This window comes from Shewanella sp. LC6, from assembly GCF_006385735.2.
In the GTDB taxonomy this organism is placed as follows: Bacteria; Pseudomonadota; Gammaproteobacteria; order Enterobacterales; family Shewanellaceae; genus Shewanella; species Shewanella xiamenensis.
This window is the reverse complement of the sequence record NZ_CP043902.1, coordinates 3069874-3126863: the sequence shown is the minus strand read 5'-3', so window position 1 is coordinate 3126863 and position 56990 is coordinate 3069874. Positions and strand designations below refer to the sequence as shown.

Genomic DNA, 56990 nt, shown 5'->3' with positions numbered 1-56990 from the left:
CGTGCAAGTTCTTGAAGAGCAAAGTGCTGGTATCATCGCAGCGCACGCTGAGAAGAGGGCTGACTAATGATGATTCACCTGATGGACATATGGGATTCCGTCAGGGGCTTCATGGCCTCCGGAGGCGACGTCCTCTGGTTAGTAGCGTTTGTGCTGTTCTTAATGTGGGTATTGATGCTTGAGCGTTACTGGTATCTTAATTGGATATCACCAAAGCAACATAAAGCAATCATAGCTGCATGGGATGCTAGAGAGGAAACTACCTCTTGGTATGCACACCGTATCCGTGAAGCTTGGCTGTCCCAAGCGAAGCAAGATTTGAATGCACGTATGCTGGTCATTAAAACCTTAGTAGCGATTTGTCCTATGATAGGTTTGTTAGGTACTGTTACCGGTATGATTTCAGTGTTCGATGTGATGGCAGTTCAGGGGACGAGTAATGCTCGTTTAATGGCGGCTGGTATTTCAATGGCAACAATGCCCACTATGGCGGGGATGGTTGCAGCATTATCGGGAGTATTCTTCAGTACTCGCCTTGATGCCAAAATGAAAATCAGCTTAGAAAAGCTAAAAGACAGCATGCCGCACCACTAGAGAGAGATTGAACATGGCACGTAAAAAGCATTCCAGTGTAGACGAGGAAGCGCAAATTGATATGACACCGATGCTCGACATCGTGTTCATCATGCTGATCTTCTTCATTGTAACAACGTCATTCGTGAAACCATCTGGTTTGGACTATAACAAACCCAAAGCTTCACAAGCGACTTCTAAGCCTTCGGCTAACATCTTTATCGGCGTCAGCAAAACTGGCGTGATCATGATGGAAAACCGTCAGGTTGATATCGAGCGTGTAACTGCAAACGTTGAGCGTATGCTAGCTGAAGCGCCTGAAGCAGCAGTGCTGATCCAGGCCGACAAAGATACGCAACACGGCTTAGTTGTTAAAGTTCTAGACCAAGTCAAAGCGGCTGGTATAGATAAGATTTCGGTATCTGCGGGGAACGATTAATATGCTAAGAGCACTAGTATCAATCATTATTGGTGCTGCTGTGACTTTTGGTCTGTTCGCTTTTATGGCGTTCTTGGTCGGTGGTGGGGCGCAGCGCGCTGAAACATCGGCCGAGACCCCTGTAATTGAAATCACCATGGATAGACAGGATGCAAAAGCACAGAATAAGCCAAGGGTAGTGCCTAAACCGCCACCACCACCAGCACAGCCTGAGAAACCTCAAACTGCGCCACCAGATACTTCATCAAATATTGATACGTCTATGTCGTTCAATATGGGAGGCGTTGAAGCTGGTGGTCACAGTGCAGGTGGTTTTAAACTGGGTAATATGATGACTCGCGACGGCGATGCAACACCAATCGTTCGTATCGAGCCACAATATCCAATCGCAGCCGCTCGTGATGGTAAAGAAGGTTGGGTGCAATTACGTTTTACCATTAACGAGTTAGGTGGTGTTGATGACGTTGAAGTTATTCAAGCAGAACCTAAACGTTTATTTGATAAAGAAGCAATACGAGCACTGAAAAAGTGGAAGTACAAACCAAAGATTGTTGATGGCAAGCCACTTAAACAACCTGGTATGACAGTACAACTTGACTTCACTTTAGACAAAGGAGGCAATTAATAATGCGTAATGCTAATAAAATCGCAGTTGCGTTATTATTTTCCCTTTGTGGAGGGGCGTTATCTGTTTCTTCTGCTATTGCAGCTGAAAAGTGTGAGGTTGATACTCGTCAATCTAAAGCGGTCGGTGAGAGTGCTGCGAAAAAGGTGCAGAAATCCTTTGAAGCTTATACAAATGGTCAAGTTGATGAAGCTATTGCCGTTTTGTTAGAAGCAAACCCAAAGAATGATTTCGATAAAGCCTATGTTGCGCGTATGCTCGGTAACTTCTATGCCGAAAAAGGCAAGATGGATACCGCGATCAAGTACCTAAAACAAGCTGTTGAAGCTGATATTTTAGGTGGTACCGATCACGCTGCAACATTGCGCCTTTACGCCGATTTGTTGTTACAAGAGAAAAAGTTTAAGGAAGCAATTCCATACTATTACAAATGGATGGATTTTACCTGTAAGGCTGATTCTCAGATGTACCGTCGCATTGGTATTGCACATACAGAGCTTAAGCAGTGGGATAAAGTAATTGAAGTGGCTGATAAAGGCCTTTCACTTGCTGAGTCACCTGATAAAGGTCTGTATCAGATGAAGTTAACGTCTTACTTTAACCAGAAGCAATATAAGAAAGCCGTTGGTGTGTTAGAAGTCATGGTACCGTTATTTCCGGATGACGGCAGATTATGGGTTCAGCTCGCACAATTTTATCTAATGGTCGAAGACTATGATAAAGCGCTAGCGACTTATGACTTGGCATATCGTAATGGTTTCTTAGAAACTGGAGCTAACATTACTCGCTTAGCTCAGCTGATGGCTCAGAAGGGTGCGCCATACCAAGCAGCGAAAGTTTTTGAGAAGCATATGAAGTCGGGCTTAATCACACAAGATGCTAAATCTTATGAGATTTTGGCTGGTTTTTACCAAAATGCGAAAGAGTTTAAAGAAGCCGCTGACTTTTATGGTAAAGCTGCTGCAATCAGCAACGATGGTAAGCTTTATCTGAAGCAAGGTCGTTTACTGAGCTTGGGTGAGAAATATAATGAAGCGATTCCAGTGCTTGAAAAAGCAATCTCTTTAGGTATTGAACATCCTGGTGAAGCAAACTTCGAGCTGGCTTTAGCTCATCTTAGTTTGAAACAGTATAAGTCTGCTTATAATCGTGCTGTATTAGCTGCGAAAGATAAGAAGACAGAGAAGAGTGCAAACAGCTACATCTCTTACATCAAAGAGAAAGCTCGTATGCATAACGTCGAACTGTAATTCATCTAATTTGCTAGGTAGATCTAAAAAGCCCCGAAAGGGGCTTTTTGTTTATTGAAGCTTTACTAATGCCTGGGATTGCTGTTGTTTACGTTCAAGCTCTTGTGAAAGTTTGGAAACATTATTGAATATAGATTCAATTTTTTGTTCTTGAGTCGGTAAGCAAAGGCAAGCTGCGAGTTTGTAGTCAATTTTTAGCTTATGAGTTTTGCCAAACTCTTGATTAAATTCTTGAATATGATCTGCTATGCGATTAAGAACAACTTCGGTACCTGCTTCATCAATATTGAATAATCCTAAGGCAAAATGATTGTGGTCTAATCTAGCAATTAAATCTGTTGCTCTTAGCAGTGCTTCTTGTACTTGTTTAGTAAAAAATTCGAGTAAATGCGGTTGTTTAACGGTTTCATGAATGTGAGGGCACAGATACAATAGCGCCAAGCTTTGCTGTTCTCGTATATGCCTATGCCATTCTCGGTTAAAGACTTCCATGAAATAGGTTTGGTTGTAAACCCCTGTTTCTGGATCTCTAAAACCTGAGTTACGAAATGAGTAGATCATAGAATAATCCCGTAAGTAGACTTTTCAGTAAGTTTAGGAAGAGTCTGGCTATCTCGGACGTAAAAGGAGAAATATAAAAAATGAAATTAAATGTAGTTGCGGGAATGATAGCCTTAGTGCTAACCCTACAGGGATGCTCAAAGCCTGAATCAACAGTTGTTACACAGGAAGGGGCAACGCAGGCCCCAGCGACTGAAGCAGAAACCCAAACGGCTGAGTCGCGTTATGTTGCACTCGTCGATGCCTATTTTAAAGACTACTTGAAGCTCGAGCCTATTTACGCCACTTTTGTGGGTGTTAACGACTACAATGCGCAGTTTGGTGGTGATTTAACTGAAGAGTATCTTAAGGCTCGACACGATCTAAATACCCGCTATCTAGCACAAGTTAAGGCTATTGATGTTGAGCAATTACCAGCGGATTTGCAATTAAGTTATTCGTTGTTTGTTTATGATCGTGAAATAGCGTTAGTCGATGAAACCTATCCGTCACGCTTTATGCCTATCAGCCAGTTTTACAGTACTGTTATAACTATGGTGCAGCTAGGAAGTGGTGAAAGTGCTCAGCCTTTTAATACCGTTCAAGATTACCGCAATTGGGAACAGCGTGTGAATGGTTTTATTCAGTGGATCCAGCTTGCTCAACAGCGTATGGATGAGGGGATTGCAAGTAAGGTTGTACTTCCTCGAGTGCTGGTAGAGCGTATTATTCCACAGTTAGATGCTATGCTGACGACCGATGCCAGCCAAAGTATTTTCTATTCACCGATTAATCACTTCCCAGAAGGGTTTTCGGATCAAGATAAAGCGGAGCTAACAGCAAGTTATCAAGCGATGATTAATGAGCGTTTAGTGCCTGCATTAACGGGACTGCGCGATTACTTTAAGCAGACTTATTTGCCTAAATCCCGTGCAACGGATGGTTGGTCTGGTCTACCAAATGGTAAAGCTTGGTATCAGCATTTAGCCAATTCTCATACCACCACAACCATGCCAGTGGATGAAATTCACCAAATTGGTCTGAATGAGGTCGCACGAATCCTTTCTGAGATGGACAAAGTCCGTGAGCAAGTGGGTTTTAAAGGTGACTTAAAAGCCTTTTTTGCCTCTTTATCGTCTGAGCCACAATACTTCTATGGCGATCGCCAAGGCTTAATCGATGGTTATATGGTGTTGAAAGATAAGATTAACCAAGTATTGCCACAGTATTTTAATGTAATGCCAAAGGCCGACTATGTGGTTAAACCGGTTGAAAGCTTTAGAGAGCAATCGGCTGCGGGCGCATCCTATGAATCACCAGCTGTCGATGGGAGCCGTCCAGGGGTGTTTTATATCAACACCTACAACTTGAAAGCTCAGCCGAAATGGGGCATGACGACACTGTCACTGCATGAAGCGGCGCCTGGTCACCATTTCCAAATCGCCATTAAGCAAGAGTTAACGGGTGTACCTGAGTTTCAACGCTTCAGCGGTTATACCGCGTTTGAAGAGGGCTGGGCGCTGTATGCTGAATACTTAGGCATCGAAATGGGGCTCTTTAGCGACCCTTATCAGTACTTTGGTAAGCTTTCAGACGAAATGCTGCGTGCGATGCGTTTGGTGGTGGATACGGGATTACATGCCAAAGGCTGGAATCGCGAACAAGCGATTCAATACATGAAGGACAATTCGCCCATGGCCGAGTCGGATATTATTGCCGAGGTTGAACGTTATATGGCTATTCCTGGCCAAGCATTGTCTTATAAAGTGGGTCAACTAAAAATTCTTGCCCTACGTGAGCGTGCTGAAAAAGCCCTAGGTGATAAGTTTGATCTTAAGGCTTTCCATGATCAGATTCTGACTTCTGGCTCACTACCTATGGCGGTGATGGAACAGAAAATTGATCGCTGGATAGCGGCGACTAAGGCTTAACACGGAGTCGATTATGTAGCGCCGTTATCGATAACAAAATTGATAACGGTGCGGTTTAAAGCTTTTTAATTAAACATAATGTTTTTATACTCAACATTCACATCTCGTTTTCAGTCATAAAAACGGGAACCATATGATATTTGGGGCAAATGTCTCAGCATTATTCAGGGAGTTTTATCATGGTTCAGGCTACAGCAAGACATTTGTTAGTCAGCAGTGAAGAGCAGTGCCAAGCACTTAAACAACAGATCCTCGACGGTGCTGATTTTGCGCAAATCGCGCGCGCTCATTCTTCATGCCCATCGGGCGCTCAAGGTGGTGAATTAGGTTCATTCGGCCCAGGCATGATGGTGCGTGAGTTTGATGAAGTGGTATTTAGTGCGCCATTAAACGTGGTTCAAGGTCCAGTTAAAACCCAGTTTGGTTACCACTTACTCGAAGTCACCAGCCGCGGTTAATCGTCTTCTTGCCGAGGCAATGGCAGCGTTTAGCTGCCATTTTTTTTAGTTCGTCCATCCATTGGGGAGCCGCTATGCTTGAACTCTATACCGACAGATTAAGACTTCGCTGTTTACAAGAGCAGGATTGGTCACACTTTTTGGCATTACACCAAGATCCTGACATCAATCGCTACGTGCGTAATCCTGAAGCTCCCGAAGTGATCCGGCAAAAGTTTGAGCAGCGCTCAGTCACCTGGGACTATACCTCTGGCAATTGGCTTACGCTGGTGATTGAAACCCTTGATACCTGCGAGTTTATCCGTTTAACCGGTCTTCATTGCCAAAGTGGGGAGGAACAACGTGCTGAGGTCGGTTATTTGCTGGCGCACGCGGGACAAGGCAAAGGCTATGCCACTGAGAGTTTGCAAGCTGTCATTGATTGGGCCTGTTTGAGCTTATCAATACATAAATTCGTCGGATACTGCGCCAAAGACAATATAGGTTCGGCACGAGTGATGGAAAAATGTGGTTTTCAACTCGAAGGCGTATTTAGGCAGCATTTTAAGATAGGCGATGAGTGGCTAGATGAATGCGCCTATGGCCTGCTCGCCGATGAAAGGCAAAGATAAGTTAAATTATCTGCATCGCAATGGACATGCTGCTATAATGCCGCAGGTTTATTTTTTGAGGCGTATTTAAGTGACGCAAATTAATCAGTTAGTTTTGCATCCCGGCGAAGATTTTATTGAATTGTACAAAGTATTAAAGGTACAAGGTATGTCGAATGCCGGTGGCGAAGCGAAGCATGTTATTGATGAAGGTTTGGTTACCGTCAATGGCGAAGTAGAAACCCGCAAACGTAAAAAAGTCGTTGCGGGTGATATTGTCAGTTTTAACGGTGAATCGGTTCAAATCATTGCGGCTGAATAAGCCTGATACTGTGGAGTAGGATATGCAATTTCCAGACGACGATAATGGCAAAATGCTGGCCGCAATGGCTGAAGCCGGAATTGACCTTACTAAAGCCCTCGATGTTGATTTCTTTTTAGTTTTTGATGATCAGCGTGATGCTGAAACTGCACTTGAAGAATTAGCCAATTCGGATCTCGAAGGTGAAGTTGAGCTGAATTTGAATGATGAGCTAGGCAAGTGGGAAATCATCGTATGCATCAACATGGTGCCAGACTACGATGACTTGGTTGAGCAAGAAACCATTCTCAATGATTTTGCGGCCGAGTTTGGCGGCATGACCGATGGTTGGGGTGTGATGCAACACCAAGACGGCGATGATGAGTTTATGGACGATGATCACGTTCATGATGAGCATTGTCATCACTGATTTATGCCATATTATCAATGATAAAGGAGCCATAAGGCTCCTTTATTTTTGTCTTTCAATAATATTTCTGCGACTCGATTTAAATCCATCTCATACCCATTACGAAATGTAACTAGGCTTAAGCTGGTCTTACAGTTAACGCAATCAGATGCACTATTCTCAATTCTTGAAAAGCATCAGAGGAGGGGAAATATTATGCAGTTAACTATATTGGTGGCGGCGTTATTGAGCTTGATGATTTGTATTTATTACCTATCGCAAGGAAGATTACAGATTATAGCCATGCTTCAGGGAGCCAATATTGCTCAATTGAATAAGCAAGTGTTACTTAGTTTATTCTATTGCCAAATGGGCTTTTTCATCACAACGAGCCTCTGCTTATTTGCTTGCGCGCAAGGTGTCGTTCCTCGTATGTATGCCTACAGTTTATTACTATTTATAGGTTTAAATTACGGTATTTTTGCTATTTGGCATTGTCATATAGCCAAACTTGGTCCACCCGAGAAGAGGTTTAGTTTATATATCATGGCATTGAGCCTGTTGTTGGTATCATTATTTGCGTTGTTGGGAGCATTGCACTAATCCGTTTTATCAATATCGAGTTCGCACGAGGGCTCGAGATTAAATATTGTCTTTTAGGCACCATGGTGCTCACTAAATTGCTGTCAATACATCTTAGTGTGTGATTTGTCCTGCACTATTGTGTTCGCTGGCGAGCTCTAATCCATATTGGCGCACGAGCTCTGTGAGTTTGCCGTTTTGCTGCAATTGCTGTAACCAAAGGTTGAGTTTATCTGGGTGTAGTTTCGAATGTGGATTGATTAACACGCCATGATAATAATGTTGATCCCATTGATTTGATACATAGAGTTGTTGATCTTGCGGATTTGAAGCGAGGTAAAAATTGAGGTAGGAAATGGTCACTGGGGCAATTTCTGCGCGCTTTCGAAGTACGGTTTCAATAGATGCTTTATTGCTGTTTACAAAAACGACCTTGTAGTTTTTTTCAAGCACTGCAGGATCGGTTTCGAAGTTGGCAAAGCGATAGTGGTAGCCTTTAACTAATGCTAGCGTTCGCTCTTTGAACAGAGCAAAAAACTGAGGATCTTTTACTTTTTCCTTCAAGGCGATAAAGACTTCGCCATCATGGATATGTAGGGGGATAAATGCTGTATTAAGTTTTTCCCACCCCCAGCGTGGATTTTCAAACATGATCATATCGAATCTTCCAGCTGCATAGGCTTTATATCTATGCTCTATGCTGGTGGAGACAAATTCAAAGCTGATTTCTTGCTGAATTTGGTTGAGGGCGTTGATGAGATCAAGCGTTAAGCCTGTATAACGGCCATCGCTCTGTAAATTGACATAGGGAGCAAATTGATAGCCCCCAACACGAATAACGGGTTTTGTTTGAGCGGGAGAAAGGGGACCTGCAGTTGCAACACTGAATAAATTCAACACTAGGCCTAATAGTAAATTCAGTAATACAGCTAGTCGCATAAGTTATCCTGTTTATCGTGAAGTCTTAAGCTTATCTTTAACAGAGACAAGTTAATACAATTAATTATTGCACTTAAGTTGGTTAAATGCGTATTTTGTGTGAGTCAGTATCAAAAATAAGGAAGTTTCATATTGCGCAATCTTACTTCTCAAGTTTATGAGTGGCTGGAGCAAGGACATATTACTCGGGCGCAGGCAAATGAGTTGTTTCGCAGCGTATTGGTGTCGCCCAACTCTCTCAGTTGGCAGCGCTTATTATCCCTTTTGCTTCAGTGGGCGGGGGCGTTAAGCCTAGTGACGGGGATTATTTTCTTTTTTGCTTACAATTGGCAGTCCCTAGACAGAATAAGCAAATTTGCCCTGATTGAAGCCGCGCTATTGATTAGCCTTGTGTGCTTTGTTTGGCTGTATTACCGCAGCATGTTGAGGCAAGTTGATGCCCATCATCATCTTTTTGGTGCCACGCTTGCAAACATGGCACTGTTAGTGGTGAGTATGTTAATTGGTGGACTTTTAGCCTTGGTGGGCCAGACCTATCAAACGGGAGCGGATCCTTGGCAGCTATTTGCGTTGTGGGCATTAGCCATTATCCCCTTAGCTTGGGTGGCAGGTTTTGATGGCTTATGGTTGTTATTACTCGGGTTAGTTAATTTAAGCCTTGGACTCTTTGCTGATACTGCATCCTACCTTTTGGATGAACAGATTTGGTTATTTGTCTTTGCGGCTATTAATCTGACTATCTATTATGTTTTTGTTTTTATGGGAAAAAGCCAGAGCAATCGCTGGCATGCACCACTTATGCAGTATGCGAGTTCACTTGTGGCCATGGGCTGTTTTACCTTATTGCTCTGTTGGATGATTTTTGAACCCAGTGATTCTAAGCCACTACTTGTAGGTGTGTGGGCTGGTTACTTTATTCATTTGTTATTGGGATTCTGGTGGTTCAGGCACAGATTATTACAGATTTATCCGTTGGCTTTGGGCGGTTTTAGTTTGATTGCTGTGGGTGCTGCGCTATTAACCGAACTGTTGTTTAAGGATAGCGATCCTATAGGCGGCTTTTTATTGATTGGGCTTTATATTATTTTGGCAAGTACCGGCTTGAGTACTGTGTTAATACGATTACAACGGCAATTTAGCGCCGAAATGACGCCAATATCCCTCGTAGGAGAGGAGCTGAGTCATGAATAACCCCCTCACTGATTCGACTCAAGATCCTGGTGCTTTAGCGGCGCAAACGCTTTGGAATAGTTTGTATGCAAAGGGCGTAGTGAACGCACCAGAACTGCCCCAATCCCATGAAATACCTTGGTATATTGCGTTGATGCAAGCCTTTGCAGCTTGGATTGCCGCCTGGTTTTTATTGGGCTTTATGGCGTCACTTTTCGATAGTGTATGGGGGCGATTCGAAGGGGGAGCCGCTCTGTTTATCGGTTGTATCTATTTAGGCTTAGGACTCGCCTTGTATTGGGGCGGGCGCCAACAGCACTTTTTACAGCAATTTGCCTTTGCCTCATGTTTAAGCGGTACGCTTGCCCTTGCTTGGGGACTGTTTGATTTGCTCGGCGATACCTTTAATCTTGCTTGGTATCTGAGTATGGCTGCTTTGTTTCTGTTGCTTTGGGGCATGATAAAACACAAGGTTGCTCAATGGGTATTTGCATTCTGTTTATTAGCCTGTTTGACGGGGCTGTTGGCTGAGTGGCATTTACTCAACTTAACACCGACTTTGCTGGTGTCGTTACTGAGTGTGGTGCTATTAAATATCCATCGCACAGGATATCACTATCAGCGGGCGAGGATGTTGGTCTATGGTGCTGCTTCACTTTTGCTCTCCATTCAACTAATACATGTCTTCAGTATGGATAGGATCTTTGAGGCGTTATTTATATCCGGTTGGCAGTCGGGAATGGCAGTTAGTCATTTACTCGTAGTATTTACTCTTTGTGGTTTCCTACTCGTTAGTCTGTTTAACCAATGGCAAATCTCACTCACCGCCCCCAGTGGGTTGTTTGCGTTTTTAGGCCTAGTGCTGATTACTGCACTGTCTTTACCCATGCAGGGTTTATCGACAGCTGTGTGGCTCATCTTGTTGGGGCACTATGCAAATGAGTCTTGGTTGAAGGGAATGGGTATTGCTTCAGGGTTGGTTTTTGCTGGTGGTTATTATTATTCATTAGAGACAACGCTGATGCTTAAGTCGCTGTATTTGATGGGATTAGGATTGTTACTGCTTGCCGCGAGATTAGTGATGTGGCGTTACTTTCCTATCTCAGACGCACAAGCTGAGTTAGAGGAGCATGTGTAATGGGGACGGCTATGTTGTATTTAGCGAACAGCCACCGAAGAGTCCTATTATTGGTTGTTGTTACTGTGGTGGCCTTGCTGACGATGGTGAATTGGCGAATCGCCCAGTTTGAGCAGTTATTGCAAGATGGCAAAGTGGTGCGTTTTGCCTTAGCGCCAGTGGATCCTCGCTCGATTATGCAGGGGGATTATATGGCCTTGGAGTATGCCATTGCACAGGAGGTACGCGCCGCGTTGCCTGAGGGGATGACGCAGGGGCAACTGCTATTGACACTCGATTCGCAAAAGGTGGCGCACTTTGTCGGTATTTACCGTGACCAGCCCAAAGCCGCCGATCAACTCACGGTAGATTTTCGCCTGCGCAATCATAGGGTAAAGCTGGCCTCAAATAGTTTTTTCTTTGAAGAGGGCCAAGCTGACCACTTCAGCCAAGCCAAATACGGCGAGTTTAGAGTCAGCGAACGGGGAGAGTTGTTGTTGGTGACGCTGCTCGATGAGCAGCTGCAACCGCTATAACGGGAAACCGTAATGGATGTTAACAAGATGGTGAGTTAGGCTCGCCATCTTCGCTATTTTTCCTAGTACAATCCGCTAAATCGTCGCCTAAATATCCATCTTAAGTTGCAACTTAAGTGCAACTAATTTGTAACCTTGATTCCCTATAGTATCGTCAGTTTTCGAAGCTGAATGCTTCGTAAAATGGTCAATCATAAACTCAAATATCAATATAAAAGATACTTTTAGGGGTCATTATGTTTAATAACAAAACGCTGTTGGCGTTAGCCATCAGTAGCATCTGTGGCGTTGCTCATGCTGCCGATAATCTAATTATTTCTGAATATGTTGAAGGCAGCGGCAATAACAAAGCCATTGAGCTGTACAACCCAACCGCCAACAGCATCGACTTAAGCCAGTATCAATTGCGCTTCTATTTTAATGGCAGCACAAATGTGGGCACGACTATCGCCCTGAACGGCACCTTAGCGGCAGGGGCAACTTATGTTGTCGCTGATAACGACGCATCGGCCGATATTCTGGCGGTGACGAATCAACAAAGCAGCGCGAGTTTTTTCAATGGTGATGATGCCATTGTGCTGACCTATCAAGACCAAGTGATTGATAGCTTAGGCCAAGTGGGTGTCGATCCAGGCAGTGAATGGGGCAGTGGTGATTTATCGACCCAGGACAACACGCTACGCCGCAATCCCGATCAGTCAATCGCCGATCCTATTATTGATGATGCTGTCACCTTTAATACATGGTTAGGTTTTGCCAAAGACGATATCTCGGATTTGGGTAAGTTCAGTGCAGGCACACCTACCGATCCTGTTGAGCCGCCACCGAGTTCATTAGCCTGTGGTGAAGCCTCAACGCCTATCCATGCTCTGCAAGGTTCGACCAATGTCAGTCCGTTAAACGGACAAACCTTAGTGGTTGAAGCCATAGTGGTGAGTAATCAAGAAGCTGGCCTAAAGGGCATCTTCGTGCAAATGGCCGACAACGAAGCCGATAACGATCCACAAACCTCGGAAGGGGTGTTTGTTTATACCGGTAATGCGCCTACGGGTTACGTGGCGGGCGACCGTGTACGCTTAAAGGCTAAAGTCACTGAATATCAAGGCTTAACGGAACTGACTACCGTTGCCGATCATAAACTTTGTGCAGCAGGACAAACCTTACCGACAGCCGCCGTGGTGACCTTGCCTGTGAATTCGAGCGATGACTTTGAACCCTTTGAAGGCATGCGCGTACGCTTTAGCCAAGATTTGGTCGTGAACGAAGTCTACAATTTGGGCCGCTATGGTGAAATTTCACTCGGTAGCAGCCGTCACTTTATTGGGACACAAGTCGCTGCGCCAGGTGCCGATGCTTTAGCCGTCACGGCGGCCAATCTCAAAGACAGTATTTTACTCGACGATGGCTTAACGGCGCAGAACCCTGATCCGGTGATTTTCCCTGCGCCAGGTTTAAGCGCATCGAACACTGTGCGTGTGGGTGATAAAGCCACGAGCCTTACTGGTGTTATGCACTATGGCTTTAATCTTTATCGCATTATGCCGACTGAGCCCGTTAATTTTGTAGCGGAAAATCCTCGCCCACAATCACCAGTGCTTGCCGAAGGCGGCAACCTGAAAGTCGCCAGCTTTAACGTGCTGAACTACTTTAATGGCGATGGACAGGGCGGAGGTTTCCCCACTGCGCGTGGTGCCAATACCTTGAGTGAGTTTGAGCGTCAAAAAGCGAAGATTGTCAGCGCTATGGTGGGGATCAGTGCCGATGTGTTTGGTCTGATGGAAATCGAGAACGATGGCTTTGGCGCCAACTCGGCGATTGCCGATCTCGTGGCGGGCCTCAATGCCGCCGTGGGTGAAAATCGCTATGCTTATGTTATTCCAAAGGTCAATGGCAGCAGCTTAAGTGCGATAGGTACGGATGCGATTACCGTCGGTTTAATTTATCGCAGTGACAAAGTGAGCCCTCAGGGTGATGCGCGTATTTTATCAAGTGCTAACTCTCCCTTAGATGACGCCGTGCAGCCGCTGTTCGACGACAGCAAAAACCGCCCTATGTTGACTCAAGCTTTCGCGCTAAACGGCAGTGAGGAGAGTGTAGTCGTTGCGGTTAATCACTTGAAATCTAAAGGCAGTGAGTGTGCTGGCGATCCAGATATGAACGATGGTCAAGGCAACTGCAATATTACCCGTAGTCGCGCAGCAACGGCGGCAGGGCAGTGGATTGCCGCGCAGTATCCTGAGCAAGGTGTACTGCTGATTGGTGACTTAAACTCCTACGCCAAGGAAGACCCGCTGATGGCATTGGCTAACGCTGGCTTTAGTGAGTTGTTCGCCAAACTTGAAAAAGCTAATCCTTATTCCTATGTATTCTCGGGTGAATCGGGACAGTTAGACCATGCGCTCGCGAATGCTGCGTTAGTGGATAAAGTCCTAGATGTGACTGAGTGGCATATCAATACCGACGAGCCACGTGTGTTAGATTACAACGAAGAGTTTAAGACCCCTGCGCAGGTGCAAGACTTGTACGCTAGTGATGCTTATCGATCATCTGACCATGATCCTGTAGTGATTTCACTCTTGCTCGAAGCTGAAAAAGTCGCCCCTGAAGCCAGCTTCACTCAGGTTGTGAATGGTGCGAGTGTGCAATTGAGGTCAACCGCCATTGATAGCGACGGTCAAATCGTCTCTACTGAGTGGGACTTTGGCGATAATAGTCAAGGTATTGGAGAGGCGGTATCACACACTTATGCGCAAACTGGTGATTATCTAGTGACGTTAACCGTAACGGACAATGACGGCTTAAGCCATAGCAGCTCGCAAATAGTGTCTGTGGTGGTTGAAAATGTGAAGAAACCACCTGTTGCGCAAATTCAGCGCATCAATCTATGGCTGGTCGATATGTTTATTTCGACTAGCTATGACACCGATGGGGTTATTAAGCAGCATAAGTGGAAGTTTGATAATGGCACCCGCGCCAATGGTCCTGTAGTACTGCGTCTGGCGCGCCGCGGAGAGCATACTGTCGAATTAACCGTTAAAGACAATGATAAATTAACGGATACGACAACACTGACATACCGTTAAGCGTTAGCCTCTTTCTTTAAATATCAAAAGCCTGCTGTTGCAGGCTTTTTACTTTGATTCACTTACTTAATTCATTCATCACTTACTTAATTGACTATATTAACGGACTATAGCGTGCTTGAAATTCAAGCTAAGTTGCTGTAAGTACATCCTCGCTTAAGCTAAGATGACGCCACTTATGGATTTTTACTCACAGGGAGCACACTCATCGCAATGAATGCAGACACCTTGGCGTACCTCAATCAGTATCAATTAACCTCAGTGATGAACCTGACTAAATGGCGTAAGCTTGAGCAGGCACTCCATGAGGCACCAGAGTTTGTTCCCCATGTGCGTTATAAGCTGCTGGAAGATGTTGAGCCAAACCCTGGTTTTACGCCAGTATGGTGGGACGAGTTACTCGCAATTAGCGAGAGGATTGAGTGGCTTGAAATTGATCCGCTGAAAAGAGAGCACCGCGGCAGATTACTGCCGGAAAAGACCACGGATTTTACAGATTATATTGAGGCGCAACTGCATAAGTATCGGCTTCCCTACAGTAAAGAAGCTCAAGGGATCAGGATTTGGGGCTATCTACGCCCCGATGCAACCATGCCTGTATTTGTTATTGCGGCTGGTGGCGAGACGATAAAGAAAGCGTAAGCAAATTCAGACTGCGGATAAAAAGCGGGGCGCTAATTGATTAACGCCCCGTTAAGGATTACAGCACGATATAAAGCGGCCAGCCGAGTAGGCCGACGAGTCCTTCTTTATGCTCGAATCTTTCTAAACGCTCAGGTGAGGCGTCATTGAGCAGCAGCTCACGGTAGCTTTTTGCAAAATGCAGTGTTCGCAGCAATGCTGGCGCAAAGTTTTTCCCCAAATCTTTACCGATAGTCTCGGCCAGCTCCGCGGGGAGTTCCGCCAAGGCTTTTTGAGTTTGCTGCTCGATATACTCAAGGCTAAACCATTCGTCCTGCAAGCTGATTTTGGCAATGCGCTTTTTCAAATCTTGTCTGACTTTGGCATTATCAAACAACATCCGATACAACACTGCTTCGGCCAATACGCTCTCTAGATTTAAGAAATCCAAAGGATCGTAGCTGGTTTGGGCATAAAACTGCGCCATTAGCGCCGCAATTGATTGCTGACGTTGGTGCTCGACCAATGCATCCTGATAGGCCTCATATCCAAGCCACTCTTCGGCGTCAGGCGGCGTAGAGACTTGTTCCAGTAGGAATTTATCCACATCACCATAGAGTGATTTTCCATTGACCAGCTTATGTTTGCTCACCACGCTGAGCATGCTCCAGCCCTTTTGGAAGCATTTGACCACGCCGTCGCTGGTGAGCAATAAACGCACCGCTTGCTGTTGATCCTGATCAGACAGTTCCATTAATCCGAGACTAACGACACCAATCACATCGTGCGCCGCCTGTTCCAGTAAGTGCATCTTGTACTTGTTGTAGAACTTATCCGCCAATTTGAGGCTCATCAGAATGGCTTTAGATTTGATTTGTGCGAGCGGCTCACCGCTAAGGGTGTCGTCTGCTTGGCCTTTAGCCAACACCTTGCTCAGGTATGGGCCTTGGTCTAAATCACGCAGTACCAGTTGCATCTAGGGATCCTTAATCTAAAAAGCTAAACATATCATCCACTTCTGCGTATTCGTCCGTGACTTGGTTTTTCTCTTTTGCTTGGATAACCAGTTCATTGACGAACTTGTTAATGATCATTTCCCAGCCAGAGCTTTCGTTACGCAGCAGGTTTTTAATGGCTTTTTCTACATCGGGTGCCAGCTCATGGATTAACGCCATCAGACTACGTGGGTCATCGAGGCTTAAGCTATGGGCTTCTTCGCTGGCGACGCGGTTGTCATAGCCGACGGTATCAGTATCTTCTTCATCGTCATAATAATCGTTGAAGTGGTCTTCATCGTCGTGGCGTTCGCCCAGCATCATCTCGATAAAAGGGATAGACAGATAGAAGAGGCCGGCGGGATCTTCGGCAATGCACTCTAAAATAGCGGTTTGTTTTTCTTCGCTATCTTGAATACGAATTAAATAAGTTAAAAAATCAAAGGTATGCTGAATGAGTTCTTCGGCATTGTTTTTGATTTTTTCTTCCCAATACAAAGGTTGCTGACAGACGATGTCGCGAATTTGCTCAGGTGTCATCAGCTCCGACATAATTGACGGGCAGGAGATATCGTGGTGACTGTTGATTTGCGTCAGTGTCACAATATCCATTTTTTCAATAACTTCGACTAATTGCTCATCGTTCATTGTGGTGGCGATGAGTTCGAAACGTTTACTGGCCTGTTTTGGCTCGACATCGGCGAGCTCTTTAATCTCGGCAACGGTTATCTCAATGAGACTGGTGTTCATTAGCGGTCCTCATCATCGTACTGATCGTAATAGCCATCTTCCTCTTCGCCGTCATCATCATCGTCATCGGAATAGTCGGCGTAATCACTGTCTTCGTCTTCAAAATCATCGTCAGCACTGCGTTTAGGGGCTGGCGTACTTTTGCCTTGGTTTTCCAATAAGTACAGTACGGCGCAGCTTTCAATCAGTAAATCCTCTGAGTAAGCGCGCACTGCTAGCACTAATGGCAAATCGGCATTGTTAAAGCCGATTGTGACCTTAAACTCATCCCACTCAGGTTGCGTTGCCGTATTGATCCAATGGGCCCATTTGAGCTTGGCATCACTTGGAAATTTGACTCGGCCATACAGTGCAACCGGCAAATACTCGGGTACCGACTCGAGCATTTTAGGATCGGCTTGTAATACTTTTTTGATTTGACTGGTAAATTGTTCCAGTGCCTTGGGGGTATCCGGGTCATCATAGGACTCGATATTGTCGTAGGCATTGGTCTTAAGCTCATTAATGCGTGAGATATTCAGTTTTTTGGCCATGGGCTTGTCTCGAAATAAAGCGCGGAAATAATTTATTCGGCGTAGAAAGTGCGGATTTAACCGCTCGTTAATTCGGCGCTAAAAATAAAATATTAAGGGTAGAACTGATCCCATAATTCACGCATTGCGCCATTGGGGTCGGTCACTATCACATTGTTGAAATCTCGGATAAACGCATTTCTAAGCTTCGGATCGGACAAGACTTCATACGCTTTTTTGACGCGTTCAAGTTGCTGTGACGCTTGCTCTTTTTCGTCATCAGAGGCACCTAACAACTTATCAGGATGATACTTGTTTGAGAGCCGACGATAGGCTTTTTTAATGTCGTCTTCTTTGGCGCTAGGTTTGATACCAAGCACACTAAAGTGGTTAATCATATTTGTACCTGCAGGCGATGGATTGGTATCGCAAGATAAAGCTTGAGTGCTGATTATCTGCCAATTTGTGGAATTATGATTAGTCAGCGACGGATCATAGCAGAAATGCGTGTTGGGCGGCAAACGACTATGGCTGCATTTAGAGGGAAAAGTGAATACTAAACTGGGGTTTGTGAAGATCTGCAACTGCAAAGACAAACGGTAATAGGTGGCTAAGGCGCAGTAGGTACAAGTATCAGCTAACACAGCGATATTTTCTGCGAGTTAACGGCTCTGTTTTTGTAAGTCATTTCAGTATGTAACGAAAGAAACTCGATAAACGATTCAAGTAAATCAAGCCAAACTCAGTACGATAAATATCGGACACAAAAAAACCAGCTGATGCTGGTCTGGTCGTTATCATTGTTAAATTGGTTGCGGGAGCTGGATTTGAACCAACGACCTTCGCCTGTTGTTTATAAAGGGCTGAGCCCGACAAGCTAGCATGGTGAAACTCAGTACGATAAATTTCGGACACAAAAAAACCAGCTGATGCTGGTCTGGTCGTTATCATTGTTAAATTGGTTGCGGGAGCTGGATTTGAACCAACGACCTTCGGGTTATGAGCCCGACGAGCTACCATGCTGCTCCATCCCGCGTCCGATTAACGCTGTTGATCACTGTTTTAATTCTGTCATCTTAGAATTGGTTGCGGGAGCCGGATTTGAACCGACGACCTTCGGGTTATGAGCCCGACGAGCTACCATGCTGCTCCATCCCGCGTCCGAGTAACGCTGCTGATAAATGTTTTAATTCTGTCATCTTAGAATTGGTTGCGGGAGCCGGATTTGAACCGACGACCTTTGCCGTTGTTTATAAAGAGTTGAGCCCGACGAGCTGTTTCTTTTTATAAACGTATACATCTAAATTGGTTGCGGGAGCCGGATTTGAACCGACGACCTTCGGGTTATGAGCCCGACGAGCTACCATGCTGCTCCATCCCGCGTCCGATATCTATCTGTATTACTTATATTTGCTTTAAATGGTTGCGGGAGCTGGATTTGAACCAACGACCTTCGGGTTATGAGCCCGACGAGCTACCATGCTGCTCCATCCCGCGTCCGTCTTCAAAGCGGGGCAGACTATAACGGCAGCGCTGTGGCATTGCAAGGAGGAATTCTAAAAAAGCGGACGAATGCTTAAATATAAAGCGTAGTGCGGGGAATTTACCCAGTATTGACCGTGATATCGGATTTTAATGGGTTAAATGTGGATTAACTACCTGACTAAATCGAGTTTTGGCTAATAACTGTTTATCTTTTATGTGGCTTCGCAGGTATAATGTCGGTTTGATTTTGACTGCGTATTGATTATCCCATGCTTAATTTTTTTGCTGCCGCCCCTAAGGGCTTTGAATATAGCTTAGCCCAAGAACTGACAGAATTTGGTGCGACCGAGATTAAAGAAAGTGTAGCCGGTGTCTATTTTACCGCGCCTCTGGCTTTAGCCTATCGCATTACCCTGTGGACGCGTTTAGCCAGCCGTATTGTACTGGTAATCTATAAGGGACCCTGTGAGTCGGCGGAGCAGTTATATAATGCAGCCTACTGTATTGATTGGTCAGCACATTTCTCTAATCGCAACACCTTTAGTATCGATTTCCATGGCACGGGTGGTTTTATTAACAATACCCAGTTTGGCGCGCTAAAGATTAAAGATGCGATTGTTGACCGTTTCCGTGATGACGGTGATGCCCGTCCAAACGTCGCCCGTATCGATGCCGACATTAAAGTTGATGCCCATTTTCGCAATGGGGTCATTACCATTGCGATGAATTTTTCTGGCCCATCACTGCACCAACGTGGTTACCGTTCAACCACGGGTGAAGCGCCTTTAAAAGAAAATCTCGCGGCGAATATGCTAGTTCGCAGTGGCTGGAAAGCCGCGCCGACTACTTTACTCGATCCCTTCTGTGGTAGCGGTACAGTGTTGATTGAAGCGGCTTTGATGGCCGCCGATATTGCTCCGGGTTTACAACGCAGCCGTTTTGGTTTCGAACATTGGCGTCGTCACGATAAGGCCACTTGGCACGAAATTGTCGAAGAAGCTAAAGCGCGTGCATCGTTAGGAGTAAAGCGCTGCGAAGTGAAGTTCTATGGCTCGGATATCGACTCACGCTTAGTGGCGTTAGCAAAACGCAACGCGCAAAATGCAGGCGTACTTGAATTAATTGAGTTTAAAGTGGCAAATGCCCTTAATATTGAGCCGCCAGCGGCTGAAGGTTACCTCATCACCAACCCTCCTTACGGTGAGCGTTTAGGCAGTGTGTCTGAGCTGTTGCAGCTGTACTATCAATTAGGCGATAAATTCAAAAAAGAATTTGGTGGCTGGAAAGTGGCCATGCTGTGTAGCGATATCGAGCTTATCTCGGCATTGAAACTCAAAGCCGATAAACAGATGAAAATGTTTAACGGTGCGTTAGAGTGCGCTTTTAACTTATACACGCTTCACGCACAGAGTACTCGCCGCGATACGCCAGTGTTGCCAGAGGGTGTCGATATTGCCGATATCGCGCCTGCTTTTGCTAACCGTATAAAGAAAAACGCTAAGCAATTTGAGAAGTGGGCCCAAAAAGAGGGGATTGATAGTTATCGCCTCTATGATGCTGACATTCCTGAATATAACGTCGCAGTCGATAAGTATCTTGATTATGTTGTGGTACAAGAATACATGGCACCAGCCAGTATTCCTGAGGCCGTCACTAAACGTCGTTTAAGTGATGTGCTGCTGGCTTTGCCTGCGGCCATTGGCGTTAATCCACACAAAATCATTATGAAGACCCGCGAGCGTCAAAAGGGCACTAACCAATATCAAAAGTTGGATGAACGTAAGTTAGAGCTTATCACCACTGAATATGGCGCTAAATTTAAGCTAAACCTGACGGGTTATTTAGATACTGGGCTGTTCCTCGATCATCGATTAACTCGCCGTTTAGTAGGGCAAAAATCTAAGGGTCGCCGGGTTCTGAATTTGTTCTCTTACACAGGTTCTGCCTCAGTGCATGCTGCATTAGGCGGCGCAAAGTCGGTCACGACGGTTGATATGTCAAACACATACCTTGCTTGGGCGAAAGAGAACTTTGCCCTTAATAATTTGTCTGGCAAGCAATATGAATTTGTTCAGGCTGACTGTTTGCAGTGGATCCGCGATTGTAACGAACAATACGATTTAATTTTTATCGATCCGCCCACCTTCTCCAACTCCAAGCGCATGGAAGATTCTTTCGATGTGCAACGTGATCATGTGAATTTACTCGGTATGCTAATCAAGCTGTTAAGTCCAAACGGTGAATTGGTGTTCTCCAACAATAAGCGCAAGTTTAAGATGGACACTGAAACTTTAACCAAAATGAAAATTAAGGTGCAAAACATCGACGACATGACGTTACCGCTGGATTACAAACGTAATCCTCATATCCATAACACCTGGTTAATTACCCATGCAGATAAATAATGCATTGCAGGCAAGCTATGTGTTGTATCACACCGAAGGTTGCCATTTATGCGAACTGGCGGCGGCATTATTAAATGCCGCCGAGGTGCCCTTTACGGCCATCGATATTTGCGATGATGAAACCCTAGCAGAGCGTTATGGCGTGTCGATTCCTGTGGTTAAAGCCCTGGACGAGCGTTATTTAAGTTGGCCATTTGATGCCACGCAATTACAAGAATTTTTAGGAGCTTAGTTTGAGTCTGGTTCGTATCAATAATGGCTCGTTAGCCTATGGTTACACCCCGCTATTACAACATGCTGATTTTACTATTGAGCGCGGCGAGCGGGTCTGTATTGTTGGCCGTAACGGTGCAGGCAAGTCGAGTCTATTAAAGATTTTATCCGGCGATGTGCTGCTCGATGAAGGTGAATTTAACATCGATGGTAGCGTCACGGTCAGTCGGTTACAGCAAGATCCACCTAAAGCTGAGCAGGGTACGGTTTACGCTTACATTGCTGCAGGTTTAAAAGAAGTCGGTGAAGCTCTAGAGCAATACCATCAATTATCCCACGATGTCGCTTTTGCTGAGCCTGAGCAAATGGAGCGCATGCTCAATCAAATGCAGAAGTTGCAGGAGACGTTAGACCACCATAATGGTTGGCAACTTGACTCGCGGATCAATCAAAATTGTGAGCTTTTGGGGTTAGATCCCGATAAATCTTTAAGTGAATTATCTGGGGGTTGGCAACGTAAAGTGGCACTTGCTCGTGCGTTAGTCAGCGCGCCAGATTTATTGCTACTCGATGAGCCAACCAACCACCTCGATATTGATACTATTGAGTGGCTAGAAAAATTCCTACTGGATTTCCAAGGCGCCATCGTGTTTATCAGCCACGACAGGGGCTTTATTGCTCGCATGGCCACGCGGATTGTGGATTTAGATCGCGGTGTTGTGACTTCATGGCCCGGTAATTATCAAGCCTATCTTGATGGTAAACAAGAATGGCTGCGGGTCGAGGCTGAGAAAAACGCATTATTTGATAAGCGCTTAGCCGAAGAAGAAGTCTGGATCCGCCAAGGTGTTAAGGCGCGTCGCACCCGTAACGAAGGCCGTGTGCGTGCGTTAAAAGCCTTGCGTCAAGAACGCAGTGAGCGCTTGAATCGTCAAGGTAATGCCAAAATGGCGGTGGCCGATACTGAGCGTTCTGGTAAATTGGTCTTTGATGTTAAGGACTTAAACTATAATTTACCTGATAAAAATCTGGTCAAAAACTTCAATACCACAGTGATGCGTGGTGATCGTATTGCGCTTATCGGCCCCAACGGCTGTGGTAAATCGACCTTAATTAAATTATTGATTGAGAAGTTACAACCTCAATCGGGTGAAGTGAAAGTCGGTACTAAGCTCGAAATCGCCTACTTTGACCAATACCGTGAAGCACTGGATCCTGAGCAAACTGTTGAAGATAACGTGGGTGAGGGTAAAAAGACCATCACTATCAATGGTCAAGATCGCCATATTTTAAGTTATTTGCAGGATTTCTTGTTCTCACCAATGCGTGCCAGAACGCCAGTAAAGGCGCTATCAGGCGGAGAGAAAAACCGTTTATTACTGGCGAAGTTACTCATTCGTCCCGCAAACCTTATCATTCTGGACGAACCAACAAACGATCTTGATATTGAGACCCTAGAATTGCTAGAGTCGCTGCTGACTGAATATGAAGGCACGTTGTTGCTGGTCAGCCATGACCGGGCGTTTATCGATAATACCGTGACCAGCAGTTGGTGGTATGCCGGTAATGGTCACTGGACTGAGTATGTTGGCGGTTACCAGGATGCTATCGATCAAGGTGCAAAGTTTTATTCTGAGGAACCTAGTCAAGCAAACACGGTCGAAGCTCCTGCGACGGCAAAAAACGCTGAGGTTAAAGTGGCTGAGCCTGCCAAAGCCGCAAAAAAACTGTCTTATAAATTACAGCGTGAGTTAGAGGCAATGCCTGAGTTGATGGAGAAATTAGAGGCCGAAATCCTCGATTTACAAACCACAGTGGCAAGCCCAGATTTTTATAGTCAGACGCAGGATAAAATCAATCAGGTATTGAGCTTGTTAGCGGATAAAGAAAAGCAATTGGAAGTTTGCTTCGAGCGATGGGAAGAGCTTGAGTCACAGAAGTAAACCAATAATAAAAATGGGAATTGAATTAATGAAGTTAAAGTTGGATAAAGCCCTGTCCTTGGTTGCCTTAGGTGTCCTTGGCGTATTGCACAGTGCCCATGCTGCACCAGTCTATGAAATTGTTAACATTGATAATTATGATCTACCACTTGCAGACACCCTCCAAGGTACGCGTAATGGCTACGCTTTAGGTGTCAATGGCAACGATGAACTGGTCGGTATCGCCAAAGGCAAGAAAAAACTCAGTACATCTGATGTTGAAGGTGGTGTGATTGATGTTGAAGATGGTATTGCCTCAGAGGAAACTATCACCTATTCAATTACAGCGGCCATTATTGCGAATAACTTTGCCTTTATCGCTGCGCAAAATGGTGCCACTGGTGCGTGGAAGCCAACCTTTGACAGCATCAATGGTACCACGCCACCAAGTGATTCTTCGGTTGTGAATTCAGTTGATACTTTTTACTACGGCATCAATGATGCGGGTGTGAAAGTCGGCAGCATGACTGCCCCTGAAAAGAAGACAGAAAATACTGCAACCACAGATAATGCAACCGACTATTGGTATTATCGCGATTATGAGTACCGTGGTGTTGCCAAAGTGGGTGACACCGAGATCCCATTACCACCTCCTTATACTCAATATGTTAAGGATGATAAGACTGTAGAGCTCGGTGGTTGGTCTGCGGCAACGGCAGTTAACAATAATAACTTAGTGGTGGGTTATGCTAGCACTAATATCAGCAAGTATGGTGGTGATCGGGTTGCTTACTGTTTAGGTACCGATAACACTTTGCCATTAGATGTGTGTATTCAGCGTGAGCAATATCCTAATGCTCAAGGCACGCGTAACATCCAGTACCAAACCCGTGCTTATGTTTGGCAATTAGATAATGGCATTGCTACTGGCACTGAGTTACCGCTAGGATTAACTCCCGCCAGTGACAATACATTGACATTTACTGCACAGGCATTAGGTGTGAATAACGACGGTGTGGTGGCTGGTCGCTCACATGTTTACCGTAAAGGTAATACCGATAGATTACGTCAAGATGCGGCCTATTGGACCAAAGATGCAGAGGGTAAATATCAATACCATTGGATCCCAATGGGAGACTCAATTTTGAGCTCTATTGCCTACGATGTAAACGACAATGGAATTGTTGTGGGGAGCTATCGTAGTTATATCCAAGGCTACGAACGCGATAAATTCTTCTATTTTGATATTAATACCCCAGATGTGCCTTATGTGACGCCTAATGATTTTGCTGCGACAACCACAGATCTATCTAGCAAAGCGAAGGATATCAATAACAAAGGTCAAGTCGTTGGTTATATTGAAACCACCTATGATAAAGAAAAGCCACGCCCTAAGGCTGGCTTCCTGTATGAGAAATCAACGGGTGAATTCAATAACCTCAATAATTTGCTGACCTGTGAATCTAAAGGTTTTGAAAAGGGGGCTGATGGTAATTGGGCTCGCCACAAGGTTGAAGTTAAGGATGGAACAGGCAAGGTATTAAGCTATAACAGTGATATTCTCATTGTCGAAGCTGCCAGTGTAAATGAAGAGGGTACTATTGTTGGTACTGCATTCATTCGCAAGCCTTCATACCAACTCGATAAAGATGGCAACATTATCGTTGGTGAAAATGGCCTACCTCTGTTTGAACTCAGCGGTAATGGTGACCCTGTGACAGCTTATATTCCACGTATGGTTGTGCTTAAACCTACCACTAACGGTGAAGCATGTACCGTGGATGAAAGCACTGATACGGGGAATTATGAACGTAAAGGCGCAGCATCTTTCGCGTGGTTATTAGCCTTACCCTTAGTTTGGTTACGTCGTCGGGTTCGCTAGTTTTTAAGCTTGAATTCAGACTAAAAAAATCGAGGCAAAATGCCTCGATTTTTTTTAATCATGATCTCAATAGTTTAATAAATAGTCGATAAAATGAACGATTTTTTGATTGATCTCGGCGCTGAAAAGCACTATTCCTATGGGTGAAGCTGTTGCTTCTATTTCACGTAGAACAGAGGACGCTTGCATGAAAAGACAAAAACGAGATCGTTTAGACAGAGCTTTTTCAAAAGGATTCCAAGCTGGTATTGGTGGGCGCTCTAAGGAGCTCTGTCCTTATGCAAATCTTGATTCGCGGTCACAGTGGTTAGGTGGTTGGCGTGAAGGTGTGGATGGCCGAGTTAATGGGCTATTTAATAAATAATGGCGTTTTGCTCATTAATTAAATAGCCCAGAACAAACAGAGTAATGCAGCATAATTGCCCTCAGATGAGGGCATTTTTGTCTCTATTGAATATTGCCGGGTAAAGCAGGTTAGAAGGTCGAAGTATCGCTAAATACACCGACTTTAAGGTCGGTTGCACTGTAAATTTGACGTCCATCTACTTCAAGGATGGCATCGGCAATACCCATTACTAATTTACGGTGGATGGTACGTTTGATATTGAGCTTATAAGTGACCTTTTTCGCGCCGGGTAATACTTGACCTGTAAACTTCACTTCACCCACACCTAAAGCGCGACCTTTGCCTTCAGCACCTTCCCAGCCTAGGTAAAAACCAACCAGTTGCCACATGGCATCTAAGCCTAAGCAACCCGGCATAACTGGGTCAGTGATAAAGTGGCAGTCAAAAAACCATAATTCTGGCTTAATGTCGAGTTCGGCAACAATTTCACCTTTTCCAAACTCACCACCGTTGTCATTGATGGTGATGATCCTGTCGATCATCAGCATGTTGTCTACGGGGAGGCGAGGGGAGTTTGGACCAAATAATTTCCCATGGCCACAGGCGATAAGTTCTTCTTTGTTGAAACTGTTTGCTTTATTCATTGTTTTACTACTCCAGCAATAAGAGCGCCAAGATTAGCGAACACGTGTAAGCTAAACAACTCCGATCAGCTAATTAATGTCGAAAAAATCCTAGTTTTGCGAGTAATCTCGTCATTAAGCCTATTTCTTCTTCACCGTTACCAGCTAGCTTGTCTAATCGTTGTTGCACTAGACCATATAAGGATTCTGCTGGGAAGTCATTATCTTCATCGGCAACGCCAGCGGGCATCTGCATCAATAGCTCGACCGCTTCATCCATATGTTCAATGGCATAAATATGGAACAAGCCTTTGCCTACAGCTGTAATCACTTTGGGGTGTAGATTAAGCTGTAATATATTTGACTTGGGCATAATTACACCTTGCTCACCGGTTAAGCCTCGGCGTTCACAAAGATTAAAAAAGCCTTCAATTTTTTCATTAATACCACCGATAGCTTGCACATTACCAAATTGATCCAATGCGCCTGTAATCGCCAGCGACTGAATAATCGGTTGTTCTGCAATGGCTGACATCAAGCAGCAATATTCTGCAAGCGAGGCGCTATCGCCATCGATCTCCTGATAGGATTGCTCAAATACAATATTGGCATTTAGGTGCAATGGCGCATCGCGACCAAAGATACGATATAAACAGGCTGAAAGGATCATCATACCCTTTGCATGGATATTACCGCCCAGCTCTGACTTTCTTTCAATATCTGCAACTTCACCGTCACCATAGTGTACCGTAGCGGTGATCCGTGCTGGTTCACCATAGCAGTGATCAATCGCATCGATAACCGTAAGACCATTAATTTGTCCTACCATAGCGCCCGTAGTTGGCAGATTTATGAAATTGTCATCAAAACTTTGGCTTGAAAATTCTTCAGAGCTGTTATGGCGATAATTGGCTTGCGATAGCGCACGTTCAATGCTGGCTGCATTAATTGTTGATTTACCGCGATAGACTTTTGCCTGCGCCATTAACTGCGCCAAATCTAGCATTGAGAGACTTAAGCGACGTTGATGCTCGGTTAATCTAGCACTGTGTCTAAACAGTGGCGCAAGACTGGATTGTTCTAATGTGACATCGACACTTTGTGCCACCGTTTGTAGCCAACTGGCATATTGCGCTTCTTTAAAACGGGTCAAATCCAGTTCACCCGCCAGTTCTGCCAACAGGTTAAAGTGGCGTTGAAATTGCCAATCTTCAGACCTAATTTGGCTATAGATTAAACCCGCGCCAATTAAAATAATTTTACAATTTAATGGGATTGGGCTTAGGTTGTGACTGATTTGATACTCTTTCTGTGTCAGGATTTGCAGCAGCAAATCCCATAAGCCTTCTCGTTTCCACAGGGATTCAGCGCAGATAAATATATAATGGCATTCGGCCAATGCACCCGCTTGATATTTACTGCTATTACCTGATTGCACCATACGGCCAAGTAGGTCTGAACGGCGGATATTGCCACTCAGATAGCGATAACTGACATGCTTTTCAGCAATTGAGCCTTGGTTGTCCTGCGGCGCTTCATATTGCCAATGGAATTGAATGGTTTTGTCTTCGGGGCGCTTTGCCACCAGATAAGCTGCCGGCAATGGCTCAAGCGTTTCCATTAATGCTTTGATCATTAATAGTCTATCGATGCCAGGAAAATCTGCGAGATACAGTTGTTGATCGGCAATGGCGTTATGTAACTTAAAGGCATCCAATACGCGCTCTTGACCTAAAAGCAACGCTTTATATCCTGTTGGCAATTGCGACAGGACGGGAAGATTAAATTCAGGGGCGAGTGAGGATGAAGGTATCAAGAGTGAATTCATATAAGCATTTACCGTGAAAAGTTACCGCGATTTTACCATACCGAGAGGGCAAGTCTCTTACTGTATAGGTGTTTTTATGCTGCTTTACCCAGATATTGCTGAAAATATGTTTGCTATTCGCCTGAAAATTCATCCGTCTGAACATAAGATGAGCATTTAACACAATATTCAAAAATTGCTGTTTACAAGCACCGATGATGCTTATATTATTTGCGGCGTTCGGAGGGGTGGCAGAGTGGTTTAATGCACCGGTCTTGAAAACCGGCGTGGGTTTATAGCCCACCCAGGGTTCAAATCCCTGCTCCTCCGCCATATTTCACACAAAGGCCATCAGCAATGATGGCCTTTTTGTTTATGTAATGTCAGTCAAAAAGGCCGCTAAACAATTAGCGGCCATTTTGCTTCTGGTTCCATGGTATGAGATGTTTGATTACATTGCCAAAAGGCGTATCTGCGATTGTCTTGATAATCATTATGTTCTGATATGAAGAAGTTGATTTTTAAGGTTTGGATTAACCTTCTCCTACGATCCCTATTTATACTTCATCTTTTTCATAGGAAGCCGCCACCTTAAAAAAGTGCTCGCGATTCTTTAATCTATTCAAAAGTGACTTAGGTAATGTTGTTGTCATGCCGGTTTTTAGTGAGCAGAAATAGCAACAGATCAAAAATCGCCCTGAAAGCGATGATTTCATCGCCAGGTGGATATCAAATCGCCAATCAATTCAAATAATAATAAATTTAAGTTTACAGCTTTGGGCGAGATGTATATTATCTCGCTCGTTCGGAGGGGTGGCAGAGTGGTTTAATGCACCGGTCTTGAAAACCGGCGTGGGTTTATAGCCCACCCAGGGTTCAAATCCCTGCTCCTCCGCCATATTTCACGGAAAAGCCATCAGCAATGATGGCTTTTTTGTTTATGCAATTTGAACCCGGGTTCCTCATGCTAAGCGCAGCTCCTTCACAATATTTCATGGAAAGGCCATCAGCAATGATGGCTTTTTTGTTTATGCAATTTGAACCCGGGTTCTTCATGCTAAGCGCTGCTCCAGCACAATAGTCGGCTAAAAAGCCGCTAAGCAATTAGCGGCTTTTTGCATTTACACGACTTCATTTTCGATGAGCGTTTTAAACCTGCTATATTTTGCGTCAGCTTATCAATTAGCCCAATCCTGAGCTCCACTCATACTTTCATCATACCAAGCTCTTAATTTCAAACTGCATTAATTAGCAAGTTGTTTCTTTAAATATCATCTAGTTAACAATATTCATTTTATGCTTTGCGAAATGCCATTGTTGGGCTAAATTACCCTGATAACCTATATTCCGGTTGCGGTATTCTGATTTGGCTAAACTCTCTTAGTCAGCATTGGTTAAAGGTGGATAAAGTTGATATCGATATATTTAGTTGACGATCATGAGCTGGTGAGAACTGGGATCCGCCGTATCTTAGAAGATGAGCGGGGGATCAAAGTTGTGGGTGAAGCGCCCGATGGTGAGACCGCGGTACAGTGGGCGAGACAAAATGAAGCCGACGTCATCTTAATGGACATGAATATGCCAGGTATGGGCGGACTCGAAGCGACGCGTAAGATTTTACGTTATCAACCTCATGCTAAGATTATTGTGCTAACAGTGCATACTGAAGATCCGTTCCCCAGTAAAGTGATGCAGGCGGGCGCGTCTGGTTATTTAACCAAAGGTGCGACGCCACCTGAAGTATTGCAAGCGATACGTCAGGTTTCCCGTGGGCAGCGCTATTTATCTCCTGAAATTGCCCAACAAATGGCATTGAGCCAATTCAATCCGGCCGATGAGAATCCGTTTAAAGCCTTGTCTGAGCGTGAGCTGCAAATTATGTTGATGATCACCAATGGTGAAAAGGTCAATGATATTTCTGAGCAGCTCAACTTAAGCCCCAAAACCGTTAACAGTTACCGTTACCGCTTGTTTGCGAAGCTTGGGATCAGTGGTGATGTGGAGCTGACTCGTTTAGCGATCCGCTATAAAATGTTAGATGCTGGCCATTTCTAATGGCCGCTTGTGTCAATGGTTCTAGCATTAATTAAGTGTTAGCTGTGAGTTTGAAAACGATTTATCAAGCAGTTTTGAAGATGGTAAGTAAAAGAGTGGGTGTGTAACGATGTCGACAGGTTTTAACGCCCAGAGTTTTTTACGCACGGTCTCATCCTCTGCTGGGGTTTATCGCATGTATGACGTCAAAGGTGACGTCATTTATGTGGGTAAGGCCAAAGATCTTAAAAAGCGCTTATCTTCCTATTTCCGTAAAAACCTTGGCAATGTGAAAACTCAGGCGCTGGTGTCCCATATCCATCATATTGATGTGACGCTGACCCATAGTGAGACCGATGCGCTGCTGCTTGAGAATGACTATATCAAGCAGTACATGCCCAAATACAATGTGTTACTGCGGGACGATAAGTCATACCCTTATATTTTCTTGAGCCAACACGAGCATCCACGCCTCGCATACCATCGCGGGCCGCAGCGGGAGAAGGGCCATTATTTTGGGCCTTATCCGAATGGCGGCGCGGTGCGCGAAAGTTTGCACTTGATGCAAAAGCTGTTTCCTATCCGCCAATGTGATGATCTCTATTATAAATCCCGCACTCGGCCCTGCCTGCAATACCAGTTATCCCGTTGTAGTGCGCCTTGCGTCGGCAAGGTCAGTAATGCGGAGTATGATGAGCAGGTTAAACTTGCCAGTTTGTTCCTAAAGGGAAAAGATAAACAAGTTATCAGTGAACTCGTGGCTAAGATGGAAGAGGCCGCTGAGCAGCAAGCCTATGAGCAAGCCGCGCGCTTTCGCGATCAAATTATGGCGCTGCGCCGGGTAGCTGAGCAGCAAGAAGTCTCGGGTAATACCGGCGATATGGATGTTATCGGCGTACACTATGCCTCGGGCATTGCCTGTTTTCACTTGCTATTTATCCGCGAAGGTAAAATTTTTGGTAGCCGCAGCTATTATCCAACGGTGCCCGCGCAAACGGATATCGAAGAAGTCTTACGCTCCTTCCTGCTACAGTTTTATTTAAATGCCGATATTCAACGCACTATTCCTAAGGAGGTGGTGATAAGCCATCACTTTGAAGAATTGCATGAGTTAGAGGCGGCCGTCTCTGAGGCGTTGAATAAAAAATTCAGCATTAAAACCAATGTGCGTGCTGATAGGGCGAGTTTTTTACGCCTCGCGATCACCAATGCTACCAATGCGGTTATGACGCGCCTGTCCCATAAAAACACCGTTGAACAGCGTTTTGTCTTGCTTGAGGAAATCCTCGAGCTTAATGCGCCGATTCAGCGAATGGAGTGTTTCGATATCAGCCATACCATGGGTGAGAGCACGGTAGCCTCTTGTGTGGTGTTTAACCGCGAGGGGCCACATAAGGCCGAGTATCGCCGTTACAATATCGAAGGCATTACGCCAGGCGATGATTATGCCGCGATGAAACAAGCCATTAGTCGTCGATTTGATAAAATCGATGCCAGCGGCAAAATTCCTGATATCTTATTTATCGACGGTGGTTTGGGTCAGCTGCGTATCGCGCAGCAAATAGTGGATGAGAAGTTCGTTAATTTAGATAAAGCGCCGCAACTGATTGGGGTGGCAAAGGGAGAGAGCCGTAAACCCGGGCTGGAAACCTTAATCTTTGGTGACACAGAAACGAGCTTTTCCCTTGAGGATGACTCACCCGCATTGCACCTTATTCAACATATTCGCGATGAATCGCACCGCTTTGCCATCACTGGGCATCGTAATCGCCGTCAGAAAACCCGTAACACCTCAACGCTTGAATCCATTCCGGGCATTGGCCCTAAACGCCGTAAAGCGTTACTCCAACATTTGGGCGGTTTGCAGGAAGTGAAGGGCGCGAGCGTGGCCGAGTTAGCGAAAGTGCCAGGGATCAGCATAGAAATGGCACAAACCATTCATGATGCATTGCGAGGGTGATAAAATTAAGGCAAGATTGGCGCTGCTTTTGACTAACTGGTTTGATCATGCCGTTTAACTTACCCATAGCATTAACTCTTTTTAGGCTTTTTTTACTGCCCATTTTTGTGGTGTTGTTTTATTTACCTTACAGCTGGACGCCTTTTGTTGCCGCATTTGTGTTTTGGTTGGCGGCGTTAACGGATGCATTAGACGGTTATGCGGCGCGTAAACTCAAGCAACTGACCCGTTTTGGCGCCTTCCTCGATCCCGTCGCTGATAAACTGATGGTGATCACCGCGCTCGTATTATTAGTTGACCAATACGCTGATATTTGGCTCACACTGCCAGCACTGTTTATGATTGGCCGTGAAATTGTGATTTCAGCCCTGCGGGAGTGGATGGCTGAATTAGGTAAACGCGGCACGGTTGCAGTTTCTTGGATCGGCAAATATAAAACGGCGGCGCAGATGGTGGCGATTATTGGCCTTATCTGGCAATACAATCCACTCATGATCACCGCGGCATTTGTGCTGTTATATATCGCTGCCGTATTAACGTTCTGGTCAATGATGAGTTACATTTTAGCCGCCTGGAAAGATTTAACGGCTGAATAGCACAATAAAAGATCAAAGAGATTATTTAGTGCGCAAGCAGTAAGTTATCGATAAAACAGCGGTTGACACTGCATCGTAAATAGGTAGAATGCCTCCCCGTAGACGAGAGACGAAGTGAAAACAAAATCTTAACTCTGCGTGATGCGACATTAGCTCAGTTGGTAGAGCGATACCTTGCCAAGGTATAGGTCATCGGTTCGAACCCGATATGTCGCTCCAATCTAAAATGATTGGAAAGATGGCGCGATGGCAGAATGGCTATGCTGCGGATTGCAAATCCGTCGATCTCGGTTCGACTCCGGGTCGCGCCTCCATAATTAAGATATTAATGACATGATTCCCGTCGTTAATATAAAGAGTTTGCCCGAGTGGTGGAATCGGTAGACACAAGGGATTTAAAATCCCTCGCTGGTAACAGCGTGCCAGTTCAAGTCTGGCCTCGGGTACCATTATTATAATGGTGACAGCTCAAACGAGCTGAAGCGTTAAACTTCGTTACCTATACATTGAAATATAAGTAGAAGAGCGAAGCAAAGAGTTAACAATATCAATAGAAGTGCTTACGATATTCAGAGTTTGCCCGAGTGGTGGAATCGGTAGACACAAGGGATTTAAAATCCCTCGCTGGTAACAGCGTGCCAGTTCAAGTCTGGCCTCGGGTACCATTATTCTCAGTGAATAGTAAATAAGCCTCGACATTAGTCGGGGCTTTTTTGCATCTACAGCTTTGATTATTTGGATTTGGTTTAAAGGGCCGTTTCTATCTTCTTCTCTAGAGCCACGGCTTCGCGCTTGCCACTTTTGTTACAGGCATTAGTCCTGCCTTATAACCTACAAATTCCTCAACTTTATTTCTCCACATTGAGCTTGATAGCATCAAACTGAGCTCGTGTAGGCGGCGTTTGAGCGCTAAGGCTTATTGCCAAAGTGATGTCGTTAACCTTGCCCATAAAAAAGCCCCGTGGTTTTCACGAGGCAATTTTACACATCCACAATACTACTCATTTATCGCTTGTTTTAGCGCTGTCGCCGCCTTAAAGCTTGGCTGGTTAAAGCCTGCAATCTCCATCGTCTCGCCAGTTTGCGGGTTTCGACCCGATTTAGGTAAATGATAACGTAACTCGAAGGTACCGAATTGCGGCAGGAAGACTTTCTCACCTTCGCTTAAGGCGATATGGATCTGTTGTAGGATCTGTTCGACAACAGGTTTAGTGCTGGCCTGGGACTGTTCAAGCGAAGTGGCGATACGTTGGATCAGTTGTGCTTTGTTCATTGAAACCTCTGAATTCAGTGAAAGAGCAGGAAAGGGGAGTTATAACAAGCTCGAGATTAGATTGAAAGTCTAGGTTTACCAAAGCGGCTTAACTGCTGCTTTATTGGTTAGCGGTGATTACTCACCCTTTATTTTGAAACGTAAATACGCCTCATATAAGCAGCACTAGGTAAGCAGCATTAGGGGCTAAGTTGGCCTGTAGCGTTTAGAACTAAAGTAGAAGTTAAAGGATAAAGCCTTTTAACACTGATATTTACGACTGTTTGATGTTTGACATGGTGTAATAAATGCCATTGCTTCAGCAGTGTATAAACAAAACATTAGCCACAAAGCGCCCTTGCGGGCGCTGTTAGAGGTGGAGTTAAACGTAGGAATAATAAGGGACTTGTCGCGGAGTTAAGAAAATAACGTTTCTTCCAATGTGCGTCCTTTCAGCAGCATCTTATATTGCCAATGCTGGTCCTTAAATAGGGCGAGCAGGGCGGTTTCAAACTCATAATGACGATTTGCCGTGTCATCCAATTGGATAACAAATACATGGGCTTGTTTTGAGGTGATATTCACCACACCAGCTATTTGACCTACGGCTTGGATCAGCGCTTCACTGTCGCAGCTTTCCATGGTGAGGGTGAGATAATCACTGCCGCTATTGGATGAGCGCATCGAAATCGACTGGCCCAATTCACCTTTATCTAGATACAGCACTTGGTCACAGAGCTTCTCGAGTTCGTCCAAGTTGTGTGAGCTGATCACAAAAGTGGTTGTGGGCGACAGCGTTCTGACGAGTTCACGGATTTTCTTCGCATTGGCAGGGTCGAGTCCTGCGGTAGGTTCATCTAACAACACCAGCTTAGGCGAGCCGATTAAGGCTTGGGCAATCGCCACACGTTTACTCATTCCATGGCTTAGACTCGGTGGCTTTTGCTGCGCCACCTCGGCTAAGTCCACTAAATTCAGCACTCGCTGTGCTTCTTGATTTGCCTGCTTGCTATCCATCCCTTGAAGACGCGCAAAGAAGCTTAACTGGCTGATAATAGTTAAATTGGGATCGAGCGTCGCATCCTGTGGCAGGGCGGTAATTTGCCCTAATAATGCTGGACTATTGGGTGCTTCTCCCAGAATACGAACCGAGCCTGCGCTTGGGGTGAGGTAGCCACAGAGCAGGCTAAACAGTGTAGTTTTACCTGCACCGTTAGGGCCAACTAAGGCGATGGGCGCTCCCGATTCGAGGGTTAAGTTAACGTTATTGAGCGCTTTTTTACTGCCATAGTGTTTGGACAGTCCTTGGCATTGAACGAGGATCATAGTTGACTCCTTTGGATATAAACGCGGCCAAGGAAAAGGGCGAATGCGGTTTGTAGTAGGGGAATTGGTGCGTAGGCAAAGCTATTGAGTCCATTGGTGTTGACCATGTTCGACAGTTGAGCGCCCGGCAATATCCATTGTAAACCTTCAAATAAGCGCGATTCATTACCCAATATCAGCAGTGCTATAGAGACGACCGTCCACAAAATAGTGGCCAGAACCATGGCTTGCCTTGCCGTGTTGGCATAGAGGGACAATAAAGTCATGACCGCGGTAAAGGGTAAAATCACGATAACCAAGTTGATGCCGACCAAGGCTCCCGACGTTAATGCGGGTAATAACAAGCCGATATCGCGAGTAAGTGCCAGCGCTATGGTGGCAAGGATGGTCAATAAGATCAGTAGACCTTGGATCAAGATTTGCCCCAAAAAGCGGCCGAAGAGTAGGCTGTCTTTGCTGGTTCTTAGGGTATAGAAGCGCAATGTGCCGCGGGTTTTGTCTGAGGAGAACTGATCGGCGGCAATCAAAATACTGAACATGGGAAACAGATACAGCGCAAAGCACCAGAAGATAGCCATTTCCGCCACGGGCCAGTCAAACAGCATGTTGAGAGCTTGGCTGCCTAAGAGACCGTCGATCAGATCTTTAATATTGGGCTGCATTAATAGGGTCGAAGCGCCTTGGATGGGGTAGAGCAATAGCATGCCCCACACTAATGCAAAGGCGAACAGGGCGATAATCCCGCGAAGGTTAAATAGAAATTTGCGACATTCAAAGCCAGCGATCAAAAGCATGTTATTGAATGTACTGGGAGCATTTGGTGTCATTCGCTGTCTCGTCAGTGAGTGAGCGGACAAACTCTCACCTTAGTCATCATTAAGAGTGACTACTTGCGAAAGTCGTCCGCGGCGCGGTTAGGATAAAGAAGCGATAAGCGATTCTAACTTATCTTTAAGTTCTGCCACTTGCTCTTCAAGCTGTGTGACTCTCGCTTCCAGTTGTTGTCTATCCTGCTCGTTTAGCGGGTGGGCATCTGCATTTGTGGCATTGGTGAATGACGCGGCGCTAATTTGCTCAGCACCTTGGGAGAACAGCTCAGTATAACGACATTCACGTTTACCAGGCTCCCGCGGCAGTTGAGCCAGTACGGGTTTATCCCGCTCCATCAGTTGCTTAATGCAGGCTTCCACTTCGAGCACGTCTTTAAAATCATGCAGTCTGTTGCTACGGGTGCGTAACTCTCCGGGCGTTTGTGGGCCGCGAAGCAGCAGTAAACAAACAATGGCTACCGCCGCGCTGGAAAGTTGTAACTCGCTAAATTCGGTGTTGCAGAATCTGTGCTTATATTTGACGACTCGGCTACCAAAGCCGGATTGCTCGCTGATTAAGCGCTTTTTGTTCAATGAATCAAGGGCGGCTTGTACTTGCGCTTCAGTGAGTTCTAATACAGGTTCGCGGCTGGTTTTTTGATTACAGGCGAGGGTCAGGGCATTGAGTGAAAGAGGGTATTGCTCTGGGGTGGTGACTTCTTTTTCAAGTAGGCATCCGATAACTCTGGCTTCGTGTAACGTGAGTTCCATATAAGCTCCAAAGAAAAAAGCATGACTTTGTTATAACAGAGCCATGCTTAAGATCCTAGCGCTTGTCGGTAAACTGAGTGTTTGGGCAGACTATTTGGACAAATAAACCACGAACCTTACTACAAGAGAGTGTTCAGTCCCGTGTGAGGTTGACTATTCAGCCCAATCAGTCAGCTTCAGTTAGGCGTAAACCATCATCGTCGATGCTTAACTTACTGGCTTTAAACAGGCCACCGATACTCTTTTTAAAGGCTTTTTTACTCATACCGAGTTGTTCGTAAATCACTTCGGCATCGGTTTTATCCGTTAGGGGTAAGAATCCGCCCGCTTGCTTGAGTTTTACTAAGATAATGTGCGCATTTTTATCAAGCTCTTGCTTACTGCCTTGCTGCAATACCAAATCAATTTTGCCATCGCGGCGGACTTGTTTGATAAAGCCTTTTAGCCTTTGACCAAAACGCAGTTTTTGGAACACTTCGTTTTGATAAATCACGCCCCAATGGGCATGGTTAATAATGGCTTTGTAGCCTAAATCTGTGGTGCCACCGATAAATAAGTCAACTTGTTGACCTACTTCATACTGGGCGGGAGTTTTATCGAGGAATTTATCGATTTTTGATGACGCAACAATACGCTCATCAGCTCGGTTAACGTGCACATAAACAAGGTACGAGCGACCTTCTTCAATCGGTTTATGCTGTTCACCAAAAGGTAGTAACAGATCTTTATCTAATCCCCAATCTAAAAATGCGCCAAAAGGCCCAGTGGCCACGGCTTTTAAGTAGGCAAATTCTCCTACTTGTGCCAAAGGTTTGCGGGTCGTGGCAATGACAATATCTTCGGAGTCCAGATATAAAAATACCTCTAGCCAGTCACCGACTTGGCAGTCTTTTGGGGTGGCTTTGTTGGGGAGTAACACTTGGCCAAATTCGTGGGCATTTAAATACACACCAAAACTGACTTGTTTTACTACCTCAAGTTTGCAGGTTTTTCCTATCTGTACCATGGAGCTCTCTATCTAAGGATGTCATTCGGCGGTGATTATAACCGCTTTATCCGTAAACAGCAGCTTCCAGATCGGCTTTTGCGTCGATAGTCGAAAATGAACAGTCGCGCTGAGATAAAACAATATTGCTGATGTGAGCAAATGTTATCAATTTATCTTGATTGGCTATTAAAAAATATTGAACGCACGTAGAGTAAGGTTGATGATTAACCTATTAATTTAAAATAGATAAATCTACTTGTTACCAACCATTCTGTTAATGTGGTGTTTATTATATTTTAATGAAAAATATTAAATGAGATTCTTGCTTGCATTCTGTGACATTGCGCGGTTTAATTGCGCCGTTTAACGACTTCGCTCGTTACAGACATGACAAATATTACGTGAGTTGTAATGATTTTATGGTTCACAGGTCATTCACCGTGTAACGTACAATTTATAATGGTTACATGGGGTTAAGAGGAATTGTTTAGCTAATGCACAAGCATCCATTTTTTGCTCTTTGCCTAAAAGCATCTCAATGCCAGCGCTCAATCGTTGTTCCCTATGACGATACTAGCCTTAAACATCTCACGTTAATCCGTATCAACTCTGGCCGCGAAGAAGCCAACAGTCCCCTGTTACAATAATCTCACCTAGTGTTAGGTGTGCTTGGTGATGCCTTGCCGCTTAATACCTAATGTTTATCCTTAGTGTTACCTATTGTTTATCTACTTAATCGGCACCTCGTTTTTAGAGAGAGTCATATTGAGCGGAGACGCAACGCTTTAGCTTAAGGTTTTGAGTGTTTTTTAACCTCAAAGCGCGTTATGGTTAATGCCATTGGGTGAAAGACCTATGGCGATAAAGGGGGATATAAACACCATCTTGTTATCGCCAAGGTAAAAGAGTATCGGGTTAATCCCGGTTGCGTTAAGGGAAATCGCATCAATGTCGCCTAAGCTGGGTTGATTTTGCTGCACAAATTAGGGTGAATTCATCCTAACTGTATGTCAGGTAACTATATGGTTTACCTGGGTTTGTCGAACGGGCGGTCTTGCAATGTTGCACTGACCGTTTAACCCATTTTTTTATAGACGGGCTAAATAAAAATGAATGATTGGTCTATTGATGCTGCTCGTGCTGGGTACAACGTTACCCACTGGAGCCAAGGGTTTTATGGGATCAGCGACCAAGGTGAGGTGACAGTGTCGCCGGATCCTAAGAATCCTGATCACAAGATTGGCTTAAATGAGCTAGCAAAAGACATGGTTAAAGCAGGGGTCGCTTTACCTGTATTAGTTCGTTTCCCGCAAATTCTGCACCACAGAGTGAACAGTTTGTGCCAAGCATTCGACCAAGCGATACAAAAATATGAGTATCAGGCGGACTATTTGCTGGTTTACCCCATTAAAGTAAACCAACAAAAAACTGTGGTAGAAGAGATCCTTGCGAGCCAAGCATCAAAAGAAGTTCCACAATTAGGCCTAGAAGCCGGCAGTAAGCCTGAATTAATGGCCGTACTTGCCATGGCGCAAAAAGCCAGTTCAGTGATCGTATGTAACGGTTACAAAGATAACGAATACATTCGTTTAGCCTTAATTGGTGAAAAGTTAGGCCATAAGGTCTATATCGTTTTAGAAAAACTGTCTGAGCTTAAGATGGTACTAGCTGAGTCTGAGCGTTTAGGGGTGAAACCTCGCTTAGGGTTACGTGCTCGCCTTGCATTCCAAGGAAAAGGCAAGTGGCAAGCCAGCGGTGGCGAAAAGTCTAAGTTTGGTTTATCTGCGGCGCAGATTTTGACTGTAGTTGACCAGTTAAAACAAAGCGATATGTTGGATTCGCTGCAATTACTGCACTTTCACTTAGGTTCGCAAATCGCCAATATCCGCGATATTCGTCAAGGTGTGAGCGAAGCGGCGCGTTTCTACTGTGAATTACGTGAGTTAGGGGCCAGCATTAACTGCTTCGACGTCGGCGGTGGTTTAGCGGTAGATTACGACGGCACTCGTAGCCAAAGTAATAACTCAATGAACTATGGTTTAAGCGAATACGCGAACAACATCGTAAACGTGCTTACCGATATCTGTAATGAATACGAGCAACCTATGCCACGTATTATTTCAGAATCTGGCCGTCACTTAACGGCGCACCATGCGGTACTGATCACCGATGTGATTGGCACAGAAGCTTATCAGGTTGAAGATATCCAGCCGCCAGCGGAAGAATCGCCGCAGCTGCTGCACAATATGTGGCAATCTTGGACTGAGCTGAGTGGCCGTGCCGATCAACGTGCCTTGATTGAGATTTATCATGATAGCCAAAGTGACCTGCAAGAAGCGCAATCGCTGTTTGCCTTGGGTCAATTAAGCTTGGCAGAACGTGCGTGGGCTGAGCAGGCTAACCTACGCGTATGCCATGAAGTTCAAGGTTTGTTAAGCACCAAAAACCGTTACCACAGACCGATTATTGATGAGTTAAACGAAAAGTTAGCCGATAAGTTCTTCGTTAACTTCTCATTATTCCAATCCTTACCGGATGCTTGGGGTATCGATCAGGTGTTCCCTGTGCTGCCATTGTCTGGTTTAGACAAAGCGCCAGAGCGCCGCGCTGTGATGCTGGACATCACCTGTGACTCCGACGGTATTGTGGATCAATATGTAGACGGCCAAGGGATTGAAACTACGCTACCAGTACCAGCGTGGAGTGCTGAAAGCCCGTATTTAATCGGCTTCTTTATGGTGGGGGCATATCAAGAGATTTTAGGGGATATGCACAACTTGTTTGGCGACACTAACTCGGCCGTTGTCAGCATTGAAGAAAACGGTATGACCAATATTGAATCGGTACTTGCCGGTGACACAGTCGCTGACGTATTACGCTATGTTAACTTAGATGCCGTTGACTTTATGCGGACTTACGAAGAGTTAGTCAACCAGCATATTGTTGAGGATGAACGCGCACAAATTTTAGAAGAATTACAAGTGGGCCTAAAAGGTTACACTTATTTAGAAGATTTTTCTTAATATTGAGTGTGTTAAAAAAGTCAGCCTAGGGACACTTAGGCTGACTTTTGTTTTTTATAGCCTATTATTTTTGCTAGCGAGTTGCCAAGGTGACTGTGTTGCTTTTTGCTAGCGAGTTGTAAAGGTGAGTGCGTTGCAAGGCTATCATCTTGTAAAAGCAAGCGCGGTGGTTTTATTGCGGCGCTAGTCGTGTAAAAATAGCCGCGCAAATTTGATGGGTTATCAGTCTTAAAATGCGTGCATACATTTAAGTCAGCGTTGCCAGCGAACCATGAATGACTGATATACCAATAGATTAGATGCCCAAACACAGGGATAAGATGAGGCGAACGGCTTGATGTTTTTTGAAGGCGCGGAAAAAAAGCTTGAGATCAGACTCACTTCCAATATGGCATCACTGCGCCAACGAGAGTACGGCTTTTGGTCAACCTTGGTCGCCTGTGCCAATGCGGAAATCCTGTCAATAATCCGTAATCCTGCCTGCGATGCCTATCTACTGAGTGAATCGAGCCTGTTCGTCTGGGATGATAAGATTCTGCTGCTCACCTGCGGTAATAGCACCCTGATTGAGGCGGCCTGCTACTTTATTAACGCCTTAGGGGTTGAGCACATTGCCGCGCTCTGTTATCAGCGTAAGAATGAATACCAAGCCCAGCTACAAAGCACACACTTTGCTGACGATATTGCGAAATTGCGGACCTTGATCCCCGGAAAAGCCTTTCGAGTTGGTCACTTAGATTCACATCATCACTATTTGTTTTGTACTGACAATTTGTTTTGCACTGACGGCCAACCTATGTCGTCAACGTATGATACCTGCCTTGAACTGATGATGTACCACATCCGTGGCGAGTTGGCTGATTACCTCAAGTCGCCCACACAAACCGAGCAGGGGATTTATCAACGCTTAGGATTGCAGCGAATTTTCCCTGATTTTCAATTTGATATGCACTGTTTTCAGCCCGCGGGATTTTCGTTAAATGGGATACGTGGGGCTGACTATGTTACCTTGCATATCACGCCATCGATAGGGCCGGGAGATAACTCCTACGTCAGCTTTGAGACTAATCTGGATTTAGCTGTTTATCCCTATCCCCTTGTTGCACAGATGATTAAGCTATTTATGCCCTCAAGCTGGGATCTCATCCGTTTTAACCAGTCGCTTATGACTGCTGGATTTCCTGAGCATGTATGTTTAGCGCATGGTTCAATCGTAACTGAGCAAGGCTGTCAGATTGATTTTAATCACTATCAACAGCTTCAAACTGAAGAGTTACTGCCTGTATTCCTATAATCGTTTCCCAGAATTGAGTTGGTGATTCAATGGAATAAGCGACTGCTAAAGTTGCGGTGTGATTAGAGGATTTATTCGCCACAAGCTGAAAATTTTTCATCAAAAATGGCCCTAATTTAGGGCCATTTTATGTTTGCTTGCGGTTTTTTTGGGCAATTAAAACTGAAATTTCTAAACTGAGCCGTTGGCAATTAGTCAGAAAATCCCTTGCTATACCATTTAGCGGCTATTACTGCGCTGCAATCTCTGCCAGCACCACTTGATGATGGTCGCTGGTTTTAAACTTATCGAACACATGGGCAATAGTGCCATCGGTGTTGATGAGGAAACTTAACCTATGGATTCCATCATAGACTTTACCCATAAATTTCTTTTCGCCCCACACGCCAAAGGCATCAGCAACGCTGTGGTCTTCATCGCTGAGTAGGGTAAAGTTAAGTGATTGTTTTTCAGCAAACTTAGCTAATTTAGCCACAGGATCTGGGCTAATGCCGAGGACGGTTACTTTGTGGCTGTCGAGTTCAGCTTTGCTATCACGTAAACCGCAGGCTTGTACTGTGCAGCCAGGGGTTGACGCTTTAGGGTAAAAATAGACTAAAACGGGACCACGCGTTAAGCATTCTTGTAGTGAAACAGCGTTACCCTGTTGATTTTGTAAGGTAAAAAGTGGCGCTTTGGCACCAGCGGTTAAGGTATTCATCTATTATCCTCTGTCGTTTCTTGAGGTCGTGCCTTCCATGCGTCTAATGGTGCAATCCAGTGCCATCTCCTCGGAGAGTTGATAGATACTCTTTTCGAGCTTTTCTAGTTCAACTTTTTCAGGAATATTGATGGTTAATGAAATAGTTTGCGTTTGCTCGCCATTTTCAAGCTCTTCAGAGAAGGAGCGGACTGCCGCCAAGTCTAAGGAGCGGTCGGCAAGAAACTGGGTGATGGATTTCATCGTGCCGCGCTGATCTTTACCAGTAAAGCGCACTTCAAGGCGCGAAAGGTAATTTTGCGGCGTGTGCTTAGAGGTACGCTTCATCACCGTCATCAGTTCTAATTCAACACTGAGACTCGGGAGCAAGCTTTCAATTTTCGTTATGGATGCCCACGAACCTGACAACATCATGATTAAGGTAAATTCGTTACCAAATAATGCCATACGGCTGTCGACGATATCGCAGTCACAGTCACTGGCAAGCCGAGCTAGTTTACTTACGAGTCCAGGACGGTCTACGCCCATTGCAGTTACGACCAGGAAATTGGTCATGAATTGTCCTCACTTTTTCGATATCATAGAGCGAAAACTCGAGACCGAGCGCCGAGTTTTTGTGCGGGATGTAATGCTACCATAACTAAATCAATTTGAGACCCCCGTTAGTGCTTGTCATTAATGGTTGGCATCAGTACCATAGCGAATCCTGAAATTTTGGGGAAGTCAGATGATAAACGGAAGCATCGTAGCCTTAATCACGCCAATGAACAGTGATGGCTCAGTAGATTTTGCAAGTCTTGAAAGGTTAGTCGAATTCCATATTGACCAAGGCACAGACGCCATCGTTGCCGTGGGTACCACCGGTGAGTCAGCGACTCTGCCAATGAATGAGCACGTTGCCGTGGTCGCTCAAACCGTTAAGTTTGTCGCAGGTCGTATCCCTGTGATTGGTGGCAATGGTGCGAATGCGACAGCAGAAGCTATCGAACTCACCAAGTCCTTATCTAAAGTCGGGGTTGACGCCATGTTAGGCGTAACACCTTACTACAATAAACCGACGCCAAAGGGCTTAGTGGCCCACTATAAAGCCGTGGCGGCCAGCACTGATATTCCCCAAATTCTCTATAACGTTCCTGGGCGCACCGCGGTTGATATGAAGCCTGAAACCGTGGCCGAGTTAGTGAGCGTGAGCAATATTATTGGTGTAAAAGAAGCCACGGGTGATGTATCACGGGTTAAACGACTACGTGAACTTTGCGGCAATGACTTTATGCTGTACAGCGGTGATGATGCGACAGCGAGAGAGTTTTTACTCCTTGGCGGTAACGGGGTGATTTCGGTTGCTAACAACATAGTGCCAAAAGCCTTTAAAGCTATGTGCGACGCCGCATTGGCGGGCAACGCCGAATTAGCCGCAAGTATCGACGAGCCACTACGTGGTTTATATAGCACACTGTTTTGCGAAGCAAATCCTATCCCAGTGAAATGGGCAGCCCAGCGTATGGGGTTGATTCAGTGTGGTCATATTCGTTTACCTTTGACTGAACTTTCTGAGCAATGTCATGGTCTGTTGTTAGATGCAATGACTCGTGCCCAGATAGAGGTTAAATAATTAATGTTAAAGAAAGTCACTCCACTGTTCTTAGTTGCTGCTGTTGCAGCTTGTAGTTCGCCATTAGAGCGTCGCCAAGCCAACGGTGCTGAAGACTATGTTCAGGCTGAGCAAGCGCCAATGCTAAAGATCCCTGAGGGATTGAAAACGCCGCCTTACAATAAAGAATACGAGGTTCCGGCAATCGGCGCTAAAGCAAACCCTGCGCTTGTTGGTAAAAACCTTGATATCCGCCCACCACTGCAAGTTTTGCCAATGGCAGAAGGTACGCATGTGGAAGAGGGCAGCGATAACATTAAGATTGTGGTTGAATCGATTGATAACAGTGTCGATCTTAAGCAAGAGATTTTCGCTAACTTAGATGGATTCTTAGCGAAGCAAGCGATCCCTGTTCGTAGTCGCGACTATGATAAAGGCAACATTGAAACCGATTGGATTGAAAGCCGAGAGGTGTTGGAGTCAAGTTTATGGGGCTCAGATAAAGAATATCTGCTGCGTCAGCGTTATCGCTTCGATATCGAAACCCGTCCACACGGCCGTACCGCTAATATCGTTATTCACTTAGTAGAACACGAAGAGTTTTACGATGGTAAAGAGCAGGATGTAATGCTCAGTGGTGAGGATAAGCAGCGTTACACCATCGATATGCTTAACAGTGCCATTGCTTATATGAGCGTTAAGCGTGAGCAAACCATTCAAGCAAACCGCTTAAAGCAGACCTTAGGGATCAATGTTGATTTGGTCACGCCAGAAGAGGGTGATGCATATTGGTCTGCTAAGGCTTCCTATAAGCAAGTGTGGGATCGTCTGCGTATAGTATTGCCAGAAATGGGCTTTGAAATTTCAGATATGGACAGTGCTAAAGGCCTGTACTTTATCAAGTTTACCGATAACTCAGGTTTCTGGAGTTCATTGTGGAACGACAATCAATTGTCCTTAAAAGAAGGTAGCTACCGTTTACTCTTACAAGACGGTGATACCCCTGATGAGACTAAGATTTTGCTTCGTGACGCTGAAGATCAGCCGTTATCGAATGACGTTGTCGCCAAGGTGTATGAATCATTGTCGAATCTGATGAAAGAAGAGCGCAAACTGCGTTAATTCCACCTCAGTCAAAAAGGGCGATTTATCGCCCTTTTTTGTGTCTGCAATTCAGCCTATTGCTCTAGGACGATACAGCATGATGTATCAGAATATTTCTAGGTAATATCAATAGTTACATTATGGTTTTAGATTAAACCGCTTAAGTTGTGAGTTATTTTGAAATAATCCGCTTAAATTGCCGTTTATCGTATTGCATTCTTCACCTCAGTGGTGTTTTTCGACTTGTCCGCAGCGTTATTACAAATTTTGCGCGCTCAGCGTAATTTGTAAGAAAAAGTAAAACGTATTGATGCAATGATGCGAGTGGGTAAACTAGCCGTCACTAATGCGAGTCATCATTTGGAAGCCAGATGAAAAAAATCATAATTATCATCGCTATTTTGGCAGCGGCATGGTTTGGATATCAAGCTATGCAACCTCAAGAGCAGCAGCAAGCAAAAGTTAAGCTCACCCCTAATGTGGTTATCGCCACCGCTTCTATGGCACAAGTTCGAGACGAAGTGGAAGCTATTGGCACAAATAAGGCATTTGAGTCCGTCACCATTACGCCCAAAGTCACTGATGTGGTGACCTCATTAAAGTTTGATGATGGCGATATTGTCAAAAAGGGCGATTTATTGGTGCAACTGCAAAATGCCGAGCAGATAGCCAAAGTGAAAGTGGCGCAGGTGAAAGTGAGTGACAATCAGCGTGAATTGGCGCGGATTAGTTCGCTTGTCACTAGTCGAACAGTGGCAGAGTTAGAGCGTGACCGCCTGCAAACCTTAATCGATACGGCCCGCGCCGAGTTAGAGCAGGCACAATCTTCCCTCAATGATCGCAGTATTGTCGCCCCCTTTAATGGCCGTTTAGGCCTGCGCCAAGTGAGCGTGGGTAGTTTAGTGACACCGGGTACTGAGATCACCACGCTCGATGATATCTCCAAGATTAAATTAGATTTCTCAGTGCCAGAGCGTTTTATTCAAGACTTGCAGCCTGGCAAGCTTGTTGAAGCAAAAGCCGTGGCTTTCCCTGATGAAATTTTTAAAGGCAAAGTGATTTCCATCGATAGCCGTGTTAACCCAACCACCCGTGCCGTGATTGTACGCGCCGAAATCCCAAATCCAGATTTACGCTTACTGCCTGGGATGCTGATGAAGGTCAAACTCATCAAACGCAGCCGCGAGGCGCTAATGTTGCCTGAGTCGGCGATTATCCCAATCCAGAAAGAACACTTTGTTTACAGTGTGAATAAAGACAATGTCATCGAGCGTAAGCAAGTCACCATTGGAGTTCGTACCCGTGGCTGGGTAGAAATTACCGATGGCTTAGCGATTGGTGAAAATGTGGTGATCCGCGGCCTGCTTAAGGTGCATCCTGGTGATGTGGTAAAGACCCAACTGGCTGAAAAATTTAGCTATCTTTCCGATGCTAATACGGAGCCAAGCGTATGATCCTGACCGATCTTTCCGTTAAACGGCCAGTATTTGCCTCGGTCATTAGCCTATTGCTGGTGGCCTTTGGTTTAGTCGCATTTGATAAATTACCGCTGCGGGAATACCCCAATATCGACCCGCCGATTGTCTCGATTGAAACCAACTATCGCGGCGCTAGTGCTGCGGTAGTTGAGAGTCGCATTACTCAGCTGATAGAAGACAGGATCAGCGGCGTCGAAGGCATTCGCCATGTGAGTTCATCGAGCAGCGATGGTCGCTCACAGGTGACCTTAGAGTTTGATATTAGTCGTAATATTGAGGATGCGGCCAACGATGTACGCGATAGAATTTCGGGTCTATTAGATAACTTACCCGAAGAAGCCGATCCCCCAGAGGTACAAAAAGCCAACGGTGGCGATGAAGTGATTATGTGGCTCAACTTAGTGTCGGATCAAATGACCACATTAGAGCTAACCGATTATACCCGTCGCTATTTATCCGACCGTCTGTCGGTGGTTGACGGGGTGTCGATGATCCGTATCGGTGGGGGCAAGGTTTACGCCATGCGCATCTGGCTCGATAGACAAGCCCTTGCATCCAGAAGCCTCACGGTGGCCGATGTTGAAGCCGCACTTAGGGCTGAAAACGTCGAGTTACCCGCAGGTTCGCTTGAATCCAAGGAGCGCCACTTTACCGTGCGTTTAGAGCGAAGTTATCGCAGCGCTGAGGACTTTGCCAATCTGGTGATTGCTCAAGGAGAAGATGGTTATTTAGTCAAGCTTGGTGACGTAGCTAAGGTGGACATTGGCTCCGAAGAAGAGCGTATTATGTTCCGCGGCAACAAGGAGGCCATGATTGGTCTTGGGGTGTCAAAACAGTCGACCGCCAACACCTTAGAGGTAGCCCGCGCCGTTAATGCCTTAGTCGATAAAATCAATCCTACCTTGCCCGCAGGAATGTCGATTAAACGTAGCTACGATAGCTCAGTGTTTATCGAAGCCTCGATCAAAGAGGTTTATCAAACGCTGTTTACCGCAATGATCTTAGTGATTATTGTGATTTATCTATTCCTTGGCAGCGTGCGTGCTATGTTAATCCCTGCGATTACGGTGCCCGTGTCTTTGCTCGGCACGTTTATCGTGCTCTATGCCTTGGGATATACCATCAACCTGTTGACGCTGCTGGCGATGATCCTCGCCATCGGTATGGTGGTGGACGATGCGATTGTGATGTTGGAAAACATTCACCGCCGTATCGAAGAAGGGGATTCCCCCTTAAAAGCGGCGTTTTTGGGTGCCCGTGAAGTCGCCTTTGCGGTCATTGCCACCACCTTAGTGTTAGTGGCGGTATTTATGCCGATCACGTTCCTCGAAGGAGACTTAGGTAAGCTCTTTAAGGAGTTTGCGGTGGCCATGAGTGCGGCGGTGATTTTCTCCAGTATCGTGGCGTTAACCCTAAGCCCGATGATGTGCTCTAAGCTGCTTAAACCGGCGTCGCAGGACTCATGGCTAGTGCGTAAGGTTGATAGCATTATGACGGACATTTCCCGTCGCTATCAAAGCTCGCTAGAGAGCGCGATGGCAAAACCAGTGCTGATGTCAGTTATCGTGTTGATTGCGCTCGGTAGTAGTGTGTTTCTTGCCCAAAAAGTACCGCAGGAATTTGCACCGCAGGAGGATCGAGGCTCATTATTTTTAATGATTAACGGGCCTCAGGGGGCGAGTTACGAGTATATCGAATCCTATATGACTGAGGTTGAAAGCCGCCTAATGCCATTGGTGGATTCGGGGGATATCAAGCGTTTGCTGATTCGTGCGCCCCGTGGCTTTGGCCGCGCGGCAGACTTCTCTAACGGTATGGCGATTATTGTGCTCGAGGATTGGGGGCAACGTCGTCCTATGAAAGAAGTGATTGGCGATATTAACAAGCGCCTCGCGGATTTAGCCGGTGTGCAGGCTTTCCCTGTGATGCGTCAAGCCTTTGGCCGTGGCGTGGGCAAACCGGTGCAATTTGTTATTGGTGGTCCAAGCTATGAGGAACTCGCTGCTTGGCGGGATATTATGATGGAAAAGGTGGCGGAAAATCCTAAACTGCTTGGCCTTGACCACGATTATAAAGAGACCAAACCGCAGCTTAGAGTGGTGATTGACAGAGACAGGGCAGCAAGCCTAGGGGTGTCAATTTCTAATATCGGTCGCACCTTAGAATCTATGTTAGGTTCGCGCCTTGTCACCACCTTTATGCGTGATGGCGAAGAGTATGATGTGATTGTGGAAGGGGAGCGCAGTAACCAAAATACCGCGGCCGATCTGCAAAATATCTATGTTCGCTCCGAACGGACGAAGGAGCTGATCCCATTATCCAACTTAGTTACGGTAGAAGAGTTTGCCGATGCCAGCTCTCTTAACCGCTACAACCGTATGCGGGCGATTACCATTGAGGCCAGCTTGGCGGATGGTTATAGCCTAGGCGAAGCGCTGGATTACCTCAATCAAGTGGCGCGAGCTTACTTGCCTGCGGAAGCAGTCATCAGCTACAAGGGACAATCGCTGGATTATCAAGAGTCTGGCAGCTCAATGTACTTTGTGTTCTTGCTGGCGCTTGGGATTGTGTTCCTGGTATTAGCGGCGCAGTTTGAAAGCTATATTCACCCTATGGTGATTATGCTGACGGTACCGCTTGCCACGGTTGGCGCCTTGATAGGGCTGTGGTTTACGGGGCAGAGTCTCAATATCTACAGCCAGATTGGGATTATTATGCTGGTGGGCCTTGCGGCGAAAAACGGTATTCTGATCGTCGAATTTGCCAATCAGTTGCGGGATAAGGGGGTCGATTTTGACCGCGCCATTATCCAAGCCTCATGCCAGCGTTTACGGCCTATCTTGATGACGGGGATTACTACAGCCGCGGGCGCCGTCCCTCTGGTTTTGGCAACGGGCGCAGGTGCTGAAACCCGCTTTGTGATTGGCGTAGTGGTGCTTGCGGGCATTATGCTGGCGACGCTGTTTACCATTTATGTGATCCCAACTGCCTACGGTCTTTTTGCCCGTAATAGCGGCTCGCCAGAAGCGATTGCCCAGCAATTAGAAAAGGAATTAGCGCAGGATTAACCCCTCGCGAACGCTTCGCCAAAATAGGCGCTTAAGTACACTTAAGCGCCTATTTTATTTGGGTAAACTTACTTTGGGTTAACTTCAAGAGCTTGAATATAGCGAAAGGAGGTTTTCTCAAAGCCAATGGACTCATAGTAAGCTTGGGTCTGTTCCCGTCTCATTGACGTGGTGACCTCAAGTTGGCGACAACCTCGTTCACTTGCCCTCGATTTAGCAAAATCAATTAGTTGCGTCCCCACACCTAAGCCTCGACTAGCCTCCGTCACAACTAAAGCAGTAATGCGGCAGATTTGCTGCTGCGAGGGAAAATAATCAAAAAGATTAGGGCGTGTTGACGTTTCGAGATTAAATTTTGTTCGTTCTGGCAAGCACGTGCTCGCGAAACGAGGAATGATGTGTAGTTATTCTACTCAAATGACGAGTGACAAAGAGCAAGGGCTTGCCAGACGAACCCTTCGGGCAGCATTTGGCTGCCGTTTCTGCCGCGTTATCGTCCGTTTATGTAGAATAACTACACTGCACGGACTTTGCCTTGCATAAACGTCAGCCAAATAGCTGCAAAAATAACCCTGAAACGCCAACACGCCCTATACTTATCAGCCCAACCACAACTCCCTCAGACTCGGCGAGATAGATTTCATCCGATCTTTTAGGATCATCGAGATACTGATGTAACTGCGCCTCGGTGGCACTATAACCCAGCTGCAACAGTAAGGCCGTCATGGCGTTATGGTCGGCTATCTGTGCTTGTCTAATTGAAATGGCGCCCATCACGCTTCCTTGTTTTATCCAGTATCTAGATTTCTATTAAGCAGGTAGTCTGCCAATACATGACGCTTGAGGTTGGCATATTTTAGGCTAACGCAAAGGGGTTAACGCATAAAAAATCCCACACTCATAGCGAAACCGACAAGCACAATAAAACCCCGCAACAGGGATTGGGGAATGCGATAAGCCAGCGCGGCGCCAAGATAGCCGCCAATAATCGCCATAATGGCAAGCACTAACAGATATTGTCCGTCAATCAGATTACCTAGGGCGTAAATCACCACGGCAATGGTGGTGAGTAGGGCGGAGAGTAAATTTTTAAGCCCGTTCATCCCATGTAATTGGGTTTGGCCGAGTAACCCAAAGGTGGCGAGTAAAATAATCCCTAATCCCCCGTTAAAATAGCCGCCGTAAATACAGACGATGAAGAGAATCACCATTGCCGTCAGTGGCTTGACGGTATTCACACGGGGGATGCTGGCATGGGCTAAACGTTTTTTCAGTAACCAAGGTCCAGCGATAAAGGCGAGTGTGGCCAGCAAAATCAACCAAGGGACAAGATAAGCAAATACTTGCTCGCTGGTGCTTAGCAGTATCGCTGCGCCGAGGCATCCGCCAGCTATCGCAATCAGGCACAGGGTTTTTAAGCTAAGATTTGCTGGATATTCAATCTCTTTTCGAAAACGCCAGGCACTGGCAAGGTAGCCTGGGAGCAGAGCGGCAGTGCCCGTAGCGTTGGCCATCAGTGGCGGCACGCCCACAAACACAAGGGCAAATAAGGTGATAAAGCTGCCACCGCCCGCCACCGCATTTAACATGCCGCCGAGTAAGCCTGCGAGGGCGATCAGTAACCAATCCATAGTGAATGCTCCGTTGCCATTGTCTCACTCAACCTGAACGTCAATTGCTTATAAAAACATCACCTTAACAGTAAGTTACTCAGATGAAAAGCCATCAATATTGTAAGTGGCGGCAGATTGATGGCTTTGTTATGGGCGTGCCGAATCGGGTTTAGGTATAAAGCCTCGGCATTAAGGGCCCAGCCTAACTCATCAAAAGTGATTAACACTTTGCAGTTATGCCTTTATTCAGCGTGAAACAGCCCTGACTCAAAAATCACCGTAGCGATGGCTAAATGTTGATCGCTAAATACCTCTTCTCCCCAGCAATGTTGCCCACGCTCTTGATAGTACACATGGTAGCTGGCATTCGATGGCGTAGCGACGCAGTACCAACCATCAAACGTCTGCTTGCTAAAGTTGACCCAATACTGTGCATCCGCTTGTTTGATCTGCTGAAGTAGCGCCTTATCTTGCGCCAATAGCGCCGCAAGTTCGACTACGCCAGTGATCTTGTGCTCGGTTTTTAACTGATTAAGTAGTGCTTTGAGTGTCATAATTGCGCCCTTCATCCAGAGGATTGCACACCATATTAGCGAATGGCTGAGGTAATCGAGGATTCGATTAAAGCTTCAAACACATCGGCTTGGCCTGCGGGGATCAGTTGCCGATGAATTTCGCGGCGCTTCGCTCTGTCAAATAAACGCTCCGCAATCCAGCCCGTTAAATAGAGTGAGGACAGGCAGCCTCCCGCAGTGGCAATATTGCCATTGATCACCAGAGCGCAGTCTTCCACCTCCACACCCATGGCCACTAATGCGGGTTTGGCATCGGGATGCGTCGTTGCCGAGATATTGTCGAGTAAGCCTAACTTGGCAAAGAAGAATGAGCCCGCACAGATACTGCCAAGCAATTGCCGTGCGGGATCTAATTTAAGGGCCGACATAAACTCAGGATCCGCAAGTGCGGCAGGTACACCTTTATAGCCACTGCTGAATAATACCACGTCAGCATCAGCAACTTGCGCGACATGGCCATCGGTTTCTACCGTCATTCCTAAACTCGACCTGTGGCTAGGTTTAGTGCCTAGCACTTTGACTGTCCAATCGGTTGTTGTGCGGCCGAGAATATCGCGCATTAAAAAGAAATCGATATCGGTAAATTCATCAAATATCACAATCGCAATCTGGTACATCCTTTGTCCTCTTGTTTGCATTGGGATGACTTAAGGCTTGAATAGGCTCAGCCTTAAGTCTGGGTTATCAATATGGGTTATTGTAATGCATGGTTAATCAACATCTTAACTAGCACTCACGATGGATGCCGCTTGGCAAAAATAGCATGGGCATTAAAATCTTGGCTTTGCATTCTGGTTAATGCCTGGGTTAACACGTCATCGGCCGCATCTTCAATCCGCTGGATCTTCTCTGCTGCGACATAGTCGCTAAAGGCTGTGGAGACTTGCTCAAACAAAGCTGTTATATCGCCAAATGCGGGATGACTGAACTGCGGATTAGGCAAGCTTCTAAGGGATCGCAGTTTCAGCAGCATTAACGCTGTTAGCGGTAAATATGTATGTGGTCCTCCGTTGAACTCAAAAAAGCACTTTTTATCGCCGATAACTGCTTGCTCTACCTGATGGTCACACAGGGTTTGCAACATAGTGCGAACAAACACTTCATCTTGAGTATCCCAGTTATCTAGAAATTCAGCATAGGGAAAGGAGGCTGTTTTACGAAGTGTCACTTGTACTTCAGTAGCAAAAGGCGGCTCAATAACACCCAAATATCGCCCATATAACAACACCAAAAAATCACCGATAAACCCGTGGGAACGAATTATCCAGCCAGCGCGCCAGGCGGTCGCCAAGGCTTGATACAGTTCGTCAGTCTCAGTATTCAGCTCAGAAAACAGCATAAGTACAAGCCGAAAAACACTGGTTGTCATCCATCCGGCATTAGCTACTTCACCTGTTTTCTCAACCGCAGTGTAGTATTGATAGTAGTCTATCGCGGTATGAAAATAGCCGTAAGCAAGCGAGCACATAAGCGGCTTAGGCTCCAGCAAGCCCGATTCAATATAGGTAAGTTGGGCTACATTGCCCCAATGACACTCGGGTATACCAAACTCAGCTCCAAACAATTGCCATTGCCGAAAATCCTCATCAAACTCACGATATTGTTTCACTCTCTCGAAACCATCTGTCATTCCACTGTCGATATAATCGGTCAGTAAATACTGGTCATATTCAAAGACGTTTTTGGCATAATCGCGCATATGTCTACGACTGCGACTGCGTTTATTGAGAAATTTAGCTAACAACTTGAGCATCCTTAGTATTTAGGCTGCGGCGAGTTTACCGCAACTGCATACAAAGTGGCTAACCGTGAAGTAAAACGGCTATACAAGTCACCAATGCACACGATTTGTAAAGCAGGGTTGAATACGCAGAACATTGCAGCAAACAGCGCTGATGCGTTGGCGACCATCGAAAAAAGGGACTTTTTCGTTGAGCCCCCAAGGATGGGTTTACGGCGTGTCGCCAGAGCATTAGTGTTGTTGCACTCGTCAGGTTCAATGGATTAAGCAAAGCAATAAAAAGCCCAGATTTATATTCTGGGCTTACTTGAATCAAATAAGTTAATGCATCGAACGCTAGGAGCTAAGACGTCATTAATACTTAGGTTTAAAAACGCTTAAAACACCATCTCTGGTACATGGTCTGGCACGATTAATTTGCCAGCGGTTTTGCTGACAATTTCTTCAACGCTGACACCGGGGGCGCGCTCTAACAGATGGAAGGCGCCATCTTTAATCTCGATAAAGGCTAAATCGGTAACAACACGTTTGATGCAGCCGTAGCCTGTGAGGGGCAATTCGCACACGGGTAACAGCTTAGAGTTGCCGTACTTATCGGCGTGCATCATAGTCACGATAATATTTTCCGCCCCTGCGACTAAATCCATTGCGCCGCCCATGCCCTTGATAAGCTTGCCTGGGATCATCCATGAGGCAATGGAACCATTTACATCGACTTCAAAGGCGCCGAGTACGGTTAAGTCTACATGGCCGCCACGGATCATGGCAAAGCTTTCGGCGGAGGAGAAAAACGAGGCGCCTTTTACCGCGGTGACGGTTTGTTTACCGGCGTTGATTAAATCCGGATCGATAGTTTCTTCCGTCGGAAATTCCCCCATGCCGAGCAGGCCGTTTTCCGATTGCAGCATCACTTCCATGCCTGCGGGAATGTAGTTGGCCACGAGCGTGGGAATACCAATACCGAGGTTGACGTAGTAGCCGTCTTGTAATTCTTTGGCAACGCGCTGTGCCAGTTGTTCTCTTGATAATGCCATGATCTTTATCCTTCCTTTACCTAGAGTCGCTATTGGCCTCAATTTTTCGGTCTTTATTTAGGGCTTAGACTCTGTCGCTTTAGCTTGCGTTGTTAATCGTTCAGCGCTTCTTATTTTGCCGCTTTTACCGTGCGCTGCTCGATACGTTTCTCGAACTTGCCTTGGATGACGCGATCAACATAAATGCCGGGAGTATGGATATGATCTGGATCGAGCTCGCCCGGCTCCACAATAAACTCGGCTTCTACTACCGTGATTTTGCCCGCAGTCGCCATCATAGGGTTAAAGTTAGCGGCGGTTTTGCGGAACACTAAGTTACCCATAGTATCGGCTTTCCAAGCGCGAACGAGGGCAAAATCGGCGGTCAGAGACTCTTCTAACACATAGTGACGGCCTTTGATTTCACGGGTTTCTTTGCCTTCCGCCACGGGGGTACCGTAGCCTGTGGCGGTGAAAAACGCCGGAATACCGGCACCGCCCGCGCGGATTTTTTCCGCCAGCGTGCCCTGCGGCGTTAAAATCACATTGAGTTCGCCCGAGAGCATTTGCTGTTCGAAAGTGGCGTTCTCACCTACGTAGGAGGCGATCATGGTCGAAATCTGACGGTGTTTTAACAATAAGCCCAGACCGAAATCATCCACACCAGCGTTGTTTGAAATGGCGGTTAAGCCCTTAACGCCCATCTTAACCATTTGATTGATTAAGCCTTCAGGAATACCGCACAAGCCAAAACCGCCAACCATAATGGTCATATCATCGGATAAACCTGCTAACGCTTCTTCATAGCTGCTGACGACTTTATTGAGTCCTGCCATTTTGATGTCCTTTAAATTGTTTTTCGTGTCCAATCATTTCTAGCACCTAGCACCTAGCACCTAGCACCTAGCACCTAGCACCTAGCACCTAGGCTTTAGCGCCCTGCAAGATTGCATTGGCGACTTTAGAGCCATTAAGACGATTTAATTGTTTGCTGATCCCAAAACCCGCTAATGCCAGTTTTTCTAAATCGATACCCGTCTTCAAACCGAGTCCGTGGAGCATATAGACCAAGTCTTCACTCGCCAGATTACCCGATGCGCCTTTTGCATACGGGCAACCACCTAGGCCTGCCACTGAGGCATCAAAGCTGCGCACGCCTAAGTCGAGGCAGGCGGTAATATTGGCTAATGCTTGGCCATAGGTGTCGTGGAAGTGCAGGGCGAGTTTTTCTACCGGCACTCGCTCCATCACGGCTTGCAGCATTTTACGGGCTTTTAACGGCGTGCCTACACCGATAGTGTCGCCGAGCGAAATTTCGTAACAGCCCATTTTGTAAAGGATTTCAGACACTCTTGCCACTTCGCTCGCCGCGATTTCCCCTTCATAGGGGCAGCCTAAAACGCAGGACACATAGCCACGCACTGGGATATTGGCGGCTTTTGCCATGTCCATCAACGGGATAAAGCGTTCAATCGACTCTTCAATCGAACAGTTGATATTGCGTTGGCTAAAGCTTTGTGACGCCGCACCAAAGATAGCGACTTCGGAAGCTTTTGCATCCAGCGCCAGCTCTAAGCCTTTGACATTGGGGGTGAGGGCGCTGTAAACCACGCCCGCTTGACGGCGAATTTGGCGCAATACGTCACCGCTATCGGCCATTTGTGGCACCCATTTGGGTGACACAAAACTGCCGGCTTCAATTCGCTTCACGCCCGCATTGGCGAGGGATTCAATCAAGGCGACTTTGGCCTGTGTTGGGACGGCGGCTTCATTCTGCAAGCCATCACGTGGCCCCATCTCGAATAAGCTAACCCTATCCGAGCTGGCGCTTAACGAGGTCGCGCTTAAGTTCGAAAGATCCAGCGCAGACATTTAGGCTTCCTCGCTCTGGGCTTTAGGCTCAACATGGAGCAGCACAGCGCCGTCGCTCACTAACTCGCCCGCCTTGAA

57 protein-coding genes, 10 tRNA genes and 1 pseudogene (2 of these 68 only partly in view) are annotated in these 56990 nt (G+C 45.8%); 37 read left to right on the top strand and 31 right to left on the bottom strand.

Annotation, left to right across the window (positions count from 1 at the left end; genetic code table 11):
* The 5 genes in view from FJD32_RS14125 to FJD32_RS14105 are tightly spaced (at most 13 nt apart) and all read left to right on the top strand, a layout consistent with a single transcriptional unit that may run on beyond the window.
* Positions 1-67 carry the end of a MotA/TolQ/ExbB proton channel family protein gene (locus FJD32_RS14125; RefSeq protein WP_011717518.1) on the top strand. It extends 1289 nt beyond the left edge of the window, so only the last 67 of its 1356 coding nucleotides appear in the window; the start codon falls outside the window, past its left edge; it ends in the stop codon at positions 65-67.
* On the top strand, positions 67-594 hold the full coding sequence (locus tag FJD32_RS14120) for a MotA/TolQ/ExbB proton channel family protein (protein ID WP_011626575.1): 528 nt from the start codon (positions 67-69) through the stop codon (positions 592-594). The genes FJD32_RS14125 and FJD32_RS14120 overlap by 1 nt, the downstream gene beginning before the upstream one ends.
* Positions 595-607: 13 nt before the next feature.
* On the top strand, positions 608-1012 hold the full coding sequence (locus tag FJD32_RS14115; protein ID WP_011623215.1) for a biopolymer transporter ExbD: 405 nt from the start codon (positions 608-610) through the stop codon (positions 1010-1012).
* A gap of 1 nt (position 1013) precedes the next feature.
* Positions 1014-1637, top strand: a complete 624-nt coding sequence (locus FJD32_RS14110) for an energy transducer TonB (RefSeq protein WP_037417276.1) — start codon at positions 1014-1016, stop codon at positions 1635-1637.
* A 2-nt stretch (positions 1638-1639) separates the two neighbouring features.
* Positions 1640-2887 (top strand): tetratricopeptide repeat protein, encoded by a 1248-nt coding sequence (locus tag FJD32_RS14105; protein ID WP_047536189.1) that lies wholly within the window; start codon positions 1640-1642, stop codon positions 2885-2887.
* Positions 2888-2938: 51 nt separating this feature from the next.
* Here the strand turns inward: FJD32_RS14105 and FJD32_RS14100 are convergent, their stop codons facing one another.
* Complete coding sequence (locus FJD32_RS14100; protein WP_037428125.1) at positions 2939-3448, bottom strand: diguanylate cyclase; 510 nt, start codon at positions 3446-3448, stop codon at positions 2939-2941.
* Positions 3449-3528: 80 nt separating this feature from the next.
* On the opposite strand from FJD32_RS14100, the gene FJD32_RS14095 reads away from it, so the two are divergent.
* From FJD32_RS14095 to FJD32_RS14070, 6 genes are all read left to right on the top strand, one after another.
* Positions 3529-5358: a DUF885 domain-containing protein gene (locus tag FJD32_RS14095; protein WP_140906457.1), complete on the top strand. Its 1830-nt coding sequence runs from the start codon at positions 3529-3531 to the stop codon at positions 5356-5358.
* 179 nt (positions 5359-5537) lie between these two features.
* Positions 5538-5816: a peptidylprolyl isomerase gene (locus tag FJD32_RS14090; protein ID WP_011623210.1), complete on the top strand. Its 279-nt coding sequence runs from the start codon at positions 5538-5540 to the stop codon at positions 5814-5816.
* A 74-nt stretch (positions 5817-5890) separates the two neighbouring features.
* Positions 5891-6427 carry a GNAT family protein gene (locus FJD32_RS14085; protein ID WP_140906456.1) on the top strand — a complete coding sequence of 179 codons (537 nt, stop codon included), beginning with the start codon at positions 5891-5893 and terminating at the stop codon, positions 6425-6427.
* A 70-nt stretch (positions 6428-6497) separates the two neighbouring features.
* Positions 6498-6728, top strand: coding sequence for an RNA-binding S4 domain-containing protein (locus tag FJD32_RS14080; protein ID WP_037417290.1), 231 nt, complete (start codon positions 6498-6500; stop codon positions 6726-6728).
* A gap of 22 nt (positions 6729-6750) precedes the next feature.
* Complete coding sequence (locus FJD32_RS14075; RefSeq protein ID WP_037417296.1) at positions 6751-7137, top strand: ribonuclease E inhibitor RraB; 387 nt, start codon at positions 6751-6753, stop codon at positions 7135-7137.
* 195 nt (positions 7138-7332) lie between these two features.
* Positions 7333-7719 carry a hypothetical protein gene (locus FJD32_RS14070; protein ID WP_140906455.1) on the top strand — a complete coding sequence of 129 codons (387 nt, stop codon included), beginning with the start codon at positions 7333-7335 and terminating at the stop codon, positions 7717-7719.
* Positions 7720-7812: 93 nt separating this feature from the next.
* Here FJD32_RS14070 and FJD32_RS14065 read toward each other — a convergent pair whose 3' ends face one another.
* Positions 7813-8637: a transporter substrate-binding domain-containing protein gene (locus tag FJD32_RS14065; RefSeq protein WP_037428116.1), complete on the bottom strand. Its 825-nt coding sequence runs from the start codon at positions 8635-8637 to the stop codon at positions 7813-7815.
* Between the two features lie 132 nt (positions 8638-8769).
* Here FJD32_RS14065 and FJD32_RS14060 point away from each other — a divergent pair, with 132 nt between their 5' ends.
* The 5 genes from FJD32_RS14060 to FJD32_RS14040 all read left to right on the top strand — a co-directional run bounded on the left by FJD32_RS14060 (position 8770) and on the right by FJD32_RS14040 (position 15185).
* Positions 8770-9828, top strand: coding sequence for a DUF2157 domain-containing protein (locus FJD32_RS14060; protein WP_140906454.1), 1059 nt, complete (start codon positions 8770-8772; stop codon positions 9826-9828).
* Positions 9821-10945, top strand: coding sequence for a DUF4401 domain-containing protein (locus FJD32_RS14055; protein ID WP_140906453.1), 1125 nt, complete (start codon positions 9821-9823; stop codon positions 10943-10945). Before FJD32_RS14060 ends, FJD32_RS14055 begins: the two co-directional genes overlap by 8 nt.
* On the top strand, positions 10945-11460 hold the full coding sequence (locus FJD32_RS14050) for a GDYXXLXY domain-containing protein (RefSeq protein ID WP_037417311.1): 516 nt from the start codon (positions 10945-10947) through the stop codon (positions 11458-11460). Before FJD32_RS14055 ends, FJD32_RS14050 begins: the two co-directional genes overlap by 1 nt.
* A gap of 236 nt (positions 11461-11696) precedes the next feature.
* Positions 11697-14543: an ExeM/NucH family extracellular endonuclease gene (locus tag FJD32_RS14045; RefSeq protein WP_140906452.1), complete on the top strand. Its 2847-nt coding sequence runs from the start codon at positions 11697-11699 to the stop codon at positions 14541-14543.
* Positions 14544-14756: 213 nt separating this feature from the next.
* On the top strand, positions 14757-15185 hold the full coding sequence (locus tag FJD32_RS14040) for a DUF6678 family protein (RefSeq protein ID WP_140906451.1): 429 nt from the start codon (positions 14757-14759) through the stop codon (positions 15183-15185).
* Between the two features lie 58 nt (positions 15186-15243).
* Here the strand turns inward: FJD32_RS14040 and FJD32_RS14035 are convergent, their stop codons facing one another.
* The 8 genes from FJD32_RS14035 to FJD32_RS14000 form a co-directional block, all read right to left on the bottom strand.
* Positions 15244-16140: a hypothetical protein gene (locus tag FJD32_RS14035; RefSeq protein WP_140906450.1), complete on the bottom strand. Its 897-nt coding sequence runs from the start codon at positions 16138-16140 to the stop codon at positions 15244-15246.
* A gap of 10 nt (positions 16141-16150) precedes the next feature.
* Positions 16151-16909 carry a hypothetical protein gene (locus FJD32_RS14030; RefSeq protein ID WP_037417354.1) on the bottom strand — a complete coding sequence of 253 codons (759 nt, stop codon included), beginning with the start codon at positions 16907-16909 and terminating at the stop codon, positions 16151-16153.
* A complete protein-coding gene (locus FJD32_RS14025) occupies positions 16909-17442 on the bottom strand; it encodes a hypothetical protein (protein ID WP_037430976.1) in 534 nt (177 codons plus the stop codon). The genes FJD32_RS14030 and FJD32_RS14025 overlap by 1 nt, the downstream gene beginning before the upstream one ends.
* 92 nt (positions 17443-17534) lie before the next feature.
* Positions 17535-17819: a J domain-containing protein gene (locus FJD32_RS14020; protein WP_037417359.1), complete on the bottom strand. Its 285-nt coding sequence runs from the start codon at positions 17817-17819 to the stop codon at positions 17535-17537.
* A 561-nt stretch (positions 17820-18380) separates the two neighbouring features.
* Positions 18381-18457, bottom strand: a tRNA-Met gene (locus tag FJD32_RS14015).
* Positions 18458-18504: 47 nt separating this feature from the next.
* Positions 18505-18581, bottom strand: a tRNA-Met gene (locus FJD32_RS14010).
* Between the two features lie 146 nt (positions 18582-18727).
* Positions 18728-18804, bottom strand: a tRNA-Met gene (locus tag FJD32_RS14005).
* A gap of 37 nt (positions 18805-18841) precedes the next feature.
* A tRNA-Met gene (locus FJD32_RS14000) sits at positions 18842-18918 on the bottom strand.
* Between the two features lie 257 nt (positions 18919-19175).
* On the opposite strand from FJD32_RS14000, the gene rlmKL reads away from it, so the two are divergent.
* From rlmKL to rmf, 5 genes are all read left to right on the top strand, one after another.
* Complete coding sequence (gene rlmKL / locus FJD32_RS13995) at positions 19176-21311, top strand: bifunctional 23S rRNA (guanine(2069)-N(7))-methyltransferase RlmK/23S rRNA (guanine(2445)-N(2))-methyltransferase RlmL (RefSeq protein ID WP_140906449.1); 2136 nt, start codon at positions 19176-19178, stop codon at positions 21309-21311.
* Entirely contained in the window at positions 21298-21543 is a 246-nt protein-coding gene (locus FJD32_RS13990) for a glutaredoxin family protein (protein WP_037417366.1), read from the top strand. Before rlmKL ends, FJD32_RS13990 begins: the two co-directional genes overlap by 14 nt.
* Before the next feature lies 1 nt (position 21544).
* Complete coding sequence (locus tag FJD32_RS13985; protein ID WP_069454744.1) at positions 21545-23467, top strand: ABC transporter ATP-binding protein; 1923 nt, start codon at positions 21545-21547, stop codon at positions 23465-23467.
* A gap of 28 nt (positions 23468-23495) precedes the next feature.
* On the top strand, positions 23496-25328 hold the full coding sequence (locus tag FJD32_RS13980; RefSeq protein WP_140906448.1) for a DUF3466 family protein: 1833 nt from the start codon (positions 23496-23498) through the stop codon (positions 25326-25328).
* A 187-nt stretch (positions 25329-25515) separates the two neighbouring features.
* Positions 25516-25692, top strand: coding sequence for a ribosome modulation factor (gene rmf, locus FJD32_RS13975; protein ID WP_011071969.1), 177 nt, complete (start codon positions 25516-25518; stop codon positions 25690-25692).
* Between the two features lie 110 nt (positions 25693-25802).
* Here the strand turns inward: rmf and fabA are convergent, their stop codons facing one another.
* Together fabA and FJD32_RS13965 are read right to left on the bottom strand one after the other, a co-directional pair.
* Positions 25803-26318, bottom strand: coding sequence for a bifunctional 3-hydroxydecanoyl-ACP dehydratase/trans-2-decenoyl-ACP isomerase (gene fabA, locus FJD32_RS13970; RefSeq protein WP_011071970.1), 516 nt, complete (start codon positions 26316-26318; stop codon positions 25803-25805).
* A gap of 73 nt (positions 26319-26391) precedes the next feature.
* Positions 26392-28125 (bottom strand): AAA family ATPase, encoded by a 1734-nt coding sequence (locus FJD32_RS13965; protein WP_140906447.1) that lies wholly within the window; start codon positions 28123-28125, stop codon positions 26392-26394.
* Between the two features lie 221 nt (positions 28126-28346).
* On the opposite strand from FJD32_RS13965, the gene FJD32_RS13960 reads away from it, so the two are divergent.
* Together FJD32_RS13960 and FJD32_RS13955 are read left to right on the top strand one after the other, a co-directional pair.
* Positions 28347-28437: transfer RNA gene (locus FJD32_RS13960), tRNA-Ser, on the top strand.
* 474 nt (positions 28438-28911) lie between these two features.
* Positions 28912-29002 (top strand) — tRNA-Ser (locus tag FJD32_RS13955).
* Here FJD32_RS13955 and FJD32_RS13950 read toward each other — a convergent pair.
* A complete protein-coding gene (locus FJD32_RS13950) occupies positions 28981-29160 on the bottom strand; it encodes a hypothetical protein (RefSeq protein WP_080612448.1) in 180 nt (59 codons plus the stop codon). The genes FJD32_RS13955 and FJD32_RS13950 overlap by 22 nt on opposite strands.
* A 354-nt stretch (positions 29161-29514) precedes the next feature.
* Here FJD32_RS13950 and uvrY point away from each other — a divergent pair, with 354 nt between their 5' ends.
* The 7 genes from uvrY to FJD32_RS13915 all read left to right on the top strand — a co-directional run bounded on the left by uvrY (position 29515) and on the right by FJD32_RS13915 (position 33359).
* Complete coding sequence (gene uvrY / locus FJD32_RS13945; protein WP_011622328.1) at positions 29515-30159, top strand: UvrY/SirA/GacA family response regulator transcription factor; 645 nt, start codon at positions 29515-29517, stop codon at positions 30157-30159.
* 109 nt (positions 30160-30268) lie between these two features.
* Positions 30269-32098, top strand: coding sequence for an excinuclease ABC subunit UvrC (uvrC, locus tag FJD32_RS13940; protein WP_037431367.1), 1830 nt, complete (start codon positions 30269-30271; stop codon positions 32096-32098).
* A 47-nt stretch (positions 32099-32145) separates the two neighbouring features.
* Entirely contained in the window at positions 32146-32694 is a 549-nt protein-coding gene (pgsA, locus tag FJD32_RS13935) for a CDP-diacylglycerol--glycerol-3-phosphate 3-phosphatidyltransferase (RefSeq protein ID WP_037417386.1), read from the top strand.
* A 143-nt stretch (positions 32695-32837) separates the two neighbouring features.
* Positions 32838-32913, top strand: a tRNA-Gly gene (locus tag FJD32_RS13930).
* Between the two features lie 21 nt (positions 32914-32934).
* Positions 32935-33008 (top strand) — tRNA-Cys (locus tag FJD32_RS13925).
* A 48-nt stretch (positions 33009-33056) separates the two neighbouring features.
* A tRNA-Leu gene (locus FJD32_RS13920) sits at positions 33057-33143 on the top strand.
* 129 nt (positions 33144-33272) lie between these two features.
* A tRNA-Leu gene (locus tag FJD32_RS13915) sits at positions 33273-33359 on the top strand.
* A gap of 332 nt (positions 33360-33691) precedes the next feature.
* On the opposite strand, the gene FJD32_RS13910 is transcribed toward FJD32_RS13915, so the two are convergent.
* The 5 genes from FJD32_RS13910 to FJD32_RS13890 form a co-directional block, all read right to left on the bottom strand.
* Positions 33692-33967, bottom strand: a complete 276-nt coding sequence (locus FJD32_RS13910; RefSeq protein WP_037425710.1) for an HU family DNA-binding protein — start codon at positions 33965-33967, stop codon at positions 33692-33694.
* 396 nt (positions 33968-34363) lie between these two features.
* Positions 34364-35272 (bottom strand): ABC transporter ATP-binding protein, encoded by a 909-nt coding sequence (locus FJD32_RS13905; RefSeq protein ID WP_088585750.1) that lies wholly within the window; start codon positions 35270-35272, stop codon positions 34364-34366.
* Positions 35269-36099 (bottom strand): ABC transporter permease subunit, encoded by an 831-nt coding sequence (locus tag FJD32_RS13900; protein WP_088585749.1) that lies wholly within the window; start codon positions 36097-36099, stop codon positions 35269-35271. The genes FJD32_RS13905 and FJD32_RS13900 overlap by 4 nt, the downstream gene beginning before the upstream one ends.
* An 87-nt stretch (positions 36100-36186) precedes the next feature.
* On the bottom strand, positions 36187-36852 hold the full coding sequence (locus tag FJD32_RS13895; protein WP_088585748.1) for a DUF480 domain-containing protein: 666 nt from the start codon (positions 36850-36852) through the stop codon (positions 36187-36189).
* A gap of 166 nt (positions 36853-37018) precedes the next feature.
* Entirely contained in the window at positions 37019-37858 is an 840-nt protein-coding gene (locus FJD32_RS13890; RefSeq protein WP_037425700.1) for a S1-like domain-containing RNA-binding protein, read from the bottom strand.
* Between the two features lie 476 nt (positions 37859-38334).
* Between FJD32_RS13890 and FJD32_RS13885 the strand changes: the two genes are divergently transcribed.
* On the top strand, positions 38335-38487 hold the full coding sequence (locus FJD32_RS13885; RefSeq protein ID WP_011071981.1) for a hypothetical protein: 153 nt from the start codon (positions 38335-38337) through the stop codon (positions 38485-38487).
* A gap of 168 nt (positions 38488-38655) precedes the next feature.
* Here the strand turns inward: FJD32_RS13885 and FJD32_RS13880 are convergent, their stop codons facing one another.
* Positions 38656-38820, bottom strand: a complete 165-nt coding sequence (locus tag FJD32_RS13880; RefSeq protein ID WP_156143174.1) for a hypothetical protein — start codon at positions 38818-38820, stop codon at positions 38656-38658.
* A gap of 129 nt (positions 38821-38949) precedes the next feature.
* Here FJD32_RS13880 and speA point away from each other — a divergent pair, with 129 nt between their 5' ends.
* Together speA and FJD32_RS13870 are read left to right on the top strand one after the other, a co-directional pair.
* Entirely contained in the window at positions 38950-40863 is a 1914-nt protein-coding gene (gene speA, locus FJD32_RS13875; RefSeq protein WP_037417405.1) for a biosynthetic arginine decarboxylase, read from the top strand.
* Positions 40864-41200: 337 nt separating this feature from the next.
* Positions 41201-42157 carry an adenosylmethionine decarboxylase gene (locus FJD32_RS13870; protein WP_055648216.1) on the top strand — a complete coding sequence of 319 codons (957 nt, stop codon included), beginning with the start codon at positions 41201-41203 and terminating at the stop codon, positions 42155-42157.
* Positions 42158-42386: 229 nt separating this feature from the next.
* Here the strand turns inward: FJD32_RS13870 and bcp are convergent, their stop codons facing one another.
* A complete protein-coding gene (bcp, locus tag FJD32_RS13865) occupies positions 42387-42857 on the bottom strand; it encodes a thioredoxin-dependent thiol peroxidase (RefSeq protein ID WP_047536092.1) in 471 nt (156 codons plus the stop codon).
* 3 nt (positions 42858-42860) lie between these two features.
* Positions 42861-43412, bottom strand: coding sequence for an ACT domain-containing protein (locus tag FJD32_RS13860; RefSeq protein ID WP_037417572.1), 552 nt, complete (start codon positions 43410-43412; stop codon positions 42861-42863).
* A gap of 172 nt (positions 43413-43584) precedes the next feature.
* Here FJD32_RS13860 and dapA point away from each other — a divergent pair, with 172 nt between their 5' ends.
* From dapA to FJD32_RS13840, 4 genes are all read left to right on the top strand, one after another.
* Positions 43585-44469, top strand: a complete 885-nt coding sequence (gene dapA, locus FJD32_RS13855; RefSeq protein WP_055648217.1) for a 4-hydroxy-tetrahydrodipicolinate synthase — start codon at positions 43585-43587, stop codon at positions 44467-44469.
* A 3-nt stretch (positions 44470-44472) separates the two neighbouring features.
* Positions 44473-45570, top strand: a complete 1098-nt coding sequence (bamC, locus tag FJD32_RS13850) for an outer membrane protein assembly factor BamC (RefSeq protein WP_055648218.1) — start codon at positions 44473-44475, stop codon at positions 45568-45570.
* A 353-nt stretch (positions 45571-45923) separates the two neighbouring features.
* Positions 45924-47006 (top strand): efflux RND transporter periplasmic adaptor subunit, encoded by a 1083-nt coding sequence (locus FJD32_RS13845; RefSeq protein WP_037425693.1) that lies wholly within the window; start codon positions 45924-45926, stop codon positions 47004-47006.
* Positions 47003-50098, top strand: a complete 3096-nt coding sequence (locus tag FJD32_RS13840) for an efflux RND transporter permease subunit (RefSeq protein WP_055648219.1) — start codon at positions 47003-47005, stop codon at positions 50096-50098. Before FJD32_RS13845 ends, FJD32_RS13840 begins: the two co-directional genes overlap by 4 nt.
* A gap of 68 nt (positions 50099-50166) precedes the next feature.
* Here FJD32_RS13840 and FJD32_RS13835 read toward each other — a convergent pair.
* The 10 genes and pseudogenes from FJD32_RS13835 to FJD32_RS13790 all read right to left on the bottom strand — a co-directional run.
* Positions 50167-50418 (bottom strand): annotated as a pseudogene (locus tag FJD32_RS13835) (GNAT family N-acetyltransferase); the annotation flags it as partial.
* A 226-nt stretch (positions 50419-50644) separates the two neighbouring features.
* A complete protein-coding gene (locus FJD32_RS13830) occupies positions 50645-50872 on the bottom strand; it encodes a hypothetical protein (protein WP_122040746.1) in 228 nt (75 codons plus the stop codon).
* Positions 50873-50973: 101 nt separating this feature from the next.
* Entirely contained in the window at positions 50974-51729 is a 756-nt protein-coding gene (locus FJD32_RS13825; protein ID WP_140906446.1) for a sulfite exporter TauE/SafE family protein, read from the bottom strand.
* Between the two features lie 224 nt (positions 51730-51953).
* Positions 51954-52265: a cytoplasmic protein gene (locus FJD32_RS13820; RefSeq protein ID WP_088586957.1), complete on the bottom strand. Its 312-nt coding sequence runs from the start codon at positions 52263-52265 to the stop codon at positions 51954-51956.
* 35 nt (positions 52266-52300) lie between these two features.
* Entirely contained in the window at positions 52301-52903 is a 603-nt protein-coding gene (locus tag FJD32_RS13815) for a DJ-1/PfpI family protein (RefSeq protein ID WP_088585746.1), read from the bottom strand.
* A 116-nt stretch (positions 52904-53019) separates the two neighbouring features.
* Entirely contained in the window at positions 53020-54039 is a 1020-nt protein-coding gene (locus tag FJD32_RS13810) for a hypothetical protein (RefSeq protein ID WP_226871886.1), read from the bottom strand.
* A 365-nt stretch (positions 54040-54404) separates the two neighbouring features.
* Positions 54405-55061: a 3-oxoacid CoA-transferase subunit B gene (locus tag FJD32_RS13805; RefSeq protein WP_011623089.1), complete on the bottom strand. Its 657-nt coding sequence runs from the start codon at positions 55059-55061 to the stop codon at positions 54405-54407.
* Between the two features lie 110 nt (positions 55062-55171).
* On the bottom strand, positions 55172-55876 hold the full coding sequence (locus FJD32_RS13800; protein WP_011623088.1) for a CoA transferase subunit A: 705 nt from the start codon (positions 55874-55876) through the stop codon (positions 55172-55174).
* Between the two features lie 88 nt (positions 55877-55964).
* Entirely contained in the window at positions 55965-56912 is a 948-nt protein-coding gene (locus FJD32_RS13795; RefSeq protein ID WP_088585743.1) for a hydroxymethylglutaryl-CoA lyase, read from the bottom strand.
* Positions 56913-56990, bottom strand: partial view of an acetyl/propionyl/methylcrotonyl-CoA carboxylase subunit alpha gene (locus tag FJD32_RS13790; protein WP_088585742.1) — the 3' portion only. Its footprint extends 1962 nt past the window's final position; only the last 78 of its 2040 coding nucleotides appear in the window; its start codon lies beyond the right edge, outside the window; its stop codon occupies positions 56913-56915.

Coding starts and splice junctions, on each gene's coding strand:
- FJD32_RS14075 (WP_037417296.1), top strand. CDS start 6,751: ATGCAATTTCCAGACGACGATAATGGCAAAATGCTGGCCGCAATGGCT.
- FJD32_RS13845 (WP_037425693.1), top strand. CDS start 45,924: ATGAAAAAAATCATAATTATCATCGCTATTTTGGCAGCGGCATGGTTT.
- pgsA (WP_037417386.1), top strand. CDS start 32,146: ATGCCGTTTAACTTACCCATAGCATTAACTCTTTTTAGGCTTTTTTTA.
- FJD32_RS14020 (WP_037417359.1), bottom strand. CDS start 17,819: ATGATTAACCACTTTAGTGTGCTTGGTATCAAACCTAGCGCCAAAGAA.
- rlmKL (WP_140906449.1), top strand. CDS start 19,176: ATGCTTAATTTTTTTGCTGCCGCCCCTAAGGGCTTTGAATATAGCTTA.
- FJD32_RS14040 (WP_140906451.1), top strand. CDS start 14,757: ATGAATGCAGACACCTTGGCGTACCTCAATCAGTATCAATTAACCTCA.
- FJD32_RS13965 (WP_140906447.1), bottom strand. CDS start 28,125: ATGAATTCACTCTTGATACCTTCATCCTCACTCGCCCCTGAATTTAAT.
- FJD32_RS13810 (WP_226871886.1), bottom strand. CDS start 54,039: ATGCTCAAGTTGTTAGCTAAATTTCTCAATAAACGCAGTCGCAGTCGT.
- bamC (WP_055648218.1), top strand. CDS start 44,473: ATGTTAAAGAAAGTCACTCCACTGTTCTTAGTTGCTGCTGTTGCAGCT.
- FJD32_RS13815 (WP_088585746.1), bottom strand. CDS start 52,903: ATGTACCAGATTGCGATTGTGATATTTGATGAATTTACCGATATCGAT.
- bcp (WP_047536092.1), bottom strand. CDS start 42,857: ATGAATACCTTAACCGCTGGTGCCAAAGCGCCACTTTTTACCTTACAA.
- FJD32_RS14030 (WP_037417354.1), bottom strand. CDS start 16,909: ATGAACACCAGTCTCATTGAGATAACCGTTGCCGAGATTAAAGAGCTC.
- FJD32_RS13895 (WP_088585748.1), bottom strand. CDS start 36,852: ATGGAACTCACGTTACACGAAGCCAGAGTTATCGGATGCCTACTTGAA.
- FJD32_RS14045 (WP_140906452.1), top strand. CDS start 11,697: ATGTTTAATAACAAAACGCTGTTGGCGTTAGCCATCAGTAGCATCTGT.
- FJD32_RS14100 (WP_037428125.1), bottom strand. CDS start 3,448: ATGATCTACTCATTTCGTAACTCAGGTTTTAGAGATCCAGAAACAGGG.
- FJD32_RS14070 (WP_140906455.1), top strand. CDS start 7,333: ATGCAGTTAACTATATTGGTGGCGGCGTTATTGAGCTTGATGATTTGT.
- FJD32_RS13825 (WP_140906446.1), bottom strand. CDS start 51,729: ATGGATTGGTTACTGATCGCCCTCGCAGGCTTACTCGGCGGCATGTTA.
- FJD32_RS13885 (WP_011071981.1), top strand. CDS start 38,335: ATGCACAAGCATCCATTTTTTGCTCTTTGCCTAAAAGCATCTCAATGC.
- FJD32_RS13820 (WP_088586957.1), bottom strand. CDS start 52,265: ATGACACTCAAAGCACTACTTAATCAGTTAAAAACCGAGCACAAGATC.
- FJD32_RS14095 (WP_140906457.1), top strand. CDS start 3,529: ATGAAATTAAATGTAGTTGCGGGAATGATAGCCTTAGTGCTAACCCTA.
- FJD32_RS14025 (WP_037430976.1), bottom strand. CDS start 17,442: ATGGCCAAAAAACTGAATATCTCACGCATTAATGAGCTTAAGACCAAT.
- FJD32_RS13830 (WP_122040746.1), bottom strand. CDS start 50,872: ATGGGCGCCATTTCAATTAGACAAGCACAGATAGCCGACCATAACGCC.
- FJD32_RS14085 (WP_140906456.1), top strand. CDS start 5,891: ATGCTTGAACTCTATACCGACAGATTAAGACTTCGCTGTTTACAAGAG.
- FJD32_RS14090 (WP_011623210.1), top strand. CDS start 5,538: ATGGTTCAGGCTACAGCAAGACATTTGTTAGTCAGCAGTGAAGAGCAG.
- FJD32_RS14105 (WP_047536189.1), top strand. CDS start 1,640: ATGCGTAATGCTAATAAAATCGCAGTTGCGTTATTATTTTCCCTTTGT.
- FJD32_RS13910 (WP_037425710.1), bottom strand. CDS start 33,967: ATGAACAAAGCACAACTGATCCAACGTATCGCCACTTCGCTTGAACAG.
- FJD32_RS13905 (WP_088585750.1), bottom strand. CDS start 35,272: ATGATCCTCGTTCAATGCCAAGGACTGTCCAAACACTATGGCAGTAAA.
- FJD32_RS14050 (WP_037417311.1), top strand. CDS start 10,945: ATGGGGACGGCTATGTTGTATTTAGCGAACAGCCACCGAAGAGTCCTA.
- FJD32_RS14055 (WP_140906453.1), top strand. CDS start 9,821: ATGAATAACCCCCTCACTGATTCGACTCAAGATCCTGGTGCTTTAGCG.
- fabA (WP_011071970.1), bottom strand. CDS start 26,318: ATGAATAAAGCAAACAGTTTCAACAAAGAAGAACTTATCGCCTGTGGC.
- FJD32_RS13950 (WP_080612448.1), bottom strand. CDS start 29,160: ATGAAGAACCCGGGTTCAAATTGCATAAACAAAAAAGCCATCATTGCT.
- FJD32_RS13870 (WP_055648216.1), top strand. CDS start 41,201: ATGTTTTTTGAAGGCGCGGAAAAAAAGCTTGAGATCAGACTCACTTCC.
- FJD32_RS14120 (WP_011626575.1), top strand. CDS start 67: ATGATGATTCACCTGATGGACATATGGGATTCCGTCAGGGGCTTCATG.
- FJD32_RS13795 (WP_088585743.1), bottom strand. CDS start 56,912: ATGTCTGCGCTGGATCTTTCGAACTTAAGCGCGACCTCGTTAAGCGCC.
- uvrC (WP_037431367.1), top strand. CDS start 30,269: ATGTCGACAGGTTTTAACGCCCAGAGTTTTTTACGCACGGTCTCATCC.
- FJD32_RS13980 (WP_140906448.1), top strand. CDS start 23,496: ATGAAGTTAAAGTTGGATAAAGCCCTGTCCTTGGTTGCCTTAGGTGTC.
- FJD32_RS13860 (WP_037417572.1), bottom strand. CDS start 43,412: ATGACCAATTTCCTGGTCGTAACTGCAATGGGCGTAGACCGTCCTGGA.
- FJD32_RS14065 (WP_037428116.1), bottom strand. CDS start 8,637: ATGCGACTAGCTGTATTACTGAATTTACTATTAGGCCTAGTGTTGAAT.
- FJD32_RS13900 (WP_088585749.1), bottom strand. CDS start 36,099: ATGACACCAAATGCTCCCAGTACATTCAATAACATGCTTTTGATCGCT.
- FJD32_RS13800 (WP_011623088.1), bottom strand. CDS start 55,876: ATGGCAGGACTCAATAAAGTCGTCAGCAGCTATGAAGAAGCGTTAGCA.
- FJD32_RS13805 (WP_011623089.1), bottom strand. CDS start 55,061: ATGGCATTATCAAGAGAACAACTGGCACAGCGCGTTGCCAAAGAATTA.
- rmf (WP_011071969.1), top strand. CDS start 25,516: ATGAAAAGACAAAAACGAGATCGTTTAGACAGAGCTTTTTCAAAAGGA.
- dapA (WP_055648217.1), top strand. CDS start 43,585: ATGATAAACGGAAGCATCGTAGCCTTAATCACGCCAATGAACAGTGAT.
- FJD32_RS13890 (WP_037425700.1), bottom strand. CDS start 37,858: ATGGTACAGATAGGAAAAACCTGCAAACTTGAGGTAGTAAAACAAGTC.
- FJD32_RS14115 (WP_011623215.1), top strand. CDS start 608: ATGGCACGTAAAAAGCATTCCAGTGTAGACGAGGAAGCGCAAATTGAT.
- speA (WP_037417405.1), top strand. CDS start 38,950: ATGAATGATTGGTCTATTGATGCTGCTCGTGCTGGGTACAACGTTACC.
- FJD32_RS13840 (WP_055648219.1), top strand. CDS start 47,003: ATGATCCTGACCGATCTTTCCGTTAAACGGCCAGTATTTGCCTCGGTC.
- FJD32_RS13990 (WP_037417366.1), top strand. CDS start 21,298: ATGCAGATAAATAATGCATTGCAGGCAAGCTATGTGTTGTATCACACC.
- FJD32_RS14035 (WP_140906450.1), bottom strand. CDS start 16,140: ATGCAACTGGTACTGCGTGATTTAGACCAAGGCCCATACCTGAGCAAG.
- FJD32_RS14110 (WP_037417276.1), top strand. CDS start 1,014: ATGCTAAGAGCACTAGTATCAATCATTATTGGTGCTGCTGTGACTTTT.